This is a genomic window from Janthinobacterium sp. DSP2-3-3 (genome assembly GCF_049897325.1).
Taxonomy (GTDB): domain Bacteria; phylum Pseudomonadota; class Gammaproteobacteria; order Burkholderiales; family Burkholderiaceae_D; genus Janthinobacterium.
The window spans coordinates 1-56,185 of the sequence record NZ_JAFCWA010000019.1 but is presented as its reverse complement, the minus strand read 5'-3'; the positions used below and the strand labels follow the sequence as shown (position 1 = coordinate 56,185).

General features: G+C 63.1%; 56 protein-coding genes (1 of these 56 cut by a window edge). 13 read left to right on the top strand and 43 right to left on the bottom strand.

What is annotated here, in order from left to right:
- A protein-coding gene (locus ACP7DE_RS26530; RefSeq protein ID WP_426074904.1) for an AraC family transcriptional regulator crosses the window boundary here: on the top strand, positions 1-597 show its 3' portion. The gene continues 396 nt to the left of window position 1, outside the view; 597 of the gene's 993 nt are visible here — the last part of the coding sequence; its start codon lies beyond the left edge, outside the window; the stop codon is at positions 595-597.
- Between the two features lie 175 nt (positions 598-772).
- On the opposite strand, the gene ACP7DE_RS26525 is transcribed toward ACP7DE_RS26530, so the two are convergent.
- The 10 genes from ACP7DE_RS26525 to ACP7DE_RS26480 form a co-directional block, all read right to left on the bottom strand.
- Entirely contained in the window at positions 773-1,810 is a 1,038-nt protein-coding gene (locus ACP7DE_RS26525; RefSeq protein ID WP_426074903.1) for an AAA family ATPase, read from the bottom strand.
- On the bottom strand, positions 1,807-3,186 hold the full coding sequence (locus ACP7DE_RS26520) for an AMP-binding protein (protein WP_426074902.1): 1,380 nt from the start codon (positions 3,184-3,186) through the stop codon (positions 1,807-1,809). Before ACP7DE_RS26520 ends, ACP7DE_RS26525 begins: the two co-directional genes overlap by 4 nt.
- The gene (locus ACP7DE_RS26515; RefSeq protein ID WP_426074901.1) at positions 3,183-3,776 is read right to left on the bottom strand and encodes a hypothetical protein; all 594 of its coding nucleotides are present in this window, start codon (positions 3,774-3,776) and stop codon (positions 3,183-3,185) included. Before ACP7DE_RS26515 ends, ACP7DE_RS26520 begins: the two co-directional genes overlap by 4 nt.
- A 1-nt stretch (position 3,777) precedes the next feature.
- Entirely contained in the window at positions 3,778-5,556 is a 1,779-nt protein-coding gene (locus ACP7DE_RS26510) for a vWA domain-containing protein (RefSeq protein ID WP_426074900.1), read from the bottom strand.
- A complete protein-coding gene (locus ACP7DE_RS26505) occupies positions 5,553-6,530 on the bottom strand; it encodes a hypothetical protein (protein ID WP_426074899.1) in 978 nt (325 codons plus the stop codon). Before ACP7DE_RS26505 ends, ACP7DE_RS26510 begins: the two co-directional genes overlap by 4 nt.
- 9 nt (positions 6,531-6,539) lie before the next feature.
- Complete coding sequence (locus tag ACP7DE_RS26500; protein WP_426074898.1) at positions 6,540-7,013, bottom strand: hypothetical protein; 474 nt, start codon at positions 7,011-7,013, stop codon at positions 6,540-6,542.
- Complete coding sequence (locus ACP7DE_RS26495; RefSeq protein WP_426074897.1) at positions 7,010-7,858, bottom strand: hypothetical protein; 849 nt, start codon at positions 7,856-7,858, stop codon at positions 7,010-7,012. Before ACP7DE_RS26495 ends, ACP7DE_RS26500 begins: the two co-directional genes overlap by 4 nt.
- Entirely contained in the window at positions 7,859-8,590 is a 732-nt protein-coding gene (locus tag ACP7DE_RS26490; RefSeq protein ID WP_426074896.1) for a hypothetical protein, read from the bottom strand.
- A gap of 86 nt (positions 8,591-8,676) precedes the next feature.
- Positions 8,677-9,282: a glutathione S-transferase gene (locus ACP7DE_RS26485; RefSeq protein ID WP_426074895.1), complete on the bottom strand. Its 606-nt coding sequence runs from the start codon at positions 9,280-9,282 to the stop codon at positions 8,677-8,679.
- A gap of 3 nt (positions 9,283-9,285) precedes the next feature.
- A complete protein-coding gene (locus ACP7DE_RS26480) occupies positions 9,286-10,137 on the bottom strand; it encodes an alpha/beta fold hydrolase (RefSeq protein WP_426074894.1) in 852 nt (283 codons plus the stop codon).
- A 36-nt stretch (positions 10,138-10,173) separates the two neighbouring features.
- On the opposite strand from ACP7DE_RS26480, the gene ACP7DE_RS26475 reads away from it, so the two are divergent.
- Entirely contained in the window at positions 10,174-11,103 is a 930-nt protein-coding gene (locus ACP7DE_RS26475) for a LysR family transcriptional regulator (RefSeq protein WP_426074893.1), read from the top strand.
- A 77-nt stretch (positions 11,104-11,180) separates the two neighbouring features.
- Here the strand turns inward: ACP7DE_RS26475 and ACP7DE_RS26470 are convergent, their stop codons facing one another.
- The 8 genes from ACP7DE_RS26470 to ACP7DE_RS26435 all read right to left on the bottom strand — a co-directional run bounded on the left by ACP7DE_RS26470 (position 11,181) and on the right by ACP7DE_RS26435 (position 22,276).
- Entirely contained in the window at positions 11,181-12,302 is a 1,122-nt protein-coding gene (locus ACP7DE_RS26470; RefSeq protein WP_426074892.1) for an ABC transporter permease, read from the bottom strand.
- Positions 12,299-13,480 (bottom strand): ABC transporter permease, encoded by a 1,182-nt coding sequence (locus ACP7DE_RS26465; protein ID WP_426074891.1) that lies wholly within the window; start codon positions 13,478-13,480, stop codon positions 12,299-12,301. The genes ACP7DE_RS26470 and ACP7DE_RS26465 overlap by 4 nt, the downstream gene beginning before the upstream one ends.
- Positions 13,481-13,486: 6 nt before the next feature.
- Positions 13,487-14,461, bottom strand: coding sequence for an HlyD family secretion protein (locus ACP7DE_RS26460; protein ID WP_426074890.1), 975 nt, complete (start codon positions 14,459-14,461; stop codon positions 13,487-13,489).
- Between the two features lie 2 nt (positions 14,462-14,463).
- A complete protein-coding gene (locus ACP7DE_RS26455; RefSeq protein WP_426074889.1) occupies positions 14,464-15,882 on the bottom strand; it encodes a TolC family protein in 1,419 nt (472 codons plus the stop codon).
- A 178-nt stretch (positions 15,883-16,060) separates the two neighbouring features.
- Positions 16,061-17,671, bottom strand: a complete 1,611-nt coding sequence (locus tag ACP7DE_RS26450) for a bifunctional aspartate transaminase/aspartate 4-decarboxylase (protein WP_426074888.1) — start codon at positions 17,669-17,671, stop codon at positions 16,061-16,063.
- Positions 17,672-17,751: 80 nt separating this feature from the next.
- The gene (gene aspT / locus ACP7DE_RS26445; protein WP_426074887.1) at positions 17,752-19,440 is read right to left on the bottom strand and encodes an aspartate-alanine antiporter; all 1,689 of its coding nucleotides are present in this window, start codon (positions 19,438-19,440) and stop codon (positions 17,752-17,754) included.
- Between the two features lie 44 nt (positions 19,441-19,484).
- Positions 19,485-21,263 (bottom strand): aspartate-alanine antiporter, encoded by a 1,779-nt coding sequence (gene aspT, locus ACP7DE_RS26440; protein ID WP_426074886.1) that lies wholly within the window; start codon positions 21,261-21,263, stop codon positions 19,485-19,487.
- A gap of 152 nt (positions 21,264-21,415) precedes the next feature.
- Positions 21,416-22,276, bottom strand: a complete 861-nt coding sequence (locus ACP7DE_RS26435) for a hypothetical protein (RefSeq protein ID WP_426074885.1) — start codon at positions 22,274-22,276, stop codon at positions 21,416-21,418.
- 248 nt (positions 22,277-22,524) lie between these two features.
- On the opposite strand from ACP7DE_RS26435, the gene ACP7DE_RS26430 reads away from it, so the two are divergent.
- Positions 22,525-22,788, top strand: coding sequence for a heavy-metal-associated domain-containing protein (locus tag ACP7DE_RS26430; protein WP_426074884.1), 264 nt, complete (start codon positions 22,525-22,527; stop codon positions 22,786-22,788).
- A gap of 38 nt (positions 22,789-22,826) precedes the next feature.
- On the opposite strand, the gene ubiT is transcribed toward ACP7DE_RS26430, so the two are convergent.
- From ubiT to ubiU, 3 genes are all read right to left on the bottom strand, one after another.
- The gene (ubiT, locus tag ACP7DE_RS26425; protein ID WP_426074882.1) at positions 22,827-23,354 is read right to left on the bottom strand and encodes a ubiquinone anaerobic biosynthesis accessory factor UbiT; all 528 of its coding nucleotides are present in this window, start codon (positions 23,352-23,354) and stop codon (positions 22,827-22,829) included.
- A 20-nt stretch (positions 23,355-23,374) separates the two neighbouring features.
- Complete coding sequence (gene ubiV, locus ACP7DE_RS26420; protein ID WP_426074881.1) at positions 23,375-24,271, bottom strand: ubiquinone anaerobic biosynthesis protein UbiV; 897 nt, start codon at positions 24,269-24,271, stop codon at positions 23,375-23,377.
- A gap of 125 nt (positions 24,272-24,396) precedes the next feature.
- Entirely contained in the window at positions 24,397-25,434 is a 1,038-nt protein-coding gene (ubiU, locus tag ACP7DE_RS26415) for a ubiquinone anaerobic biosynthesis protein UbiU (protein ID WP_426074880.1), read from the bottom strand.
- Between the two features lie 160 nt (positions 25,435-25,594).
- Here ubiU and ACP7DE_RS26410 point away from each other — a divergent pair, with 160 nt between their 5' ends.
- The 7 genes from ACP7DE_RS26410 (at position 25,595) to ACP7DE_RS26380 (ending at position 34,626) form a co-directional block, all read left to right on the top strand.
- Positions 25,595-26,011 carry a hypothetical protein gene (locus ACP7DE_RS26410; protein WP_426074879.1) on the top strand — a complete coding sequence of 139 codons (417 nt, stop codon included), beginning with the start codon at positions 25,595-25,597 and terminating at the stop codon, positions 26,009-26,011.
- A gap of 118 nt (positions 26,012-26,129) precedes the next feature.
- The gene (locus ACP7DE_RS26405) at positions 26,130-27,878 is read left to right on the top strand and encodes a ribonucleoside triphosphate reductase (RefSeq protein ID WP_426074878.1); all 1,749 of its coding nucleotides are present in this window, start codon (positions 26,130-26,132) and stop codon (positions 27,876-27,878) included.
- Positions 27,875-28,075 (top strand): anaerobic ribonucleoside-triphosphate reductase, encoded by a 201-nt coding sequence (gene nrdD / locus ACP7DE_RS26400; protein WP_426074877.1) that lies wholly within the window; start codon positions 27,875-27,877, stop codon positions 28,073-28,075. Before ACP7DE_RS26405 ends, nrdD begins: the two co-directional genes overlap by 4 nt.
- Positions 28,065-28,772 carry an anaerobic ribonucleoside-triphosphate reductase activating protein gene (locus ACP7DE_RS26395; protein ID WP_426074876.1) on the top strand — a complete coding sequence of 236 codons (708 nt, stop codon included), beginning with the start codon at positions 28,065-28,067 and terminating at the stop codon, positions 28,770-28,772. Before nrdD ends, ACP7DE_RS26395 begins: the two co-directional genes overlap by 11 nt.
- A gap of 148 nt (positions 28,773-28,920) precedes the next feature.
- A complete protein-coding gene (locus tag ACP7DE_RS26390) occupies positions 28,921-32,976 on the top strand; it encodes a Pls/PosA family non-ribosomal peptide synthetase (protein ID WP_426074875.1) in 4,056 nt (1,351 codons plus the stop codon).
- Between the two features lie 9 nt (positions 32,977-32,985).
- Positions 32,986-33,513, top strand: coding sequence for a 4'-phosphopantetheinyl transferase family protein (locus tag ACP7DE_RS26385; protein WP_426074874.1), 528 nt, complete (start codon positions 32,986-32,988; stop codon positions 33,511-33,513).
- Between the two features lie 204 nt (positions 33,514-33,717).
- Positions 33,718-34,626, top strand: a complete 909-nt coding sequence (locus tag ACP7DE_RS26380; protein WP_426074873.1) for a LysR family transcriptional regulator — start codon at positions 33,718-33,720, stop codon at positions 34,624-34,626.
- On the opposite strand, the gene ACP7DE_RS26375 is transcribed toward ACP7DE_RS26380, so the two are convergent.
- Positions 34,623-35,300, bottom strand: a complete 678-nt coding sequence (locus ACP7DE_RS26375; RefSeq protein WP_426074872.1) for a phosphoribosylanthranilate isomerase — start codon at positions 35,298-35,300, stop codon at positions 34,623-34,625. The two genes, ACP7DE_RS26380 and ACP7DE_RS26375, sit on opposite strands and share 4 nt — an antisense overlap.
- Before the next feature lie 127 nt (positions 35,301-35,427).
- Here ACP7DE_RS26375 and ACP7DE_RS26370 point away from each other — a divergent pair, with 127 nt between their 5' ends.
- Both ACP7DE_RS26370 and ACP7DE_RS26365 read left to right on the top strand, forming a co-directional pair.
- Positions 35,428-35,655 carry a hypothetical protein gene (locus ACP7DE_RS26370; RefSeq protein WP_070218305.1) on the top strand — a complete coding sequence of 76 codons (228 nt, stop codon included), beginning with the start codon at positions 35,428-35,430 and terminating at the stop codon, positions 35,653-35,655.
- Positions 35,656-35,736: 81 nt separating this feature from the next.
- Positions 35,737-36,141: a hypothetical protein gene (locus ACP7DE_RS26365; protein WP_426074871.1), complete on the top strand. Its 405-nt coding sequence runs from the start codon at positions 35,737-35,739 to the stop codon at positions 36,139-36,141.
- On the opposite strand, the gene ACP7DE_RS26360 is transcribed toward ACP7DE_RS26365, so the two are convergent.
- From ACP7DE_RS26360 to ACP7DE_RS26305, 12 genes are all read right to left on the bottom strand, one after another.
- Positions 36,138-37,169 (bottom strand): RNA methyltransferase, encoded by a 1,032-nt coding sequence (locus ACP7DE_RS26360; protein ID WP_426074870.1) that lies wholly within the window; start codon positions 37,167-37,169, stop codon positions 36,138-36,140. The two genes, ACP7DE_RS26365 and ACP7DE_RS26360, sit on opposite strands and share 4 nt — an antisense overlap.
- A 64-nt stretch (positions 37,170-37,233) precedes the next feature.
- Positions 37,234-37,575 carry a zinc ribbon domain-containing protein YjdM gene (locus tag ACP7DE_RS26355; RefSeq protein WP_426074869.1) on the bottom strand — a complete coding sequence of 114 codons (342 nt, stop codon included), beginning with the start codon at positions 37,573-37,575 and terminating at the stop codon, positions 37,234-37,236.
- A 91-nt stretch (positions 37,576-37,666) separates the two neighbouring features.
- The gene (gene dmeF, locus ACP7DE_RS26350) at positions 37,667-38,635 is read right to left on the bottom strand and encodes a CDF family Co(II)/Ni(II) efflux transporter DmeF (protein ID WP_426074868.1); all 969 of its coding nucleotides are present in this window, start codon (positions 38,633-38,635) and stop codon (positions 37,667-37,669) included.
- 18 nt (positions 38,636-38,653) lie between these two features.
- Positions 38,654-38,929 carry a metal/formaldehyde-sensitive transcriptional repressor gene (locus tag ACP7DE_RS26345; protein ID WP_426074867.1) on the bottom strand — a complete coding sequence of 92 codons (276 nt, stop codon included), beginning with the start codon at positions 38,927-38,929 and terminating at the stop codon, positions 38,654-38,656.
- A gap of 131 nt (positions 38,930-39,060) precedes the next feature.
- On the bottom strand, positions 39,061-39,897 hold the full coding sequence (locus ACP7DE_RS26340) for a redoxin family protein (RefSeq protein WP_426074866.1): 837 nt from the start codon (positions 39,895-39,897) through the stop codon (positions 39,061-39,063).
- Positions 39,898-39,956: 59 nt separating this feature from the next.
- Positions 39,957-40,655 carry a DUF2325 domain-containing protein gene (locus ACP7DE_RS26335; RefSeq protein ID WP_426074935.1) on the bottom strand — a complete coding sequence of 233 codons (699 nt, stop codon included), beginning with the start codon at positions 40,653-40,655 and terminating at the stop codon, positions 39,957-39,959.
- Positions 40,656-40,785: 130 nt separating this feature from the next.
- Positions 40,786-41,391, bottom strand: coding sequence for a hypothetical protein (locus tag ACP7DE_RS26330; RefSeq protein WP_426074865.1), 606 nt, complete (start codon positions 41,389-41,391; stop codon positions 40,786-40,788).
- A gap of 189 nt (positions 41,392-41,580) precedes the next feature.
- Positions 41,581-42,732, bottom strand: a complete 1,152-nt coding sequence (locus tag ACP7DE_RS26325) for a tryptophan 7-halogenase (RefSeq protein WP_426074864.1) — start codon at positions 42,730-42,732, stop codon at positions 41,581-41,583.
- Positions 42,732-44,906 (bottom strand): LodA/GoxA family CTQ-dependent oxidase, encoded by a 2,175-nt coding sequence (locus ACP7DE_RS26320; RefSeq protein WP_426074863.1) that lies wholly within the window; start codon positions 44,904-44,906, stop codon positions 42,732-42,734. Before ACP7DE_RS26320 ends, ACP7DE_RS26325 begins: the two co-directional genes overlap by 1 nt.
- Positions 44,907-44,955: 49 nt before the next feature.
- Complete coding sequence (locus ACP7DE_RS26315; RefSeq protein WP_426074862.1) at positions 44,956-45,318, bottom strand: hypothetical protein; 363 nt, start codon at positions 45,316-45,318, stop codon at positions 44,956-44,958.
- Complete coding sequence (locus ACP7DE_RS26310; RefSeq protein WP_426074861.1) at positions 45,315-47,021, bottom strand: tyrosinase family protein; 1,707 nt, start codon at positions 47,019-47,021, stop codon at positions 45,315-45,317. Before ACP7DE_RS26310 ends, ACP7DE_RS26315 begins: the two co-directional genes overlap by 4 nt.
- 67 nt (positions 47,022-47,088) lie before the next feature.
- Positions 47,089-49,134: a multicopper oxidase family protein gene (locus ACP7DE_RS26305; protein ID WP_426074860.1), complete on the bottom strand. Its 2,046-nt coding sequence runs from the start codon at positions 49,132-49,134 to the stop codon at positions 47,089-47,091.
- Positions 49,135-49,636: 502 nt separating this feature from the next.
- On the opposite strand from ACP7DE_RS26305, the gene ACP7DE_RS26300 reads away from it, so the two are divergent.
- Positions 49,637-50,872, top strand: coding sequence for a tyrosine-type recombinase/integrase (locus ACP7DE_RS26300; protein ID WP_426074859.1), 1,236 nt, complete (start codon positions 49,637-49,639; stop codon positions 50,870-50,872).
- A gap of 4 nt (positions 50,873-50,876) precedes the next feature.
- On the opposite strand, the gene ACP7DE_RS26295 is transcribed toward ACP7DE_RS26300, so the two are convergent.
- The 9 genes from ACP7DE_RS26295 to ACP7DE_RS26255 all read right to left on the bottom strand — a co-directional run.
- Positions 50,877-51,146, bottom strand: coding sequence for a hypothetical protein (locus tag ACP7DE_RS26295; protein ID WP_426074858.1), 270 nt, complete (start codon positions 51,144-51,146; stop codon positions 50,877-50,879).
- Positions 51,143-51,538, bottom strand: coding sequence for a hypothetical protein (locus ACP7DE_RS26290; RefSeq protein WP_426074857.1), 396 nt, complete (start codon positions 51,536-51,538; stop codon positions 51,143-51,145). The genes ACP7DE_RS26295 and ACP7DE_RS26290 overlap by 4 nt, the downstream gene beginning before the upstream one ends.
- Positions 51,535-51,972, bottom strand: a complete 438-nt coding sequence (locus ACP7DE_RS26285; RefSeq protein ID WP_426074856.1) for a D-Ala-D-Ala carboxypeptidase family metallohydrolase — start codon at positions 51,970-51,972, stop codon at positions 51,535-51,537. The genes ACP7DE_RS26290 and ACP7DE_RS26285 overlap by 4 nt, the downstream gene beginning before the upstream one ends.
- On the bottom strand, positions 51,963-52,223 hold the full coding sequence (locus ACP7DE_RS26280; RefSeq protein ID WP_426074855.1) for a hypothetical protein: 261 nt from the start codon (positions 52,221-52,223) through the stop codon (positions 51,963-51,965). Before ACP7DE_RS26280 ends, ACP7DE_RS26285 begins: the two co-directional genes overlap by 10 nt.
- Positions 52,220-52,585, bottom strand: coding sequence for a hypothetical protein (locus ACP7DE_RS26275; protein ID WP_071077676.1), 366 nt, complete (start codon positions 52,583-52,585; stop codon positions 52,220-52,222). Before ACP7DE_RS26275 ends, ACP7DE_RS26280 begins: the two co-directional genes overlap by 4 nt.
- Before the next feature lie 166 nt (positions 52,586-52,751).
- Positions 52,752-54,614: a hypothetical protein gene (locus tag ACP7DE_RS26270; protein ID WP_426074854.1), complete on the bottom strand. Its 1,863-nt coding sequence runs from the start codon at positions 54,612-54,614 to the stop codon at positions 52,752-52,754.
- On the bottom strand, positions 54,614-55,444 hold the full coding sequence (locus ACP7DE_RS26265) for a hypothetical protein (protein ID WP_426074853.1): 831 nt from the start codon (positions 55,442-55,444) through the stop codon (positions 54,614-54,616). The genes ACP7DE_RS26270 and ACP7DE_RS26265 overlap by 1 nt, the downstream gene beginning before the upstream one ends.
- A 4-nt stretch (positions 55,445-55,448) precedes the next feature.
- A complete protein-coding gene (locus ACP7DE_RS26260) occupies positions 55,449-55,739 on the bottom strand; it encodes a hypothetical protein (RefSeq protein WP_426074852.1) in 291 nt (96 codons plus the stop codon).
- 44 nt (positions 55,740-55,783) lie between these two features.
- The coding region (locus ACP7DE_RS26255; protein WP_426074851.1) for a hypothetical protein at positions 55,784-56,185 on the bottom strand (402 nt) is incomplete at its 5' end.

Below are 56,185 nucleotides of genomic sequence, written 5' to 3'. Positions count from 1 at the left end.
CTCACGGCCATGCGCCTGCGCCGGCAAGATAGCAATCCGGATCAGGCCATGCGCAATGCAGATCAGGCAAAGCTGCCGAACTTCCAGCACCATGGGCACTCCAATCCACTTCATAGAGAGAGTCCCATGCAAGTTACCATCCTCGACCTGCCGCCCGCCACCGTGGCGTGCCAGCGCCATATCGGCCCTTACGGCCCCGCCATCAGCGCCTTCTGGCGCGACACCGTCGCGCCATGGATGCAGTCGCACGGCCTGGGCGACGCGACCTGCTACGGCATCGGCCATGACGATCCCAGCATCACGCCGCCAGGCAAATGCCGCTACGACGCCTGCGTCGCCGTTCCCGATAGCTTCCAGGCAGGTGGCCGGGCCAGCATCACCACTCTGCCGGGCGGGCGCTATGCGGTGGCACAGTTCAAGGGACCATCCAGCGCCATCGCCGACGCATGGACGCGCATGACGCGCGAATGGCTGCCGGCCAGCGGCCTGCAATGGGATGAGCGCCCCTGCTTCGAGCGCTTTTCCGCCGCCACGGCGATGGACCCGGCCACCGGCGAATTCTCTTGCGACATCTGCATCCCCGTGCGGCCGCTGTAACTTCGGCGCGCGGCACTGGCGCGCGTCGTCGATGATGCCGCGTTTTCGGACGAGATACTGGCAGCCGTAAGCTCCGCCTTCGCGGCGTAGGTCGGATTAGCGGAGCGTCATCCGACATCACCAAATGCGCCAATAAGACTGTCGGATGACGCGGCATACGCCGCTAATCCGACATTCATCGCGCTGCCGCCAGCACTTGCGCCACCTGCCGGACCCTCCCGGCCACCGTGCCGGATACATGGATAAAAGCGATCCCCCGCCGCGCCAATTCGGCCTGGTACCACGCATGCTGGCGCGCGCGGAAATCCCCGTCGCGGCGCGTACCATCCTGGATGAAGGGGAAGTCGGGCGCGCACAGCAGCACCAGGTCGTAGCGATGCTCGGCCAGCTGCGCCAATGCTTGCTCGGCCTTGCCGAACATCTCGACGCAGTAGAAATAGGTGGTCAGGGGCGAGGTATCGCAAAAAAGCCAGCGCTGCACGGCCATGGCGGCTTGCGCTTCGCGGCGCAGCTGCTCGCGGCCGATCTTGAGCAGATCGTCGTAATGTAATATGCCATCCTGGCTTTCCCACAGCTCGCGGCCATACTCGGCCACCCAGCCGGTATCGAAATGCGCTGCCAGCGCGGCCGCCAGGGTCGTCTTGCCGCTCGATTCGCCACCGAGCACGCACACGCGCGTGACGAAATGGGCACGCACCAGGGGCGACAGGAAGGCGCTGTGCGCCTGCGGGTCTTGCCGCACCAAGGTTCCGGACACCGGCACCAGCGCTCTCGCCTGGTCCACGCTGACGTGCGCCACCGGCCCGCTTGCATAATGGCGTTCCAGCGCCCGCGCAAAGCCGGGGCCATAGTCTTCGCTGCTGAACACGGCGTCGACGGGCAGCGCCAGCACCGTCCAGCACAGCCAGCCCATGAAATGGCGATGCAGTTCGCCGTCGTCGTCGTTGTGCGGCAAGGTCCGCGCCGGCACGCCGCGCGCTGCGCACAGGGCGGCCAGGCGGGCATCGTCCAGCACCACGATTTGCGCTTGCGGAAATTGCGCGCGTAGCCAAGCTTCCCGGCGCACCGGTTCCAGGCCGGGAAATTCAGGCTTGGTGTAGCTGACCACGAGCAGTTCTTCGCAAGCCTCCTGCGCACGATAGAGCAACAGTTCGTGGCCCTTGTGCAGCGGGCAAAATTTACCGACCACCAGGCCGCGCTTATAAAGCTTCATGCTGCCGCTTCCTGCAAATCCGAGGTGTATTGAATGATCTTGTCTTCCGCCAGCAAGGTCTCGACCGTGATGTCGCCGAAAAAAGGCGCCAGCAAGGCGCACGCCTGGTCCGCATGCCGCATGGCGCCCGGCGCCAGGCGCAGCACGACGCTACCGTCGCCCTGCTGGTGCACGCCGAACAAGGCGATGGCCAGCGGCTTCAAGGCATGCGTGATATCGATATTGTTGATCCATTCGCCGTTGATCGTCCTGTAGCGCAAGGGACTGCGGCCGGCCAGGCCCACCAGCACAGGCCCATCCGGCCCATGCGCCAGCGAGGCGTAATCACCGGTGCGGTAGCGCACCAGGGGCAGGCAGAAATTGAAGCCGCCCGTCACGGTGATTTCGCCGCGTGCGCCATCCGGCACGGGCTGGCCGCCGGCGTCGAGGATTTCCACGTACAGCCGGTGCTGCAGCAGTACGTGGCCACCTGCCGGTTCATCGTAGACGGCGACCGGCCCCACTTCATTGAGCGAATAGATGTCGAGCACGGGACAGCCGAAACGCGCTTCCAGGCGTGCGCGCATGCCGGGCAACAGCATCATCGAGACGGACATCAGCGCGGCTGGCTTATGCACCATGGGCAAGGTCAGCAGCTCGGCAAACGAAATGGGGTCGCCGGCGATCAATTCGGGCGCCATGGCATCAAGATAGCGCGCGCGGTCGTCCGGGTCGCGCCAGTCGTCCACGTGCAGATTGATCTTCGCCAGGCCCGATTCATACATCGTGGGCGTGACGGAGACATAAGTGAAGCAGCGGCGCTGATGCCCCAGCAGCATGACGCCCACCTGGCCCGCGCCATGGAGCAGGGTCACGCCAAAGCGGCGCAGCGCGCGCTTGTGGAAGGCCAGGTAGCGCCCCGCCACCAGCGGGTGCGAAGCGATCAGCAGCGGGTGGCCTGTGGTGCCCGTCGTCTGGAAATTGATCATGCGCGCCAGGTCCGCATCGTCGGGTACGAAGGCGGCGATATCGTGCGCCAGCTCGGCGCGGCTGATGGGCGCCACGTCGGCAAGGCGGGCAGGCGGCGAACCGCAGGCGCGGTAGTACGGCACCGTGGCGTAAGTCGCCTTGAGGAAATCGGGCAGCCAGGACGGCGGCGCGGCGGCGCTCCAGCTGATCGACGCATCCATGACCTCCTGCTCATAGGCACGCAGCGCATCGACTTCGTCAGCCAGCAGCTTGTTGCCACTGCGGTTGCGGTACTGGGGGGCTGCGGGATGGCTGCGCAGTTTTTCCAGCATGCGCGCGCCCGTTTGCGTCAGGGTGGGACAGTAATCGCGGTCCGATTCCCAGGCGCCGTCCGGAAGATTGACGTCAGGTTTGCCAGCGAGCGTCATTCGCGCGACCACTTGTCGGCCGATTCCTCGGCCGCCTTCTTCGCCAGCGCCTCACGGATCTCGCGTGCGCGCTGTTCGGCCAGCCGGCTCGCTTCGAGCAGGCGCCGGCGCTCCGTGCCGCTGATGGCAGACAATCTGTCCGTGGCCTGCGCCACGCTTTCATCGCTGGGCCTAAAACCCAGGCGCGCCAGCACGATGCGCGCCAGTTCCTCGCGCCGCTCCGGGTCTTGCGTAAACTGGTGGGCAGGCGTGGCGGCGGCAAGTTCGCGCGCCGCCTCGCCCAGCAACTGCAACAAGTCGTACTGCGGCAACTGCTGCCCGGTGAACCACTCGTCGGCCAGCAGCCAGCACAGGATCATGGCCAGCGCCAGCCGGTTACGGTCCGCTTTCACTTGCGCGCCGATAAAACCCTGCAGTGACGCGGCCGGCGCGCGGGCGCCATGCAGCAGCAAGATGTCGTTAACCAGCGCGGCAACCGCCACCGCCTGCGCATTGGCGACGCCGGCGACGCGGGGCTCGGCGAGGAATTCGACGGGTGTATCGGCCAGGCGATGGGTCAGGATTTCGAGGTGGGGACCGGGAGTGTGCATATCATGATTGTATATAGTGGCGCCGGCTGAACGCCCGCGCAAAGTCCAGCAAATCCTCGTAGCGCTCGACGGCGTGGATATCCCAGCCCTGTTCACGGCGCGCGCGTTTCAGCGCGTCGTAGGTCTGCTGCAGCCACTTGTTGGCTGCCGCGCCGTCCCAGTCGCGCTCCAGGTTCAGGGCCATGGTGCCTCCCGCGCCGCCCTGGGCCAGCGCCTTGGCGGAAATATCCCAGCCGCTGTTGCCGATTTCATCATTGTCGAACATGGTGCTGATGCCATCGTCGGAAATCATCAGGATGTGCGCTGGCCGTTCTCGCTTGGCCGCATAGGTCTGGCGCAGGCGGTGGATGGGGAAACAGGTGCCGCCGCCAAAAAATTCCGTCAGCACGCCCAGGATCATGTCTTCATCGCGCACGAAACCTGGTGTCTGCATCACCTCATGCTTGCCGCTCCACAGCGTTACCTGCACTTTCGCTCCCGCGCGCAGGGCGGACAAGGCGATGACGGCGCCAGCCAGGGTCAGAAACGAAGTATGCGCCTGCGGGTTCGGCATGGAGCCGGAACTGTCCACGTACATATCCAGGTCGACAGGCACGGCGTCGATGGCGCGCGCCGGTTCGCGGCCATACACGCGGCGCACGGTGGTCACGCCGGGCACGGGGCGCGGCGACTGCATCACGGACTGCAGCCAGTCGATGTCGTCCAGCGGGTCACCGATCTCCCATGGTTCCAGTCCCTCCATCTGCGGCTCCTGCGATTCGGGCGCGGGGCGGCTGGGGAATGCGACCAGATGCGGCAAGGCCCGTTCGCGGTAGTAGCGGATGGCGATTTCATGGTCGCTCAGGTCCACGCCCGAGGCCTTTAAAATGTCGCCCAGCTCGAACGGTTCGCGCAGTTGGCCGCCAGCCGGCCTGGCCGGCACCTCGGCTTGCGGCTCCTCGCCATCGAGGCCGGAGATGCGCTTGTCGTGCACGGGGTGGATGGCGCCGCCCTCCTCGTCATCCTCGATCTGCTGCGCGCCATACGTCTGGCAACCACGCGCGGCATCGCGCGTGTCCTGCAGATAGCGGCTGGGGTCAAGACTATCACCCAGGGCATCCGTGTCTTCCACCAGATAAGGCAGCAGCAAGGTGGCGAAGCGCCCCGCCGCCAGCATCCAGTCATTCGCATACACACGTATCAGGCGCGCGCCCAGCCAGGCATCCGTGTCCAGGCGCTCATCCACATTGGCGCCACCCAGCTCGCCCTTTTCCAGCTGCCACAGGCTTTCATAGATGCGCATGTACAGGGTCCACACGCCACCGCTTTTAGCGTCAGCTTGCGCCGTGCGCCCCTGCTGCAGCTTGCGATAAATGTCCGCCATGCGCAAATTCGCCTGGCGCTGCAGCCGGTCGTTGATGAACAGGTCCGTGTACAGGTTGGCCACCATGGGCGCGTGCTGCTCCAGGGTCGGCAAGGCGCGGCGCATGCGCGCCAGCAGGCGGAACTGGTCGCTGGCGCTGCCCGGCGCGAGGATGTGGTGGCCGATTTCATGCGCGAGGATTTCCAGCGCATAGTCTTCCAGGCCCAGCTCCGTCACCAGCGGCAAATCCACCACGACGCTCTGGTCCAGCAAACGGATCATGGCGAAGCTGCCGGACAGGCCCTGCTTGCTGGCCTCGACGTGGCTGGCGCACAGGCTCGGGTCGCGCAGTCGCGTAAATTTGCTCCACACGGCCAGGGCCTCGGGCCAGACGGCCTGCCAAGCGTCGATCAGGGCGGTGTCGGCATCCTTTTTCATGCAAGCGGCAGCAAGCGAATCGCATGCGTCCAGGGCGACGTGATGGCCAGCGTATGCGCATTGGAGGCAAGGGCGATGTCGCCCGCCGGCACATCGAGCACGATGCTGCGCACGCCGATATGCACGGTCGCCCCATCGAGGCGCACGGACGACGGCAGCTCGTTTGGCGCCTGCTCGAACTCCTGCGCCGTGGCGCTGTGCAGCACGGCGCCATAGGCGTCGGCCACCAGCAGATAATGGCGTTCGGCGCTGCGCACAGCAAAGCCGCAACCGTCCGCCGTGGCGCGTACCTGCGGCGGCGTGCCGAAATCGCCACCGAGGCCGCTGAAGCTGCCGAACTCCCTGCCATCGGCATTGCCGCGCCAGGGATTTGCCAGCAACTGCGCATGCACCTGCGGCCATTGCGCGCCCGGCTCGCCAAAAGCCGCCAGCGCCAGCGCAGGCGGCAAGGTGTCGGCGGCGGCCAGCGCGCCCAGTCGGAAATGCGCGAGGCCGGCACGCCAGGCCAGCACCTGGCCCACGGCGCGCAGCTGCGCGACGCTGCCGACTTGCGGCGCCACGGCAGCCATCCCGGCTTGCCACTGAGCGGGACGCGCTCCCGCCAAGGAGGCTATGTGGATGGCGGCGTTGCTCAACATACCCAGCACATCGAGGGGCGCCGTGGCCAGCAGCGGCGCAAACGATGGCGCCAGTTCGCGCCAGACGGTATTGAGGAAGGGATTTTTTGCGGCCGGACCGGCCAGGCCATGGCCCACCAGCTCCAGCGCCATGTCGTAGGCGGCCAGGGTGACACTGCCCGCGCGCTCGGGCGCAGCGGCGGTCACGGCCACCACCAGCGGATCGACGCCATCGTGCAAAAAGGTGCCAAAGGCGGCCATGTCGAGCGCGGGAAAGCGCCGACGCGCTTCCGCTGCGCGCGCATTGAATTGGGCGCGGCCGCTGGCGAGTATCGAGGCAAAGGCAGGAGAAATCATCGCCGCTCCTCAATCGCTGTGCGAGAAGTGCAGCAGATAGCGTTCATCCCCCAGTTCGAACGCGATCTCGTCCCAGTGAATCGCGTACCAGAAACCAGCGGGCGGCGTCATCGTCACGGCGTGCAGGGAAAAACCGTCCAGCACCGCGTCGAGCGACTCCTGGAAGGCGGCCACCAGTTGCGCGCGGAAGCGCCCGGGTGGCGCCGCCTGCATGTGCCGCGACGAGAAAAACCAGCGCTGGCACACTTGCTCCAGGTGCGCGCGCCCGCACGGCGCCGCATTGACGTGCCACAAGGCTGCCGGCAAGTCGCGTGCGGGTTCGATGACGTTCAAGGCATATCCTTCCACGCGCAAGCCCAGCGCCGTGGCGAGATCGGGCGCATCGGGCAGGCGCTGCAACTCGTAGCTCGCGCACAGGTCGCTCGCCTCGCCATTGAGCATGGCCAGCGCTTCCAGGAAGCCTTGACAATGCAGGACGCTCATTGCGAACGCAGCCAGCTGCGGTAATTGGTATAGCGCTGATGCAGGTATTTGAGCTTGAGCAGGTCATCGTACAGGGGGCCGTACAGCTTACGCCCTTTGGTGCGTTCGCCGATCAGCTTTTCGATGCGGTTCAGGCGCGCCAGGGTCTCGCGCTCGCTGACGCCATCGAGGCCCAGGTCGAATTCGGCCGACAACACCCCGACAGGATCATCGCGGTCCAGGTCCAGGCGGTTGAATTCATCGTTCGACAGGTCGAACAACCGGCGCAGCCAGCCCAGCCTGTCGCTGCGGTAGGCGGCGTTTTCCGGCAGCGCGAAAAAGGGCGCGTCCGGGTCCGGCTGCAGCTTGTTGTGCAGGACGAAGGGCAGCACCTGGCGCAAGTCTTCCAGCTCCACCTCGCCATTGCCGCGGAAGTAGGCCATGGCTTTGGCATAGATCAAAAGCGCCATCAGGGTACGCACGGAAATACCGTTCAAGGTCTGGCAACCGAGGTCCTTCAGGCGGTCGCGCCCATTGTCGGCCGCCTGCGCGGCGCCACGGTCGGCACCCGCCAGGCGGGCAGTATCCTTGGTCATGTATTCGAACTGGCCACCGGCCGTCTCGAACAGCTCGAACTGGCTGGCGAAGAATTCCAGGCGGCGCCGCACGGCGTCGGGTATGCCCACTTGGCGGATGGATACGCCGATCTTGTCCACTTCTGCTTCCGTGAAGATGATCTCGGGCGGCACCAGTTCTTCTGGCCGGATGTTTTCTTCCACGCGCAGCAGCAACTCGTTCAGGAAGCGCGGATTGAAGGCCAGCGCCTGCACCGTCACGTCGACCCGGTCGCGCAGCGCCTCGATCACCTAGTAGGTGCCGCCACCCTGGTCGTCGTTGGCCGTCAGGTACCAGGCCGCTTCCGGGCATTCGTAAATGTGGTTCAGCACTTCCGCGTAATTGTCGCCCATGACGGTGAGCAGCGCGCTTTGCGTACGCGTGGGGATGCGGTTGTATTCATCGACAATTTTCACGCGCATGCCCAGCCAGGCGCGCCAGGCGATGCGGATATCGTCCATGCTTTGCGCGTTCACCAGATCAAACGGCAACGGATTGCCGAGCAAATCGGCCACCGTCATCTGCGGGTGGCCATGCTGCATGGCGCGTTTGACTTCCTTGACGGTGGAGCCGGCCAGCACACCCATTAACAGGGCGCTGGCCGTCTTGCCCCGCCCCGGCCCGCCGACGAACAGGCATTTGCGGCGCGTGGCGAACGTCAGCAGCGGTAGCAGGATGAAACTGGAATAGCTTTGCGCCGACGGCAAATTCAGGGTGCGGCGGCTGTCGCCCACGGCATACGTCTGCGACGGGCCATCGTTGTATTCGATATCGTAATGGGGACTGATGATGGCGTGATTGACAATCCAGAAATAGGCCTGGCGCAGCTTTTCATCGAAAGGCCGCGCTTTCACCTCGCCGTCTGCTCCCAGCGCGATAGGTCCCTGGTACAAATCCGCCACGTCGAACTGCCGCGCGGCAGGCGCCGCCTTGGGCTTGGTGGGGGCTTGGGACACACGCTGGAACAGGTTGAAGGGGGGCATGGTGCTGGATATAGGCGGCGTGACAGAAACGAAATTATTGCACAATGCGTCAACAGGCACTTGTTCGGATGGAAAGTATGTCGTGGTCAGCAAGCCATCCGAGTGGCAATAAACGCCGCTTGCTGCTCTGCCAGTGCCGTCAAGCTGGCCACTGCCGGATAATCGCCCGCCTCCAGTGCATCCGGCACCATCTGCTGGGTGAAGCTCCAGGCCACCGCAATGCTGATACCGGCAACACTCAGACAGTCCGGTGTTTCTTCTCGCACAGACACTTCCAACTGCCGCCAAGCCCCTTGCAGTTGCACCTGGACACGGTCCAGCCACGCCTGGTGCTGTTTTTCCTGGGGACGCAAGCGTCGTTCATACACGATCTGCACCGTTTTCTCACAGGCCGCCAGCGCAAAACCTGTCTGGCACAGCGCATGCAAGCGTGCCGGGCTTGGCCCCGGCATGATGCGGGGCGCCCCTGCTGCAAGTTCATCCAGATAAACAAGTATCAAGGTGGAGTCCATCAACACTTGCCCATCATCGGTAATCAGGGTCGGCGCCTTCACGGCCGGATTGATTTTTCTAAAGATGTCAAAGTCAGAAAAAACCGAGAGCGGCTGGTGTTCGTATGGCAGGCCCAGCACTTTCAGGCAAATAGCGACACGCCTGACGTAGGGAGAATCGAGCATTCCGATCAATACCATGATTTATATCCTTCCAATATCATTAACAAAATCAATCACTTGGGCAGCGACAGGCAATGGCACATCCTCCATCAGGAAATGCCCGGCCTCTTCGTAAAGGTGCAGCGTGGCACCGCGAATATCGCGCTGCAGGCGCCGTGCATAGGCCACTGCCTGCCACTCGTCTTCCATGCCCCATAAAATCTGCACCGGCAAGTCGAGCTGCGGTAATTTTTCGGCAAAGTCCCTGGTATAAGATGCGTCATAGTGAGCCACCTGATGCTGGTAAAAAGATGGTTGTCCCACCACGCCGCACAGCGGTTCCAGATAATGCTGCAGCGTCTCGCCCTGCATCCTGTCCTTGTGAAAAACGGCCATGCCGAGCTGGCGCAACATCGCACTGCGGTGTGCACTTGCCGGCATCAGCGCACACTGTGCGTAATCATCGCGCATGTGCTTCCAGGTGGGCGACGGCCAGGAGTCATAGCTGGGAATATCCGCAATGGTCAGGCTGAGCAAGCGCGTGGCATGTTCAAAGGCCAGCCGCAGCGAGATGGCCCCGCCGATATCGTGGCCGAACAGATGGGCCTTGGGCAATTGCCAGTGGTCGAGCAGCGCGGCCAGCACCGTCACCTGCGCGGCCACGGAGGTATCGCCGCGAACGGGACGCTCGGAGGCGCCAAAACCCAGCAGATCATACAAATGCACCTGGAACCCGGCACCGACAAATACCGGCACCAGTTCCCGCCAGATGCCACTGTGCGCTGGAGTGCCATGCACCAATACCAACGGTGTGCCAGCGCCATGGATGCCCGTCGCAATGCGGTAGCCGTTGATCAGGATGTGGCCGTTCAGCAATGGCTCGTAAATAGTCATCAGGTGTCCTCATTTTCAATTACTGCAGACTATCGCTTGACTGATAATGACACAAGTGACATTATTTTCACCTTGCTTGCAACTTTTGTCATACATAAAATGCCTATGCGCCTTTCTGTCGATGCCCTCCGTGTATTCAGAACGGTAGTGCAAACTGGCAATATGAGTCATGCCGCGTCTTTGCTCAATCTCAGCCAGTCTGCGGTGAGCTGGAAAATCAAGCGGCTTGAGCAGCAACTGGCGTGTCCGTTGCTGGCGCGCAGCGGCAAGCTGTTCGCCCCCACTGAAAAGGGCGCCGTGCTGCTGCAGCATGCGGTAAAAATTCTTGATGCGCACGATGACGCCATAGCCTATTTTTCGCCATCTGCGATGAGAGGCCGGCTGCGCATAGGAGTGACGGAACAGATTTCACTGGCTGAAGTCTGCGCGGTCCTCTCACTGTTTTCGCATCACCATCCAAAAGTGGACGTGCAACTCATCATTGAACAGAGCCACCTTCTGCGCCAGCACTTTACCGACGGCGATCTGGATATCATCTTGCACCAGGATTTTGCCGACATGGCGTCCCCCTCTGACAGGCTGTTATGGCAGGAAAAATTACACTGGTGTAACGCCACAGCAGAGCAGAGCCTGGCCGGCGAACCCATCAAATTGATCACCTATGGTCCGCAGTGCTTTTATCGCCGACTTGCCGAGGAAAAGCTGGGCGGAGTCGGCATGGCCTGGAGCGTGAGCCTGGAGTGCCCTTCGATGGCAGGCATGCTGACTGCGATCGCCAGCGGGCTGGGGGTGGGGATCATGAATGAACGTAATCTCGGCAATACCGTACGGCGGCATGCGGCGCTGGAACATATTGCCCCGCTCCCCCGTGTCGCCAGCCTGATGCGGGCAAGCGAAAAGCATCCTGACCCGGCGCGTGATGTTTTCTGCAAGATGCTGATGGCAGCATTCCAAAAAACGGCATGAAAGCAGGGGCGTCTTGCGCCGGCGCCCTGAGAGCCATCAAACGCGATGGATAAGCGGAACAGGCGCCAATGGAAGCGCTACGCCATGCGCCAGCGCCGCCATCCCAGCGCCAGGCACAGCACCAGCAAGCCCAGCAAGCCCGCCACTTCATGACGGATTTCATACAGCGAAGCGCCCATTTGATTGAGCGCGACGAAGCCCTGGATGCCGGCCGTGGATGGCAGCAGCCAGCGCAGCCATTGCAGCACGACGGGCATGGACGACACGGGCCAGGTCAGGCCTGCCAGGAACAGCACCGGCATTGAAGTGGCGATCATCAGCTGCGTGCCCCGTTCACGCGTGCGGAACAGCATGCCCAGCAGCATGCCGAAGGCTGCTTCCGCCAGAGAGAACAGTACCAGCAGCAAGAGCATGCCGCCAAAATTGCCGCCACGGGGGTAATCCTGGAACCAGAAGACGAAACCAAAGAAATAGCAGCAGTTGAGGAACGCCACGCAGGCAAACGCCAGCAGCATGCCCGCATAGCCGCCGACCGTGCGCTTGCCCGCCAGGGGGAAACTCTTGCGCTGGTACCATGTACCGAACAGCATGGTCATGCCGATCAGCAAGGTCTGCTGCACAATCAGGGTGGCCACGCCCGGCACGACATAGGCGCCATAGCCTTCCTTGACGTTAAACAGGGGTACGGCATCGAAGGCGATGGGCGAGCGCTGCTGGTTGGCCTGGATGGTGGACGGCGTGCCCGCAGCCAAACGCTTGAGTTCTATACCGGCCGACACGGTGCCCACCACTTCGGCCAGGCCGTTCAGGGCCACCTTGTTCAGCATCAAATACAAGCCATTGCCCGCCACCTGCGCGTGGGCGGCGCGGCCGGCCAGCACGTCCGTCTGCAAGCCGTCGGGGAGGATCAATACGCCCATGACTTGGTCGCGCCACAATAAATCTTGCGCGACGGGTAAATCCGGCGTGACAGCGATCACCTGCAGCGACGGATGCGCCATGGCAAAGCGCGTCAACTGGCGCGACATGGCGCTGCGGTCCTGGTCGACGACCGCCACGGGCACGCGCTGGACGATTTCCGTCGAATACGGCAGCGGATAGAAGAAGGAATAGATGATGCCGCCGATGAACAGCAAGGTCAGTGCGCCCTTGTCCGTCAGCATGGCGCGCCAGGTGGCGAGAAAGGCCGGCCACATCATGTGCGCCCCCAGGCGGCCGGGGCATTTGCGCGGCGCGCCAGCAAGAATACGCCCACGGCGCCGCAGCCGATGGCGATACCGGCCAATATCAGCATTTCCTGTACCCCATAGCGCCACGGTGCACCAGCCAGCCAGTATTTCGTTTGCAGTTGCAGATAATGCGTGAGCGGCAAGGCTTCCGCCCAGGCGCGGGCCGGCGCCGGCATGGCCATCAAGGGAAATGCCTGGCCCGCAAAGGCGAAGGCCGGCGCCGTGATGAAGGCGGCGCCCGACAAGGCCAAACGCAGGGACAGGGTGGCGGCGATCAGCAAGGTGGCCAGGCCACAGTAGGCGAGCACCAGCAACAGCATGCTCAGCAGCAAGGCCGGCAAGCTGCCCGCGACGGCCCAGCCTCGCGCCAGGCTGAAGAACAGCAAATACAGCAGCGCCAGCGCACAGTAAGCAATGAGGGGAAACAGCAGCTTGGCGCCAACGGCGCGCAGCCAGCTGCCATGGGCCGAAGCCAGCCATTGCGGCACGGTGCCGTCGCGCAATTCACGCCCGATGGAGGTGACGACGGCAACGACGATGAATATCTGCAGCATGGCCGGCATCAGGGCCAACGTCAAAAACGCTTCATAGCTGATGTTTTCATTGTATAAACTATTCAGGGTGGTGCGGATCGGTTCGAACTGGGCCGCCGCCTGCACGCCCGACATGCCCTTTTTCACGCGCGCCGTCATCTCGATGCCGGCCGACAAGGTCGTGCTGACCGTGCGCACGTCGCGCAGCAAGGCGCCCGCGTGCGAAGAAAACTGTGCGTTGTACAGCCATTGCACGGTGGCTTGCCGGCCACCCAGCAGTTTCTGTTCGAAATCGTTGGGGATCAGCAGATAGCCAAACGCCGTGCGCTCGCGCAGCCGGCGCAGGGCTTCATCGCTGGACGCCACTTTCGCCGCCACCTCGATGCCGGGCGAGGCGTCGAGCCAGCGCGTCAGCTGGCGTGACAGGGTGGAGTTATCGTTATCGATGATGACGATGGGCAAGTCGCGCGCGATGCCGGCCGAAAAAATCAGCCACAACATGCCGCACAGCACGAGGGGAATCCAGCTGAGCATGCCCATGTCCCAGAAGTCGCCGCGCAAGCGCCGCCACTCGCGTGCCAGCGCCGCCGGCTGTTCTTTGTCAATCTCACTCATTGGCTATCAGAGCGGTGGAAACACGACCGACATACCCGGACGCAAGCCCTCGACCTTGATGGCGGGGCGCAAACGGATTTCAAACGTGCGCAAGTCTGTACCGCCCGGGCGGGCAGCGCGCCACGTGGCGAAGTCCGGCAGCACGGCCACGGAGCTGACCTTGAAACTCAGTTGCTGCTTGAGTGCCGGCACATTGGCCGTATGCGTGCTGCCCATGGCAAACGCTGCCATGTCATCTTCGCGCACTTGCAGCACGGCCCAGGCGTCATCAAGGTTCACCAAAGTGATTACGGGGAAACCTTGCGGCGCCAGTTCACCGGGCTGTATCTGGATCTTGCTGACCTGCCCGGCCACCGGCGCGGCGATCTTCGTTTCGGCCAGGGCGATCTGCGCTTCCGTCAGCACGGCGCCCACCTGGCGCGCCTGAGCGGCGGCGGCCGTCTTGTCTTCCGGACGGGCGCCTTTTTGCGCCATGTCATACTGCGCGCGTGCAGCTTGCGCCAGCTGGTCGGCGGCGCGCCATTGCGCTTGCGCCTCGTCACGTTTCTGCTGGGCGATCACGCCTTGCTCGAACATATTGTTGACGCGGGTATAGGTGGTTTTGGCGATGGTCGCCCCCGTTTGCGCCCGCTCCCAGTTGGCTTTCGCGGCGGCGACTTCTTCCGGACGCGCACCCGCTTGCGCCTTTTGCGCCACGGCATCAGCCGCTTGCGTGGCGGCCGTCGCTTGCGCGATCTTCGCATCCACTTCCGGACTCGTCAGCTGGAACAATACCTGGCCTTTCGGCACCGTCTGGCCCAGCTTGACGTACAGCTCGCCCACCCTGCCCGGCACTTTCGACGAGACATTGACTTCCTGCGCGTCCATCTGTCCCTGCAAAGGCAGGCGCTGCGGCTGGAACGCCTGGTACAGGCCCCAGCCCACAAAGGCCAGCACGATGACTGCGGCGACTATGGCCAATGGTTTTTTGAAAGTACTCATTATTATTTGTCCACAGGTAATTGGATGTCGGCCGCTGCGGCCAGGCTGCCCAGGCGCTGCGTCTCGCCCGTTGCTTCCAGCAAATGCGCCAGCCCCATCACATAGTTATAGGCTGTCTGCGCGCGCTGGGTCTCGATTTTCGCCAGGTTCAGGCGCGCGTCGACCACTTCCAGCGACGTCACTTGCCCTTGTTGGAAGGCCACTGTTTGCAAACGGATATTTTCGCGTGCCAGCTCCACCGAAGACGCCGTGGACAGATACTGAATGCGGGCGTTTTCCAGCGCACGCCAGTTCTTCTCGATCAGGGTGGGAATGTCGCGCTCGGCCTGGCGCGCCACTACTTCCACCCGCTCCTGGTCGAGTTTGGCGGCGGCGATCATCCTGCCTGTATTGATGCGGTGCACGAGCGGCACGGACACGACCAGGCCGATGGCCCAGTTCGAGCGCACGAGCTGGCCGCGATTCAAATTGTAGTTACCGATGGCAAAGACGGTGGGCGCGTATTCCTTGCCGTGCAGCTTCAAGGCTTGCTCTGCTTGCACGCGCTTGCTATCGATCTTTTTCCAGTTTGCATTTTCGCGCATGCCCGTGCTGATGAACGATTGCAAGGTGCCGACCGGCAAACTGTTGACGAACAGCGGCGTGCTGGGGCGTACTTGCGTGTTAACGGCAAGCAAACGGTCAAGCGCCACTTGCGCAATTTCCTCATCGCTGCGCGCCTGCGCTTCCTCGCTGCGGGCGCCGTCCAGGGCCACGTCGGCACGCAGGCGTTCCGCACGCGAAATCAGGCCGCCCTTTTCCAGCTTCGCCGCGTCACGCTGGTGCTGCGTCACGCCGGCCGTCACGTCGGCCCGCACGGCCACCACGCGCTTGGCCAGCAGCAATTGAAAATAGCGCTGCGCCACCAAGGTGGCTAGCTGCTCTTCCGCCTCAGTGCGCTCGGCTTGCGCGGCCAGGGTCAGGCTGGAAGCGAGGCCCTTGACGGCGTCCAGGCGCCCGCCCGTGTAGATGGGCCACATGCCCAGCAAGCCGAACGAGGTCAAATCCGTCACCACTTCGCGGTTCAGGGAATTGGGAATATGTGGCGTGGGCAAGCCGGGAATCGGCGGCAACACCGATCCGATGCCGCCCACCACGCCGGACAAGCCGCTGGTATCGATACTCAAATCCGTCGACAAGCGGCCGCGAAACGCCGTCAAGTCCACCGAAGGGCCATCGATATTCGACAAGGCTTCCGCCTTCAGTGTTTTTGCGCGCACGTCGAGCGCGGCGCCCTGCACGGCGCCCGAGGCGGCTGCCGCTTGCTGCAGCGCTTCGCTAAAGCTCAGCGGTGCGCCAGCCGGCATCTGCGCCTGGGCGGGCATGGCGGCGCCCAGCGCGCTCGCCAGCAATAATGATAAGTGTTCTTGCAATCTGCCCATGTAGCGTCCAGTCAATGAATGAGGGGAAAGCACGGGGTTGCCATGTTTATACTTTCACAATAGCAATTATATCCACGGATGTCTATTCCAGCCTGCACTATTGGTTACTGGGCCTGACACATAAAAACGGGCGCCTCTTGCGGAGCGCCCGTTTTACGCAGAGTAAGCGGCTAGCGATTTACTTCTTCGCCTTCTTGCCGCCCTTCTCCTTTTCCTTTTCAAACACGGCGAAGAACTCGGACGCCATGCTGCGGATGGCGCGGCCGATGTTGGCGTAATCGTATTCGTTCAGGTTGGCCAGCGAGACGCGGCCGGAAGGATGCGTGGTGCCGAAACCGCGGCCAGGCAACAGGATGACGCCCGTTTCCTCTGCCAGGCGGAACAGCGCTTCGTTCGGTTTCAGCTTTTTCAGCAGCCATTGCGAAAACTCCACGCCATGCATCTGCGCGGCCAAGGACTCCATGTCCAGCAAGTGGTAGTAGCGCACGGAATTGGCGTCGTGCACCATCGGCAAGCCCAGTTCGCGGTACAGCGCTTCCTTGCGGCGCAGCACGATGCGTTTCATCGACTGCTTGTACTTTTGCTCTTCATCCATCAGCGAGAACAGGGAGAACAAGGTCATCTGCGCCTGCACGGGTGTGGACAGGCCGGCCGTGTGGTTCAGCGCCACCGTGCGGCTGTCAGCCACCAGGCGGTCAATGAATTTCAGCTGGCGCGGCTCGGTCGTGATGGAATGGTAGCGCGCGTCCAGCTGCTTCTTGATGGTTTCCGGCAACTTGGCAATCTTGTCGTCAAGCACATTGTTTTCATGCGTGGCGACCACGCCCATGCGCCAGCCCGTCGCGCCGAAGTATTTCGAAAACGAGTACACGAGGATGGTGTTGAACGGGCAAATGGCGAACAGCGAGACGAAATTGTCGGCAAACGTGCCATACACGTCATCGGTGAGGATGATAAGGTCGGGGCGCTTCTTGATGATCTTGGCGATGTATTCCAGGGTTTCATCGTCGATCTTGACGGATGGCGGATTGCTGGGGTTGACAAGGAAGAAAGCTTTCACTTTCGGATCGAGCAGCTTGTCCAGCTCTTTCTTGGTGAATTGCCAATTGTTCGATTGCGGCGCATCGATATGCACGGTGTTCAGCTTGTAATCATTGAGCTGGGGAATTTCGATGTACGGCGTGAAGATCGGCATGCCCAGGGCAATCGTGTCGCCTTCCTGGATGATGTGGTTCGACTTCAGGCTGGCGAACAGATACGTCATGGCCGCCGTGCCTCCTTCGACGGCGTACATGTCGAAGTTGCCGACGAAGGGATGGTCGCCGATCATTTCGCGGTGAATATACTGGCCGACGATTTTCTCGGACAGGCGCAGCATGCGGTCCGGCACGGGATAGTTGCAGCCGAGGATGGCTTCACACATCTCATAGATGAAGTCGCCCGCGCTCAGGCCCAGCTGGTCGCGCACATACGACACGGCCGCCTCGATGAAATGCACGCCTGGGTTGCCCTCGTGTTTGCGCACGAAAATTTCAAAGCGCGCCTCGATGCCGTCGCGCGTGGGGAAACCGCCCACGTCTTCCATGTACACATACGAACGCTCCGCTTCCGTCATGGCGAACTGGCCGAACTGGAAGAAGCCATGGCGTGGCGTGGTCGCCAGGAAATTCGGGTTGCCGCGGCCCGCATTGAGCATCAGGCGGTTGCTTTGCTTGGCCGTCTGGATCAGCGCATCCTTCAATTCGAATGGGCTCAACAGGGCGAGTTTGGCGGGGTTACTGAAATCCATTTTTGCTACTCCTTATAGAATCACAATGTTCAGGGTCTTGCAAAGGGTCTTGCAAAGAGCTCTTGCAAATGCATGCAGACTCAGACGAAGGCCACAATCAGCGGCCCCAGCAAGGTCAGGAAAACGTTGGCCAAGGCATACGTGATGGCAAACGGCACGGTGGGAATCGAGTTTTGCGCCGCATTCAGCACTTCGCCGAAGGCGGGATTGGCGCTGCGCGAGCCGGACAAGGCACCGGCGAAAACGGCCACGTTGTCATAACGCAAAATGTAGCGGCCGATCAGCATGGTCAAGATCATCGGCAAGATGGTGACCACCACGCCCACGCCAAACAGGGTCAGGCCATGTTCGCGCACGGTTTGCACGGCTTGCAGGCCTGACGTGAGGCCGACGACGGCGACGAAACCGGCCAGGCCCAGGTCTTTCAGAATTTGCACGGCGCCGCTGGGCATGTAGCCGAAGGTTTGGCGCTTGGCGCGGAACCAACCGAATACCAGGCCCGACAGCAGCACGCCGCCGCCGCTGCCCAGGGTCAGAGGAATCGAGCCGATGCGCGCCACCAGCAAGCCCACCAGCAAGCCGACGACGAGGCCGGCGCCCATGTAGACGAAGTCCGTCTTGGCGCTCGGTACGATCATGTAACCCACTTCGGCCGCCACGCGCTTGACATCTTGCTCGGCGCCATAAATGGTCACCACGTCGCCCGTCTGCACCACGGTTTCTGATTGCATGGGCAATATCTTGCCCATACGGCTCAGCTGCACGACAAAGATGCCGTGGCGCACGCCCGGCGCCGTGCCGCTGCGGATTTCACCCACCGTCTTGTTATGGTAAGCCTTGTTGGTCAGCACCATGTCGCGGCGCTGCATCACCAGTTCCATGCCTTCGACGGCAAGCAATTCCTTGCCCAGCTGGGAAGAGACGCTGAGCATGGCTTCGCGCCTGCCCACCAGCAGGACGACATCGTCGGCCGCCAGCACCAGGTCCGGACTGACGTCGATGATCTGACCATTGCGCTTGACGCGCTCGATGGTGATGGCCGTGTTCGGATGGGCACTTTCGATTTCCGCCACTGAGCGCCCGGCCCCCGGGCCGACGTCGTAGATGCGGCCGATCAGGTCCGGCGCGGCCGGCGTCTGGCCCGGCCCCAGCACCTGCACGCCCGCCTGCAGCGCTGTTTCCGCCTTGATCGCATCTTCGCGGATGGTGCGTTTCATCAGTTTCGGCAAGATATTGACGCAGACGATGATGGCGCCAAACGAGCCGAACACATACGTCACGGCATAGCCGACGGCTACGTTGCCCTGCAATCGCGCCACCTCGTCGGCCGCCAGGCCCAGCTTGGTGATCGCGTCGCCGGCCGTGCCGATGATGGCCGACTGCGTCAAGCCGCCCGCCGCCACGCCGGCCGCCAGGCCCTTGTCCAGGCCGAAGACCTTGGCCATGATGACCACCGTCAGCAACGCCGTCACGGCCAGCACCACGGCCAGGATGATTTCGCGCACCGACTGGCGGCCCAGGGAATTGAAAAACTGCGGTCCGCTTTCATAGCCAACCGCGTAAATGAACAGGGCGAACAGCACTGACTTGACGCCGGGATCGATGGCGACGCCTACCTGGCTGACGAGTACCGCCACCAGGAGTGAACCGGCGACCCCGCCCAGCTGAAACGAGCCGAACTTGATCTTGCCGATGTAGTAGCCCACTGCCAGGGAGAGAAACAAGGCAATTTCAGGCGACTTCTTGAATAACTCATGCAACCATTCCATACAGACCGCCTTTCGTGTTGAAGGAATTCTTTACTACCTGTGCCTCATGCGTGGACGGAGCCGGCCAGGGCCACGATGAGCGGTCCCAGCAGAGGCAGCACCACGTTCGAGATGGCATACGTAATCGTGTACCCCAACAGGGGTGTCGAGTTGCCGGCCGCGTTCTGCACGGCCGACAGGGCCGGCGTGCTGCACTGCTGGCCGGCGATGGCACCCAGCAACACGGGCGCTTCCAGCTTGAGGAAAAAGTGACCTACCAGCAAGGAGAGCGAGGCGGGAATGACGGCGATCAAGACCCCCATCAGCGGCAGCGACAGCCCGTACTGGCGGATCAGATCGATCGCCTGCGGTCCGGAGGCCAGGCCCACGCAGGCGATGAAGGTGGCCAGGCCGATATCTTTCATCATGTCGAGCGCGCTGGGATGAATACCCGGCATGCCCGGCTTTCTCGCCTGGTACCAGCCGAACACCAGGCCCGTCAGCAAGGCGCCGCCGCCCGTGCCCAGCGAAAAGGGAATGCCGCCCAGCTTGGCGGTAAAGCCGCCGATATACACACCGAGCACGATGCCGATGCTGGCGTAGACGATGTTGCTGCGCGCACCCGAGGGCACGCGCTTGCCGATGGCGGCCAGCGCCGTGTTCAGATCGCGCCCTTCCGTCGTGCCATACAGGCGCAGCACGTCGTCGCGCTGCAAGGCCAGGTCCGGCAGGGGCGGCATGCTGTGCTCGCCACGGACGACGGCCGCCACATGCACGCCGGAAGGCAAGGCCAACTGGCGCAGGGGCTGGCCAACGAGGCCCGCCTGCTGCAGCACCACTTCGACGGCAGAAACGGCCATGTTCAAGCCTGTCGTGTCAGCAAATTCCTCGCCCAGGATAGCTTCAGCCGCCACCAACGCGGGCCGGTGGCCGATCACCAGCACTTCGTCGTTGTTGCGCAGGCGCAGTGCGGGTTCCATAGGCAATACCTTGCCATGCCGGCGCACGCGCGTGATACTGGCGCGGCCCGCAAAAATATGCTGCAAGGCATCGAGACGACGTCCCGCGCCACGGCTGATACGGTAAGCGCGGCCCACCATTTCCGGCGTCGCCTGCACCCCGTCGCCATCGGTCTGCGCGCCGCCCATCTTTTCCCACAATTTATCAGCTTCCTCGCGCAGGTTGACACGCAACAACAGCGGAAAAATCTGGCTGGTGACGATGACAATGGCGATCAGGCCGAAGATGTAGGTGATGGAATACGCGGTGACCACGTTGGCCTGCAGCTCGGCGATGCGGGCGGCCGGCAAGGCCAGCTTGGAAATGGCGTCCGTGGCCGTGCCGACGACGGCAGATTCCGTCGCCGCGCCCGCCATCATGCCGGCCGCCGTGCCCTGGTCAAGACCGAGGAAACGCGTGGCCAGCAGCACCAGTGCCAGCACCACCACCACTTCGATCAAGCACAACAGGCCCAGGCGCAAGCCCTTGGCGTTGAGGTTGGCAAAAAATTGGGGACCGCCCGCATAGCCGAGGGCAAAAATGAACAGCATGAAGAAGACATTCTTGACGCTGGCGTCCAGGGTGATGCCCAGCTGGCCGATCAGCAGCGCGGCGATCAGGGTGCCGCACACGCCACCGAGCTGGATGGGGCCGAAGCGTATCTGCCCTATCGCATAGCCGAGCGCCAGCGCCAGGAACAGGGCCAATTCTGGCACTTGGTGCAATACTGACGTGATCGAATCGAGCATGGACGAACCTTCGAAAAGATAACGGATGGTTACAAGGATGGCTGGCCGCAGCTGGCTGTTGAACGCGCGCACAGTGTCCTGCACGCCAGCTGCCATGGCGCCTTGTGCGGGTAAAATCTTGCAAAGTAGAATTATGTTCGGCGAAAACTTTATAAGTGTCAACAGGTGTTCTGTTGAACTCGCATTGCGTTTCATCAAACATCCTGCGCACGATTGAAGAGGTGGTTTGACACCGATCAATAAAACCACTAGTAATGATGTGGACGATACCAAAGTGCCTTGCGCGCCAGCGGCGTCTCCTCCGGCAAGTCAGGATTGGCCAGCTCCAGCACGTACCGATGGGACAGCTTCAGGCCATCTGCGAGACGGCCAAAATAGTGCTGAAACAGCTGCGCGAAACTGCCATCGGCGAGCATGCTTTCCAGTCCGATTTCAATGTGGCGTGCCAGTTCCGGCCGGTGCCTGCCGACAAAAAAATACAGCGCGGCCGGGTAGCGGATGACCAGGTGGGCATCGAGCGCCAGCGGCAATTGCGCATGGCTGGCCAGTTCGCTTTGCGCCTCGATCACGGAACGGGGAAAGTAATCGATGCGCCCTGCCGCCAGTTGTTGGAACAGGCCTTCGTAGGTGCTCGAGGTATCGAGGCGCAAGCCATTCGCTTGCAGGATGGCGGAGTCGGGCCAGTCGCGCATCTGGCCGGCAGACAGCCGCGCCAGGGCGGCTATGCTGCGTACGGCGCGCAGCAACTGCGGCTGGCGCGCCTGGATCAGGGCCACGCGCCAACCGATCAGCCCACGGTCGATGGGGATGCGCACCGGCAGCAATTGCGTTTCGCGCACACGGCTCGTCATGGCCCACACGACATCGACGCTGCCCGACGCCGTGGCGATTTCCTGCATGGCGCGCGTCTGCACCATGCGCAGTGCGGAACGGCGCAAGGCATACGCCCGGCCCGAACGCGCCAGCGCCAGTTGTAGCAAAGCCGTCACGTAGCCTTGCTGCGGATCATTGAGTGCCTGGTGGCGCGGATACACGAGCGGCAACGGCGTGCCGGCGGCCGCGCCGAATGGCCACAGGCCGGCAAGCATAAGCAGAGGGCGGCGTTGCATGGCCCCTCCTTTCCAGCGCTTTCATCAGCGTTCTTATCAGAATGACAGTATCGCGCAGCACGCCACACTTGTCGACTGGAATAAGGAAACTGTGTATAAAACAACAGCAGTTCCAGGCTATCTTGGAGAGAGGGAATTAATCCAGATCAATAAAACCGCAAATAGAAAATAAATCTTGCGTGCTGCTCTGGACGGCATGCGCGCCCCTCGCCTACGCTGTTTTTTTATTTGAAAAACAAGAGGAACCCATGCAAACAGCGCGCTTAAATATTATCGGTATGGATCACGAAGGCTGCGCCGACAGGTTGACGGGCGCGCTCGAAGCCGTCTCGGGCGTGGCCACCGTATGCGTCTCGCTGGCGCGCCACGGCGCCACGGTGCAATTTGACGAACGGCTGGCTACGCAAGAGCGCCTGCTGGCGGCCGTTAACGACGCCGGTTTCATGGGCGAGTCCTCCGATGAAGAACAACTGCCGTCCTGCAGCGGCGCCTGCGGCCACTGCCGCCACTGAACGCTTGCTCCAGCCCTTCTCCGCTCCCCCTGCTCCGCTCAGCCTTCCCGCGCGCCCCGGTCGCGCAGATGCGCCAGCACGCGGCGCGGTCCCAGCGCCTGTAAATCGAACGGCGGCAGTTCGATGGCGTCGAGCGTATTCTTGAACAGCAGCCCCAGCTCCGTATCGCCTTCCAGACTCAAACGACGGCTGAAGAACAGCGTGTCAGGATCTTCCTGGCGCCGCGCCAGCAGCATCAAGTCATGCACGCTGGCGGCGATGCACAGGTCCGGCACGTCCACATAGCGCTCGGCCACGAACACCGTGCCCTGCCACTCGAAATCGAAGGCGATGCCCGCATCGAGCAAGCGCAGGCGCAGGCTGCGCCCCTCCAGGCTGCGCCGCACATCGTCGGGCAATTGCGGCGCCAGCAGGCGGTTCAAGCCTTGCACGAACAGCCAGGAGGCGGGATACGGCGGCAGCTTGGACAGCAATTCGGCCAGCGGTTCGGGCAATCGGTACGACATGGCGGCCTTGCTCATGGCGGGCTTGGCCGGGACGGGCAATCTGTCCAGTTGATCTTGCATAGTGCTTCCTTTCGATGGGTTCAATGAGCGGCGTGCTGTTCCATGCCGGGCTGGCCGTGCCAGTAGCCGTCACAGGCACCGGCCGGCTGGCAAGCCGCCAGCTGGGCCTGAGCGCCAACGCCGCTAACCTGGCCGCGGCGGGCGCGGTCGAAGATGGCGATGACTTGCTCCGTATGCATGGCCTGCGGACTGATGCGCGCCGCCGCCACGCCCATGTCGCGCATGGCGTCGAGTTCGCGCACCAGGTTGTAGACCAGGGCCGACTGCGTCTGCGTGCCATTCAGTACCAGGAACGGCACTTCGTCGCGCGTGCGCAGCAGCAGGCCGTCCGGTTCTTCCAGGCAACTGTAGCCGCAGTCGTCCTTCGGCAGGTTGCGGTTGCGCGCCGTGAAGCAGCGCGCGGAAAACGCCAGTGGCATGCGGCCATAGGCGAACACTTCCGTCTCCAGCCCTTCCGGTTTCTGGCGCTGCATCTCGGCCAGCGCCGCCTGTCCCATTTCCAGCGGCATCACCCAGCGCCGCGCACCCAGGCGCACCAGCAGTTGCAGGCTGGGGCCATTGAACAGGTTCAGGTGGGGGCCGGCGACAAAGGGCGCGCCCTTTTCCATGCAGTGCACGGCGCCCATGTCGTTGGCCTCGACCGTATAGCGGCCATTGCCCGTGATGCGGCGCAGGGTCGCCAGTTCGGCGCCCGCCTCGATCAGCGCCTGCGTCGACAGCACCACTTCCTTGCCGGCAGCGGCCAGCATGTCGGCGATATCGAGCCAGTCGGCCAGGCGCAGTTCATGCCGGCGCGAGCAGACGGTTTCGCCCAGATACACGATATCGACGGCGGTGCCGGCGATCTGCTGGTAAAACTCGAAGACGGTGGCGCGCGGCCAGTAGTACAGCAAAGGACCCAACGATAGTTTTAGCATGCCTTTTCCAGTATGTTTAAGTGACAAAACCGTAGCGAGCGGCTCGCGGCGAGGCCGAGAAGCGCAGCCGTGCTCAAGCACGGTGAGCATCGCAGGCCGCGCCCCGGGACGCGCAGTAGGTTTTGCTATTTCCAGGAGCGATGGTAGGCGCCGAGTGTGTGCTGCTGGCCCTCGGCCAGCTTGTCCATGGCCGCCATCCAGCCCGGCTTGACGGCGTAGCGCGGTTTGCCTTCGCGGCAGGCGTCGATCGCTTCGCGCCACACGCGCGTGACCTGCGCCACGTAGGCGGGACTGCGCTGGCGGCCTTCGATTTTCACGGCACGCACGCCCATGGCGATCAGTTGCGGCAGCAGCGCCAAGGTATTCAGGCTGGCCGGCTCCTCGATCGCGTAATACTCTTCGTCATTGACTTCGAAACGCCCCTTGCACAGGGTGGGATAGCTGGCGTTTTCACCGGGCGCGTAGCGGTCGATCAGCACGCCGTTCAGGCGCGACTCCAGACCGTTCGGCGTTTCCAGCCAGCGCACGGCCTTGGCCGGCGAGCACACGCCGTGCGTATTTGGCGCCTCGCCCGTCGCATACGAGGACAAGGCGCAGCGCCCTTCTACCATCACGCACAGGCTGCCGAAGCCGAACACTTCAATCTCCACCTCCGTCTTGCTGATCAGTTGCTCCACCTGCGCCATCGACAGCACGCGCGGCAGCACGGCGCGGGCGATGCCGAAGTGCTCGTGATAGAAGTTGATCGCTTCATAATTCGTGGCCGAGCCCTGCACGGACAGGTGCAGGCGCAGCTGCGGCTGGTGCTGCGCCGCGTAGGCCATCAGGCCAGGATCGGCAACGATCATGGCGTCGATGCCCGCCGCGGCGGCACGGTCGATGGCGCTGCGCCACACGGCCCAGTTGTGCGGCTGCGGATAGGTATTCAGCGCCAGCAGCACCTTGCGTCCGTATTGGTGGGCATAGCGCACGCCCTCGGCGATGGCCTTCTCGTCAAAATTGAGGCCGGCGAAATTGCGCGCATTGGTGGCGTCTCGAAAGCCCAGGTAAACGGTATCGGCGCCATTGTCGACGGCCGCTTTCAGGGCAGGCAGGCTGCCGGCGGGGCAGACCAGTTCCAGCGGTCCGGCCACGCGGGTGGCGGTAGTTGATTCAAGCATCATGATATTCACAGTCCTGTATCGGCTCAGGCTGCAGACTATAGCCCCGCCCATATGCCCAGTCGTTGACGCAGGTGAAGGAATGCATGCATGGCTGGCGCACCTTCAACTTGCTTGACCTGGCTGTAAAATGCCTGTCTTTCCTCCTGTTTAAATGCCCACCATGACCCGCAAACCGCTGCTGATTTTCCTTCTGACCCTGTTCCTCACCGCGCTGCAAGTGCAGTGGGCCGGCCCGGCCGATGGCGATAACGCAGGGACCATCTCCATGCTGTCGCCGGAAGTGCTGGGCGCCTATCCGGGCGTACTGCTGCTGTTCCTGCTGGCCGTGTTCGCGCGCCGCCAATTGCCGCTGCTGCGTCAGGCCGCCATCTGCACGGGCCTGCTGGCCATCTACTGGCTGCTGGCGAACTACGCCACCTTTGATGCGCGCGTGGCCAGCTGGAGCACCTATTCGCCGCTGGAAATCTGGACCCACGTACTGCCCGCCTCCGTCGCCAGCATCGCCGCCTGTGGCGCCGCGTTCTTTTGCGCGAGCTGGCTGATCTTGCGCGAAACGCGCTGGAATAAAACCGGCTGAGGTGTATTTTTCACCTGGATCAAGGATACGCGAATCGCTTGCACGCCCCCTTTGACGGCACTACATTTAGTAGATAACCTTCATAAAAACACCGCATGTTGTGTTTATTGGAGGTTTCATGACGACGAATGCAGTTCCCCCCACACGCGGCCAGGTCGATGTCGCCGCGTCCATCAATGAATACCTGGAACGGCGCGACTGGCGCGTCAACGCCAACGCCAACCAGGGGTATTCCCTGGGTGGCCTGATCCTCAATGTGTCGGGCAAGGTCATCGCCAATTACTGGCTGGACCAGGTGTATCCGCCGGAGGTGGGCGCGGCACACCGCGAAGCGGCGCTGCACATCCACGACCTCGACATGCTGGCCGGCTATTGCGCCGGCTGGTCGCTGCGCACCCTGCTGCATGAAGGCTTGAATGGCGTGCCGGGCAAGATCGAATCGGGCCCGCCGAAACACATGTCGAGCGCCATCGGCCAGATCGTCAATTTCCTCGGCACCCTGCAAAACGAGTGGGCCGGCGCGCAGGCGTTCAGCTCCTTCGACACTTACATGGCACCCTACATCCGCAAGGACAGCCTGCGCTACGAAGACGTGCGCCAGTACATGCAGGAGCTGATCTTCAACCTCAACGTGCCATCGCGCTGGGGCACGCAGACGCCGTTCACCAACCTCACTTTTGACTGGGTCTGCCCGGACGACCTGCGCGAGCAGATTCCCGTCATCGCCGGCCAGGAGATGGACTTCAGCTATGGCGAGCTGCAGGCGGAGATGGACATGATCAACCGCGCATATATCGAGATCATGATGGCGGGCGACGCCAAGGGCCGCGTCTTCACCTTCCCCATCCCCACCTACAATATCACCGAGGATTTCGACTGGCATAGCGAAAATGCGGAACGCCTGTTCGAGATGACGGCCCGCTACGGCCTGCCCTACTTCCAGAATTTCATCAATTCGGAACTCAAGCCGAACATGATCCGCTCCATGTGCTGCCGCTTGCAACTGGACTTGCGCGAACTGCTGAAACGAGGCAATGGCCTGTTCGGTTCCGCCGAGCAGACGGGCTCCCTGGGCGTGGTCACCATCAACTGCGCGCGCCTGGGCCACCTGTGGCGCGGCGACGAAGCGGCACTGCTGGCCGACCTGGACCGCCTGCTGGAACTGGGGAAAGTCAGTCTGGAAATCAAGCGCCGCACCATCGAAGAACTGATGCAGCAAGGCTTGTTCCCTTACACGAAACGCTACCTGGGCACCCTGCGCAATCACTTTTCCACCCTGGGGGTGAACGGCATCAACGAAATGATCCGCAATTTCAGCGGCGACGCTTACGACATCACGTCCGCCGAAGGCCATGCGCTGGCGATACGCCTGCTCGACCACGTGCGCGCCCGCATGGTGGCATTCCAGGAAGAGACGGGCCACATGTACAACCTGGAAGCGACACCGGCCGAGGGCACCACGTACCGCTTCGCCCGCGAAGACCGCAAGCGCTATCCGGCCATCCTGCAAGCCGGCACGGTCGATAATCCGTATTACACGAACTCGTCGCAACTGCCCGTGGGCCACACGGACGACCCGTTCGAGGCACTGGAATTGCAAGATGCGCTGCAGCGCAAGTACACGGGCGGCACGGTACTGCACCTGTACATGACGGAAGCACTGTCGGACGCCAACGCCTGCCGCGAACTGGTGAAACGCGCGTTGAGCCGCTTCTCGCTGCCCTACATCACCGTCACGCCCACGTTTTCCATCTGCCTGCGCCACGGCTACCTGGCCGGAAAACACGAATTCTGCCCCACCTGCGACGCGGAACTGATCGCCCGCAAGCAAGCCCACCCTGCTCCATCACTTGAGGAAACACCATGAACGCACGTCCCGACGTTACTCCCGCCATCACCCTGCTCGACACCGAACGCCAGCGCTGCGAAATCTGGACCCGCGTGATGGGCTATCACCGCCCTGTCGCCTCGTTCAACATCGGCAAGCAGGGCGAATTCCATGAACGCCAGTATTTTACGGAAGCGAGCGCCCGGCTTGGCCAGCCCGCCTGCCATGGCGGCTGATTTGAAAGTGGGCGGCCTGACGCCCTTTTCCGCCACCGACTACCCGGGCAAGCTGGCGGCCGTGGTGTTCGTGCAGGGCTGCCCCTGGCGTTGCGGCTATTGCCACAATCCGCACTTGCAGGCGCGCACGCCGGAAGGCGCCATGCCCTGGCAGGACGTCTTGACCTGGCTGCGCCGCCGCGTGGGCCTGGTCGACGCCGTCGTCTTCAGCGGCGGCGAAGCCTGCATGGACCCGGCACTGGCGCGCGCCATGCGCGATGTCAAGGCGCTGGGTTTCGGCATCGGCCTGCATACGGCCTGCATCTATCCGCAGCGCCTGCAGGAAGTGCTGCCCCTGGTCGATTGGGTCGGCTTCGACATCAAGGCGCCGTTTGCCGACTATCGTCTTGTGACCCGCGTGGCCGGCAGCGGCGAACCCGCGCGCGCCTGCCTGGACGCTATCCTCGCCAGCGGCGTCGCTTACGAATGCCGCACCACCACCCACCCGGACTTGCTGCCGGACGAACAGTTGCTGGCCCTGGCCACCACCCTGGCCGCGAAGGGCGTCGATAACTACGTGCTGCAGCAGTTCCGCGCCGAAGGCTGCGCGGATGCGGCGCTGGTCGGCCACCCCCTGCATGGTTATCCGGCGGCGAGCACTGTGGCGCAAATCGGCGCCATGTTTCCGCGTTTTACATTCCGTAATCATGGCAGTTGAACCTGCAGCCACATAATTGCTGAAAACCCCGCGAAATTCCCCGTTCTGCAACGCTGAAATATCTTGCGTGCTGTACTGTATCAACTGTGCTGTGCACCATGCGCAGCCCGTCAGATTCCTCACACCGCACTACAGATAAGCGTCATCCATGAACGATTTCACCGCAGTCAGCCCAGGCATCCCTTCCACCCACGCCGACATCCTGTACGGCCCGCCGCGACCGGATCTGCTACGCGAGGAAGTGCTGGCCGACCTGCTGGAGGCAACGGCCCGCCGCTGCCCGCAGCAGATCGCGCTGATCGATGGCGAGCGCCGCATCACGTATGCCGAACTCGATGCGCAGGCGGGCCTGGCCGCGTCGCGCCTGGTGGCGGCCGGCGTCAAGCCCGGCGACATCGTGGGCCTGTGGCTACCGCGCGGCGCTCCTCTATTGCTGATGCAGGCAGCGATTGCCAAGGCGGGCGCCGCCTGGCTGCCCGTCGATGAAGACACGCCCGTGGAACGCCTGCAAGTATGCCTCGATGACGCCAATGGCGCTGGCGTCGTCAGCTGCGCGCAGTTCGCGCCGCGCCTGTTTGATGCCGGCGTCAAGCGCCCCGTGTGGACGGCGGAAAGCTTGCTGGCCCCCGCCGCGCAGGGCGAACACCTGCCCGCGCGCGGTGCCGTGCTGCCCGAACACCCGGCCTATGTGATCTACACATCGGGTTCCACGGGCAAACCCAAGGGCATCCTGATCAATCAACGCAGCATTTGCCACTTCCTGCGCAGCGAAAACGCCGTGCTGGAAGTCACGCAAGACGACACCGTCTATCAGGGCTTTTCCGTCGCCTTCGACATGTCGTTCGAGGAAATCTGGATCGCCTACCTGGTGGGCGCCACCCTGTGGCTGGGACCCAAGGATATCTCGGGCGACCCGGAAGCGTTGCCGCGCGCGCTGGCAGCCAATCACGTCACCGTACTGCACGCAGTGCCGACATTGCTGGCCCTGTTCGCCGAGGAAGTGCCCAGCCTGCGCCTGATCAACCTGGGCGGCGAGATGTGCCCGGAATCCCTGGTCGAACGCTGGTCGCGCCCGGGCCGCGCCATGTTCAACACCTATGGCCCCACGGAAGCGACCGTGTCGTGCAGCCTGGCGCGCCTGCGGCCCGGTGAACCCGTCACCATCGGCACGCCGCTGCCCAACTATGGCTTGCTGGTGTTGCAGGTGGCCGAGCCAAGTGAAAACCGTCCCCTGGCCCTGTTGGCGCGCGGCGAAACGGGTGAGCTATGCATCATCGGCCCCGGCCTGGCCGAGGGTTACCTGGGCCGGCCCGACCTGACGGTGGAAAAATTCCTGCCCAACCCGTGGGCGACAAGCGAAGATGACGCGCGCCTGTACCGCACGGGCGACCTGGCGCGCATCGATGGCGACGGCCAGGTGCTGTGCCTGGGCCGCGCCGACGACCAGGTGAAAATTCGCGGCTTCCGCGTGGAACTGGGCGAAATCGAAGCCGTGCTGGCGCAGCAGGCGGGCGTGGGCACGGTGGCCGTATTGTTGCGCAAGGATGACGGCATCGACCAGCTGGTGGCGTATATTGTCGGTAGCGACGAGGCGAGCGACGACGCCCTGGCCGCGAAAACCTTGCGCGCAGCCTTGAACCTGCACTTGCCGCCGTATATGGTGCCTGGCCGTTTTGAATTGCTACCGCTGATGCCGCGCCTGACCTCGGGAAAAATTGACAGGAAGGCCTTGAAAGCCATGCCCCTGTCCGCGCCGCCGGCCGGCGAGGCGGGCGAATCGGACGTGCCGGAAACGCCGGCCGAAGCAGCGCTGTTCGCGGCCCTGGTCAAGCTGTTCCCCGGCCAGGCGATTTTGCGCCAGCTCGATTTCTTCAGCGACCTCGGTGGCCACTCCTTCCTGGCCGCGCGCCTGGCGTCCGCCCTGCGCGCCGATCCGGCCTACGCCCATATGACGGTGCGCGACATTTATCACAATCGCCAGATCGGCAAGATCGCCGCCGTGCTGAACGAAGTGCCTGCGCTGGCCACGCCGGAGGCGGAGTGGACGCCGCCATCGGCCCTGAAGCGCTGGATCTGCGGCGCCGCCCAGGCGGCTGCCGTGCCGGGCCTCGTCACCCTGCGCATGGCGCAGTGGATGGCGCCCTTCTTCACCTATCATTTCTTCACGGGCGACACGGGCGACACCGTGCCGCGCGCCATCGCCGCCTCCATCGGCGTGTTCCTGCTGGCGACTTTGGCCGAATTTGCCATTGCGATTGCCGGCAAGTGGCTGATTGCCGGGCGTTTGAAGCCGGGCAGCTATCCGCTGTGGGGTGTCACCTATTACCGCTGGTGGCTGGCCGACCGCCTGGTCGAATCGGCGCCCGCCTACCTGCTCAGTGGCTCGTCCCTGAATAGCTGGTGGCTGCGCGCGCTGGGCGCGAAAGTGGGTAAGGAAGTGGTCATCGGCTCGATGACCCTGCGCGCGCCCGACCTGCTGTCCATCGGCGACAACGTCAGCGTGGGCAATGCCGTCAACTTTGAAAACGCCCGCGTGGAACGCGGCCGCTTGCTGCTGGGCCAGATCAGCATCGGCGACGATGCCTGCATCAGCTCTTACGCTATCCTGGAAGGCAATACCAAGGTGGACGCCTTCGGCCACCTGGAAGGCCAGTCGGCGCTGGCCGACGGCGTGGCCGTGCCGGCGGGCCGGGTCTGGACCGGCTCGCCCGCGCGCGACATCGGCCCCTACGATCCCGCCCGCCAGCCACCGCGCCCCGCCGTCTCGCGCTTGCGCCTGACGGGCGAAACCCTGTTCTTCTGCTTCGGCATGGTCTTGATCGCCGTGCTGTTCTTCATGCCCGTCTTCCCCAGCTTCGTGCTGATCGACTGGTTCGACGAGCGCGAAATGATGCCGTGGCTGCAGGGCCGCGACGTGACGACCCAACTGGCCCGCTACTTCCTGCTGGCCTTCCCCGCCAGCGCCGTGCTGATCGTGCTGACCGCCCTGCTGTCGGCCGCCATCCGCTGGGGCGCACTGCCCCGTTTGAAGCCGGGCAGCTCGCCCGTGCACAGCAATATCTATTGCGCCAAGTGGCTGGTCAGCCATATCCAGGAATCGAGCCTGAACGTCCTGCATGGCATTTACGCTACCGTGTACGCGCCCTACTGGTACCGCCTGCTGGGCGCCAAGGTGGGCAAGGGCGCCGAGATTTCCACGGCGCTGGGCGTAGTGCCCGACATGCTGACCCTGGGCGACGACACCTTCATCGCCGATGCAGTCATGCTGGGCGACGAGCAGATCGACGGCGGCTGGATGACCATGCGCCCTACCGTCATCTCGCACCGCAGCTTTGTCGGCAACGGCAGCTATATCCCGGATGGCACCGTGCTGCCCGAGCATGTGCTGATCGGCGTGCACACGCATGCGCCGCGCAATGAACAGATGCACAGCGGCGATACCTGGCTGGGCTCTCCGCCCATGCATCTGCCCGCGCGCGAGCAGGTCAGCGGCTTTGCCGAGCACCTGACCTTCAAGCCGTCCTTGCTGCGCCGCCTGGGCCGCAGCCTGATCGAAGCGTTCCGCATCGTCGCGCCGCACGCGGTGGTGATCGCCGTCGGCTACACCCTGGTGCTGGACGTGATGCCGATTGCGGGGGCGGGGCGCTGGGGCGAAGTGGTGAGCGACCTGGCCATCGCCGGCCTGGCTTACGGCATCGGCAATTTCCTCGTCGTCGTGCTGTTCAAGTGGCTGCTGCTGGGACGCTACCGCAAGCACGCGGCGCCCATGTGGACGCCGTTCGTGTGGATTTCGGAAGGCGTGACCAACCTGTACGAAGGCATCGCCGTGCCCAACTTCATGCGCTACCTGCGCGGCACGCCGTGGCTGCCGCTGGCCTTCCGCCTCTTCGGCTGCAAGATCGGCCGCGGCGTCTACATGGACACGACCGACATCACGGAATTCGACTGCGTGCACATCGGCGACTATAGCGAACTGAATGCCCTGACCTGCCCGCAGACGCATTTGTTCGAAGACCGCGTGATGAAGATCGACCACGTGGAGATCGGCCAGCGCGTCTACATGGGCCCGCGCAGCTCCGTGCTGTACAGCGCCAAGGTGGGCGACAATGCGCGCCTGGGACCGTTGACCCTGGTGATGAAGGGCGAACACATCCCCGCCGGCAGCAACTGGGCCGGCTGCCCGGCGGCGCCGCTGCGCAACTGATCGCATCTGATGACTCGTACGGTTTTCTGGTCGGGGGATGGCTTGCTGGTGATCGGTATTGTGCCGCCGCCGTCCCGCATGGAAGCGCGCGTGCGCCTGCGCCAGGCCGTGCGCGAGGCGGCGGCGCAATGGCTGAAGCTGGACATCAAGGCGATCTCGGTGGAATCAACGCCGGGCGCCCCTCCTCGTTTGCTGCTGGCAGGACGCGCGGCGGGCCTATCGTTCAGCCACGACGAGGGACTGTCGCTGGCCGCCATCGGCCTGCATGGCGCCGTCGGCATCGACGTGATGCGGGTGCAGGACATTCCCGACTGGTTCATTCTGGCGCGCGACTACTTGGGGCCGCAGGTGGTGCAGGAACTGGCCGCCTGCCCTGCCGCCCTGCGCCCGGCAGCGCTGGCACAGGCGTGGACGGCGCGCGAAGCGGCGCTCAAGTGCGCGGGCTTGCCGCTGGCGGAGTGGGACGGGGCAACGCCGGCTTGCCGCTTGCATGCCTTGACCTTGCCTGCGCCGCATGTGGCGACCCTGGCATATTAATCTTCCTTGCCTTTGCCGCTACGGCTACCGCCGATCTGGACGAAAATCAGTTTTACGATAATACTGACGAGTAATCCCAGCACCCCGATCAATTCCAGCATGGTCTTTCCTTTGCAGTGACAGCAGACCAGGCCACTGTAGCCTGAACACCGGGGCAAGGCTAATATCAAATCAGGCATTCACCGATCTCGAAAAGGCATACGATTGATTTCCATCAGACAGTTCCGCTACTTTGTCGAAGTCGTCGATGCAGGCAGCTACTCGCGCGCAGCGGAAAAATTGTACATCGCACAGTCAGCCCTGAGCCGTCAGATCAAGGAGCTGGAAACCGAAGTACAAGCCTTGCTGCTGACGCGCGACGCGCGCCATATCGAACTGACGCCGGCGGGACAGGTATTTTATGAGCGGGCCAGGCGCATCCTCGAAGACATCGACGAAACCGTGCGCCAGACGCGCCATGTAGGGCAAGGGGCGCAAGGCATCATCCGCTTGCTGCATTCGAGCTCCGTGACCCTCACGCCCGCCATCGGCGCCGTGTTGAACCGGCTGCTGGCGCAATTTCCCGGCGTTTCGCTGGACGTATCGAAAGGCTCGTCGGAAAACCAGGCGGCCGATATCGAGGAAGGCCGCGCCGACCTGGGCCTGGTGCGCCTGCCCACCTTGCGCAAGCACGCCAATATCATCGTGCGCGAACTGTTTGCGGAAAAACTGGTGGTAGCCGTGTCAGCGATGTCGCCGCTGGCCGCGCTGCAGCGCACGACGATTGCCGCCCTGCGCGACGAGGCCTTCGTCTCGATCCCGCACAAGGACCGGGGCGGCCTCAGTTATCTGGTGGCGGGCCTGTGCCTGGCGCAGGGCTTCTTTCCGAAGGCCGCGCGCGCCCTGTCGCGCAAGACCTCGCAGCTGAACCTGATCGAGGCCAACATGGGCATCGCCATCGTCCCCGACAGCATGCGCCTGGTGGCACCGCCCGGCGTGCGTTTTATCATGCTGCCGGACGAGGAGTCGCATTCCATCGTCGGCCTGATCTCGCCGCGCGCGGCCAGCGGCATGGTGGCGGCATTTACGGAAGCGTTCGTGCGCGAGATGAACGCGTTGGCAACGACGGATTAACCTTCCGCATACAGCGCCGCATCCACGTCGCGCACGGCCGCCATCAACAGGGCCAGCTTCATGACATCGAGCTTGCCATCGGTGCGCACGCGCGAGCACAGGTCGATGCCGTAGGGGCGCACCTGGCGCAGCGCATCGGCCACGTTGGTGTCGTCCAGGCCGCCGGCCAGGAAGACAGGACGCGAACTGGCGCGCACGAAGCGCGCGCTGACAGACCAGTCGTGCGTGCGGCCCGTGCCGCCCAATTCCGGGACCAATGCGCCGGGACGTCCCGAATCGAGCAGGAAAGCATGCACATGGGGCGCATAGGCGGGAATCAGCGCCAAAGCCTCGGCCCCTGCCACGTGGATCACCTGCACGCGCCGCACATGCGGCAGCAAGCGCGCCAGCTGCGCCACCTCGCCGGGGTCGATATGCCCGACGATCTGCACGGTGGATGGTTGCGTGGCGCGCACGTGCTCGGCGATACGCTGCGCCGTCGTCTCGGCGGTCAGCAGGAACGTGGCCACGGGCGGCGGCGTCCAGGCGGCAATCTGCGCAATGCGCGCGTCGGGAATCGGGCCGGGCCCGGACGGCATGGCGGCCACCAGGCCCAGCGCGTCGGCGCCGGCGGCAATCGCCAGTTGCGCTTCGTCGATGGAAGCGATGCAGCAGATCTTGATGCGGGTTCTCATGGCCTTGCGTACTCAATCGGGATGATCAACATTACAACACAGGGCGCCACGCGCGCCAAGACACGCGGTCAAGGCCATGCACGATTGTGTGCCAGAATAGTGACATTGCCCACATCCAGAGGAATCCATGGCCGACTACAAAAACCCCAGCTACGTGGCCCGCTCGATGCACCCACGTTTTGATGAACTGACCTCGCCCGGCGAAGCCGTGCCGTATTCGGGCATCTACCGCTGCGACGGCTGCGCGCACGAGATCGTGTCGACGGAAGGCCACGTCATGCCGCCGCAAAACCACCATCAGCACAGCAGCGAGCAAGGTGCTATCCGCTGGCGCCTGATCGTCAGCCCGCGCTGATTGACACGCGCCAGGTGGCGGACGATACTTGATTACTTGATTGATCCGGGATCGCCATTGGAACGTCACTGGAACACCAGCATGCGCATCGTCGATTTTGAAGTCCGCAAGGAGTGTCCGCCGCAGCTGTGCGACTGCGAGCGCGAGCGCTTGCTGCGCGATCCGCAAGCGGACGTTTCCATCCTGCGTCTGAACCTGACGGAAGAAAAGCGCCTGCTGGCGCACATCGAGGGCATCGCCACGCATGCGCAGCTGCAAAAGCTGCAGCTGCTGCTGAAGGAAAACCTGGGCGTGGAATTGCAGATCGCGCCGGGCAGCGGCGAAGTGCGCACCGTGCGCGGCTTCCATATCCGCCTGCAAGAGCAGCCTGGCCTGTGCCGCAAGACGCGTGCCGCCATTCCGGCCGCCGTGCGGCGCTGCCTGGCCGCGCATCCCGAGATCGCGTTTGCGATACTGAATGAAAACGATTTGCTCGGTGGTGTTTAAGCGGCGCTGGCGCGGATGGGAATGACTTTCCCCTTTGCTGCGCGCGCGCGCAACTGCCCGCAGCCCCCCTCCACATCCTGCCCGGCCGAATCGCGCAATTTGGTCAGCACACCGCGCGCGTGCAGGGAGGCGGCAATGGCGCGCGCCTTTTCCCAACTGGGGCGCTTGAACGGCAAGTCGTCGATGGTGTTATACGGGATCATGTTGAGCACGGCGTATTTACCCTGCAAGAGCGCCACGATGCCATCCATCTCGTCGTCGCCATCATTGACACCATCCATCAAGGTCCATTGATACTGTACCGGGTAGCCAGTCAGGCGCGCATACGCTTCGCCGAACTCCACCAGTTCGCGCGGCGACAGCTTTGGTGCGCGCGGCAGCAGTTGTTCGCGCAGCTCCGCCTTGGTGGTGTGCAGGGACAGCGCCAGCGCCGGTTTGACGCGCCCTTGCGGCAGGCGCTCGAACGCGCGCGGGTCGCCCACCGTGGAAAACACCAGGTTCTTGTGGCCGATATTGCCCTCAGTGCCCAGCAGTTCGATCGCTTCCATCACATTGTTCAGGTTATGCGCCGGTTCGCCCATGCCCATGAAGACGACTTTTTTCACGGGACGCAGGGTGCGCGCCAGCACCACCTGCGCCACGATCTCGCCGCTGGTGACTTGCCGGATCAAGCCGTCGCGGCCCGTCATGCAGAACTGGCAGCCCACAGCGCACCCCACCTGGCTCGATACGCACAGGCCGTCGCGCGGCAGCAGCACGCTTTCCACCGTCTGGCCGTCATGCAGTCCCACCAGCAGGCGCGCGGAACCGTCCGCGCCAGGATGGCTACTGAGCAATTTCAGCATGCCCTGCAATTCGGCGTCCAGCGCAGGCAGGGCATCGCGCACGGGCAGCGGCAGGAAATCCTCGGCGCGGCGCCGGCCCTGGTCGTGCGGCTGTGCCTGTATCCAGTCGCGCAGCACGCGTTGTTCGTGCAAAGGCTTGGCGCCCAAGGCGCGCAGGCGCTGGCGGAGATGGTCGATTTGCATGGATTCTGAATAAAAAAACGGCGCGCAGAAATGAAGCCAGCGCGCCGTGTTACGGGTAAAAGCGTTACACTTTCTTGACGAACTCCGTCTTCAAGCTCATGGAACCGAAGCCATCGATCTTGCAGTCGATATCGTGGTCGCTGTCGACCAGGCGGATATTCTTGACCTTGGTGCCCATCTTGACGACACCGCCACCGCCCTTCAATTTCAAGTCCTTGATGACGCTGACCGTGTCGCCATCCTGCAGGATGTTGCCGGCCGAGTCGCGGTATACCTTGGCGCCATCTTCCGCTGCTTCTGCAGCCGTGGCCGACCATTCATGCGCGCATTCAGGGCAGATCAACTGGCTGCCGTCTTCATACGTGAATTCGGATTTGCATTGCGGGCATGGTGGTAATGTGCTCATTTTCTTCTCTGTCTGGTGAACAGCGCGTGCTGTAAAAGCCGACAGTATACTGCCTACGCCCTGCATCAGCGGGCTTTTTTCGCCATTCTTGTCAAGGACGGTGAACAATTTCGATGGTGCTATGGACAATTTCCTCGTGAATGCCGATGCGCGCGCGCAGCTCGGCGGCTGTCAGCGAGGGGTCGCGGCTGACCACGGACAGGGCGCACGAATACAGCTGTTTGCCCACGCGCCACACATGCAGGTCGACGAGGCGCGGCGTGTCGCCAGCGCTTTCCACTTCCACTGCCTCGCGTATTTCCGCCACCACAGGGTGGTCCATCTCGCGGTCCAGCAAGACCTTGCCCGTCTCGTGCATCAGCTTCTTCGCCCACAGCGCCACCAGCACTGCGCCCGCGATACCCATCACCGGATCGAGCCAGCGCCAGCCGTACAGCCAGGCGCCGGCTAGCGCAACGATGGCCAGCACGGACGTTGCGGCGTCGGCCAGCACGTGGATGTACGCGGCCTTCAGGTTCAGGTCTTCGCCATGGCCATGGTGATCATGGTGATTGTGATGCGCGTGTCCATGCTGATGGTCGTGGTCGTGGTCGTGGTGCCCGCCGAGGATCAGCGCACATACCAGGTTCACCAACAGGCCGAAGGCCGCCACCGCCATGGCTTGCGGATAATGTATCGCTTGCGGCGAGAACAGCCGTTCGACGGAAGCGGCCACCATCAGCACGGCCACGCCCAGCAGCAGGATGGCGCTGGTGTAGCCGGCCAGCACCTCGATCTTCCACGTGCCGAAGGCAAAGCGGGGATCGCGCGCATAGCGGCGCGCCGCCGCGTACGCAAACGCGGCCAGGCCGATGGCCAGCGCGTGCGAACTCATATGCCAGCCATCGGCCAGCAGGGCCATGGAGTTGTACCACCAGCCGGCGACGATTTCCAGCAGCATGGTCGCCAGGGTGATCCACATGACGATGCGCGCGCGGCGTTCCGCCTTGTCGCTGGCCCCGCCAAAAACGTGTTCGTGCTGCCAGGCGGACAGGTCTTCTTCGATATGTTGCAGTTTCATGCTGGTCTCTCCGACGGATTATTTGAGGTAGGTGCGCAGGATGGCGGCGATGTCGTCGGCGCCCCTGGCCCGTTCATCGCCGGAGATAGTCGGGCTGGCCACGTGCTCGCGCAAGTGCTCCTCGATGACTTCGGCCATCAAGCCGTTGACGGCGCCGCGCACGGCGGCGATCAGTTGCAGCACCTCGCCGCACTCGCGGCCCTCTTCCAGGCCCCGCTCCAGGCCTTCTACCTGCCCGCGGATGCGCTTCACGCGATTGAGCAGCTTGGTCTTGTTGTGCGCCGTGTGTCCCATGATTTTATCTCGATAAATACTATAGGGGGGTATACTATCAGAAAGAACCGACCGGCGGCCAGAGATAAAAAAAAGCCGCGCATCGGGAACGATGGCGACTGCATCAACAGCATGTGCAAGGACATGCCACGTCAGGACGGCGGCGCGATCTTTTGCAGCTTGCTGGCCAGCGAAGCATCGGACAATTCGCCCAGGTGGGTATCGACCAGGCGCCCATGGGCATCATAAAACAGGGTGGTGGGCAGGGCCGAGGAACCGGCCGCCTTGCCCAGCGCCGCCTCGCTGTCGAGCACCACATTGCGCAGGGTTACGCCGCTCCTCTCCAGGAAAGCGCTGGCGGCCGCCGCATCCTCGCGCTGGTTCGCATACACGAAAACGATATCGGCGCGCGCCTGCTGCGCCGCCGCCAGCACGGGCATCTCGCGTCGGCATGGCGGGCACCAACTGGCCCACAGGTTGACCACCATGGGCTTGCCGCCGGCCAGCGCCGCCAGAGTCACCGGTGCGCCATCGATAGTTTGCAGTGCCACGACAGGCAAGGCCGTCGGCTTGTCGTACGCCAGCGATATCCCTGCACTCAACACACCCCAGGCCAGCGCGCCGGACGTCACGCTGATGGCCAGCGGCCGGCGCATGGCCGCCATGGCGGGACGCCGGCAGCGCCACGCAGCGATGGCCATTGCAGCAGCGATGCCGGCAGGCGCCATGAAGCCGCCATCACGGATATTCAGGATGGACCAGGGAGCCGCCAAGGGGGCGCTGAAATACTGTTCATGCCAGCGCAAGACAAACGCCAGGCGCGCCGCCAGCAGGCCGGCGATCAGCAGGTCGGAAACCAGGGGGCCGGCGTCCGGCAGTTGGCGATAGCGCCGCAACCACCACGCCACGCCATAGGCGACGCACAGGGAGACGATCAGCAGGACGAGGCCCGTGGGCAGGGCCAGGGGACCGATTTGCAGGGACAGCATGGGCGCTTTCAGGGGCGTTGAATGGACGACCATTCTGCCCCATGCGGATTAAGCGGACGTTAAGAAGCGGCCAGCGCCTCCTTGCGCACGAAATGCATGGCTTGCGGCTGGTCCACCAGCACGCACTGCTTGCCCGTGCGCTTGCAATGGTCATGCACGCGCCAGTAAGCATCGTGGCTGACGCAGCCCGTCTGGCAAATCACCAGGTCGGCCGCCACCAGGCCCGCTTCCAGCGCCGCCGCATCGTCAGCGCCATCATCGCCGCCCGCGTGGTGCAGGAAGCGCCCGCCTGCCTGTTCGATGGCCAGCTGCGCCACGTTGGCGCCGACGGCCTGTTGGCCCGCATTCTGGTCCAGATAACTGCCCACATACAGCACGGCTTTTTCGCGCACGTCGGCCTGCAGGGCGGGCACGGGCACGACGGAAGGCGCGGACAGCCATTGCAGGCGCAGCAATTCGCGCATCAGATCCTGGACTCTTTCACCTAGCCACTCGACCTTGCGGGCCAGCCGGGCACGCGTCGGCAAGCCCGGCACGCTGGCCGCCAGTTCGGCCAGCTCATCGCGCGCCAGCGCCAGCTTTGTATCGCGGATCACGACTTGCGCCCGCGCGCACATCAATTCGGATTCCAGCTGCGCGATACGGGCCGCCTGTGCAGCCAGTTGCGCACTGCAACGGGCCTGCGCCCGCCCATACTCGCCCATCAGCACGCGATGCTCATGCGCAATCGCGTCCTCGTTGCCATACACACTGCCCATCATGCCCTCCTTCACCGCCCATGGCGCCGTGGCGCCAGCCCATCGCTACCCCATAGCTCGACATTATAAATGAGAATCATTATTATTTGTGTATGCGCGTGCGCGCGAGGGGCATGCGAGCGCCGTCGCATCATGCGGCAGGCGGGCAGGACAGCATGCGCTTCCAGACGTCATCCTGCACTTGCCGCACCTGCCGTAAGCCGTCGGGGCCGCGATAGATGTCCAGGGTGTTCGGCCATGCCATGTCGATGAACAACAGCCGTGCCGGATCGATCAACAGGGACTGGCCCACATAATTGCCCTTGATCTCTCCCTTGTTGACGGTCAGCAGGCGCGCGCCGCCCTCAAGCGTCCTCTCTTCCAGCGCCACGCCGCTGCGCTCAGCCACATCGCGCAGCCAGCGTTCGCGCCAGCGCGCCTGCTCCTCGAACTGCCCCTTGGGTGGCCGGTCCAGCTTGACGACGGCCGCCACGGGACCGCCGATACCCGCCTGCAGCGAAAAGCCCATGCGTTCCTGCAATTCGACCGTGTAGGCCTCGCCCTTGACGTCGATCTGGTAGCGCCCCGTCCCGTCCTGCACCAGCAGATCGGCCTGGTGATAGGCAAGCCGGACGCAATTGGCGTACTGATAGACAAGCACATCAAGGAACGGCGGTGCGGCCGGGGTGGACGCCGCCATGGCGGGCGACAGGCTGGCGCACAGGGCCGCAGCGGCCGCGCATTTCATCGTACTCATGCTTTCTCCGGTTCACGTGGAAAGACGATGACGGCCGGAAAGCACCTGCGGCACGCAATCAAAGCGCTCATATTAGCTATTTTGTATATTTCTTTCCGGCACATGATTCAATTGAATCGCGCTTGTTGGGCTTGAAGACTGGAATGCGGTCGCTCAAGGTGCAAACGCGCGCGCAGTAGACTGCCTGCCTCAGGAAGCCGCAGCCTGCGCACCGGCGTGCAACTGGCGCCAGAACGGCGCAGCAGGCCAGCGCTGCTCCCATGCATAGTATTGCCGGCGCTGCGCCAGGTACTGCGCATGGCGCAGCGCCACCGATTGCGCCACCGCGCCCAGGGTGGCGTGGCCGGCGATGGCGCCAGCGGCCGCCATGCCATTGGCGAGCGCCTTGACGATGCCTTGGGAGGTGACGGGATCGAAGGCCGAGGCGGCGTCGCCGATGGCCAGCCAGCCATCGCCATGCAGCCGGTCGAGGCAGTAGGACGGCGCGGGGAAACTCTGCACGCCGCCTGCCAGCGGCACTGCGCCGCGGGCCAGCGCAGCCGTGTTGGGCGCGGCCGCCAGCCATGCCAGCCAGTGTCCGGACTGCTGTAAGCGCCGCGCCTTGACAGTGGCCGCGTCACTGTAAAACGCCAGCAGCAAGGTGGCGTCGGGCAGATGGGCGCCATACCACCAGCCATGTTCGACCGCTTCCAGGTGCGTGAGGCCGGAACGGGCGCCAACCGGCGCGGCGAAGCGCATGGCCAGGCATACCAGCGGCAGCGTTTCGACCTTGCGGCTGCCGCGCTGGCGCGCGAAGACGGCACGCGTGCCGCTGGCATCGACCACCAGGTCGGCATGGATAGTGGCCTGCTGCGGGTGCGCCGGATCGCCCAGCATCAATTCCAGGGCAAAGCCGCCGCCTGGCGTCGGGGCCGACGTGGCCAGGCTGGCGCGCGTCAGCACCTCCGTCCCGCGCAAGCGCGCCTGCCGGGCCAGGAAACGGTTGAAGCGGGAACGCTCCAGATGCCAGCCGTGGCCCAGCGGATGCATCAGCGCATCGTTGTAGCCGCGCTTGTCGCTGCCCCACCAGGAACAGCTGCCATGGCAAGGCGCGTGCGCCTCGGCGAAGAACTCCTGCGCAATGCCCAGCGCCTGGAACAGGCGGTTGGCTTCGGGCGGAATGCTCTCGCCGATGCAAAATTGCGCGTAATCGCCCGCCTCGATGACGAGCACGTCGTGCACGCCATGCAGGGCCAGCGCCAGCGCGCAAGCGCAGCCGGCCGGGCCGCCGCCGATGATGGCGACCCGGTAGCGTTGCCGCGATGGCGATGGTGCGCCGGGACGGTCTGCAAGCGCCGGCATCAGAGTTTCGGTTTCGGCTGCGGCTTCGGCCGGTACACCTTGTCAATGGCCGTGTTGCGCCAATACTCGACCAGATTGCTTTCATCGCTGTCGAACAGGCTCTCGACTTCCAGGTAGTAGTCGCGGCAGATATTCTGCTTGCCCTGCGCCTGCGGGATGGCCGTGCTTTGCACCACCACCCCGATGCGCGGCCAGTTCAGCAAGAACTGCGCGCGGTCCTGATAGCGCCCTACATGCATGGCCGGCCGGTCGATTTCCGCGTCGGCGGGCGTGGTCGATGGCACGTCATCGGCCCGCGTGCCCTTGCCCCGCACGGAAAAACGCGGCGTCGGCAAATCCGTGCCGCTGGCAACGACGTCATCGTAGGTGTAGACGGCCACAGGCCGCTGCGCCGGCCAGGACGAGTACAGCAGCGTATTGATGCCATTGCCAGGGGTCGCCGTCGCCGCATCGATCGCTTCCTGATTATTCAGCAACTGGCGCCCGGGCGGCGTTTCCGGCAAATGGGTGGCGCACGAGTTGTAATCCGTATGCCACGGCAGGGCCATGAACTTGGACAGGTCGCCAGGCTGCACCGCCTCGCCGCGCAGCGGCGTGTATCCGCCCGTCAGAAAAGGTTTGTCCTTGACGGCCTTGCGGTAATCGAGGCGCTCGCCGTTGATGCGGAACGGTCCGCCGCTGTCGTGGCGCCGCCATGCCTGCCTATACAGTCCGGGGTCGCGCACGATAAAACTCATTTCGATGCCGGGACTGTAACGGCCGCCCAGGCAGTTGAACAGGACCGTGCGGTCCAGCGCCTCGCCGGCACCCAGCACGGCATCGCTGCCGGCCGGCGCATAGTGCTCGTGCGCCCACTGCTTCATGAAAAAGTACTGCGCCCGCGTCAGCGTCAGCAGGCCGCTGCCCGCGTCGCCCAGCGACAAGGGCATTTGCGGCGTCGCCGTCGCCAGCTCCGGCTGGTCCGGATCGCGGATGAAGTTCATGATGCGGTAGCCCTTCAAGCCGTCGGCCGCCATCTTGCCCAGCCGGTCATGCTCCTTGATCGCGCGCGGCGGCAGGCTGGTGGTCCACTTTTGTAGCGAGACGGCGCGCAGGATCGGCTGCACATCGGTACTGAAATCGCAGCGGTAGGCGGCCTGGTAACTGCCGTCCGCATAAATGGCGGGACGCAGCGCCATCTTTTCCAGCCAGGTGCAATACAGGTCGTCCCACAGCGACACCACGCTGGCCGTTTGCGGCGCATACGACGGGTCGCTGGAGATCACCCAGGCGCTGCCCTCGACGGCACGGCTGCTACCGTCGGCGAAGACCAGGCTGGCCGTGACGGGACCATCGGCCACGTCATCGAACCAGTGATCGTTGTTGACATTGTCGCCCAGGCTGGCACTGGCCGAATAATTGCCTTGCGCGTCAAAGCCGCACGCCTTGCCATAGCCGCCCAGTACCAGCAGGCGGCCATTGTTTTCCGTCGTGATGGCGCCCAGCGAGGCTATGATGCCGCCCGTGATGGCGCCAGGTCCATGGCCATCCGCGCCTGGCGGCCCGCTGCGGGGAAACGACACGGGATAGGCGGGCAAGGCGCATACGGCGCCGCTGTCGGCATTCACGCAGGAAGGTTCGGTGGCGGCGTCAAACTGCAGCACCGCCTGGCGCGATGCCAGTAGCGTGCGCGGACCCGCGTCGATGACCAGCAGTGTACGGCGCTGCAGCTCGTCGCCGATGAAGTTCTTGTTGCGCATGTCCGGCGCGCGGCCATGCTCAAAGGGGGCGACGCCATCGCCACCCAGCCAGCTATTCGCCTTCTTGTTGGCCAGGTGCACGGTCCACACGATGTCCTGGACGCGCTTGCCATCGACCATGCTGCCGATGACCACTTCGACCGGCGTGCCCTGCTTGCCGAGCGGGTACGTTTCAGTACCCGCCGCGTCATCGAAAGCATATTGAAAAATCCGGAAACGGGCCGCCTGCCGCTTGAGTTTCCCGCTGCCGTCGCGCAGTTCGGTGCTGAGGATCGTGGTGTCTTCTGTGCCCGGCCGGATCGGCAAGCCCCCCGTGCAGGTCTTGCCCTGCAACTCCATGCCCGCCATGCTTTCCGGACCGAGATAATATTCTTCGCTGTTGCCGACACGGGCGATGCCGATGGCCGGATGGATTCTTAACGCGGTGTATGCCATGCTGAACTCCTGGTAATCGAAGATGTCTGTGCCGCCAGGCACGCGAAACTTACGGCTGCATGCCGTCCCGCACCCACTGGTCGAACATGTCGATGCCTTCCTGCGGCATCGGCCCGTCAGGCGGCATGGGATGGGGCGCAGACTGGACATACTCGCCCTCTTTGCCGCCCCGTTGCGGCAGGCGGTGCGCGGCGCTCACCAGCCACGTCCCGCTCGCCGTGTCATAGTCGTAGCCATGCAGGGCCACCTGAATCTGGTAGTAGAAATCCTTCACGCTCTCATACTCGTTCAGGCGCAGCAGGCGCACGCCCGAGGACGAAGGGTTGTTCAGCTTGACCTTGTTCATATCCGCGACATATTTGGAAAACACGCCTTGCACATCGCGTTTGAAGCTTTTTGGCGCGCTCATCATTTCACTCCTTCATAGCTGGGCTGGGGAGGCGAGCGTCGATCGACGATGGCGACCGACGGTTTGGAGAAATCGTCTTGCCGGATCAGGCCGCGCCCCTTGTCATTGGTGGTAATGGCCGTCGTGATGCGCCATGTCTGGCCGCGCTTCCTAGGCACCAGGCTGTCGACGATGCTGGTGATATCGACGTCGATGGCGTAAGCCTTGTGCGCATGCGTGCCGGACAGCGCCCAGTGGCTGGTACTGGTGATCAGGTAACGGTCGCGGAACTGCTTGTCGCCGAGCCGCACGGCCACGTTCGCAGGGTGCAGATACACATCGGCCTGGAAACTGTAGTCTTCCATGGCATGGGCGCGATCCAGGTGCAAGTTGGCGCGCTTGTCTTTGGCGAGCGGCGCCCTGGCGATGGTATAGCTGCCGTTCAGGACGACGTCGGGCCGGGCGACCGTGCCATCGCTGGCCTCATCGCTCAACAGGGCGGCGAACAGGCTTTTCTGGTTGTCGCCAAAGGCGAAACCGGCTTGCTGACGCTGATCGATCAGTGCTTGCAAGTCCTTTTTCCGCACGAACTCGCCGCCATAGGTGGGCTGGAAGCCATACCCCTGCTTGATGGTGTCGAAGTAAATCCCGGCCTGCCCCATGTTCGCCGTATAGCTGCCCGAATCGGTCCGCTGCGGATCGCCATCGCCCGCATTCCAGCCGACGGGCCTGGCAAGGCCGGCATCCTGTTCGCTGCGCAGGAAGGTGTTGCGGCCGCTGCCCCGGATGCCGCTGTCGCCATGCTCATCCAGCCATTTTTCAAAACTGTAATCGAGAAAATTATGGAAGGCGTAAAACAGCGGGTCCAGGCCTGCCGTGATGTTGTCCCCCATATTGCCGCCCATGTAAAAGGCGTGCATGTGATTGTGGATGCGCGTTTCCAGGTTGCCACCGCCGCCGCTGCCATACTCGTCGCCGCCGAAATTGTTCCAGTCCATGTAGTAGATCTGGTAGCCCAGCAAGTTCGGCGAGGCGGTGGCCATGGAACTGTCGAGGCTACCCTTGATGCGGGTCGAGTCATACAACGGCGAATCGACGTCCTCGAAGGCTTTCGGATAGCGCACGCCGCTGGGCTTGCGAGTGAAGTTCCAGTACGGCAGCGCGACATTGCGCGTGCTCGGTCCCCGCTCGCCATTCGGATCGGCGGCCTGCAAGGCTTGCTCATAGAAATACAGCTGCGCCCGGTGCCATTGCAGGAAGGTATTTTTCTGGTGTTCGCACTCGCCCGGGAATTCCAGATGGGCATTGTCCTGCGTCGGCGGCTTGTCGAGGAAATAGGCAACATCGCAGCTATTGCGCGACGGGTCGCTCAGCAGCCACTTCAAGCCCTCGCCAGGCAGGGATGCCTGGCGGTCGTTGAACACATCGACGGACGGACAGTTGTGCACCCAGGCTTGCCACAGGAAGCCGCGCCGATCGTACACGTTTTCCTGACTCTTGCGTTTCATCTCGCTCACCGCATGCTTGAAAGCGTCAAGCTCGGCCGGAGTCAAGTCATCGATATTCTTGCGGTAACGCACGACGCGCGCGCCGCCCTGCTCCGCCTGGGCCAACAACGCGGGACTGCAACGGGCGACAGCCAGCGCGCCCGTGTCGGCGCCGGCCTGGGCGCCGGTGCACGCCAGGCCAGCCAGCAGGGAAAAGGTCAAGGTTTTCATGCGTAACATGGGCAGATGCTCCAGAGACAGGTTGGAAGGGGTGCAAGCGCGGCAAGCGCGCTTGCGCCAGGAACGCTCAGTGGCCGTGTCCGCCCACGTCGCCACCGCCCTTGCCATCCGGAAGCACCACCTTGACGTTTTGCATCATGCCCTGGTCTTCATGCTCGAGGATGTGACAATGCAGCACGTATTCGCCGATGTAGCGCTGATAACGCGTGGCAATCTCGATCTTGTGGTTCGCCATCACCAGCAAGGTGTCTTTCCACGTGCCGATCAGATCCTGGTACTGCGCATCGACCGTGCCGCCGTCGGTGCGGGTGATGCCGATGATCTGGAAGGGGTTGACGTGAATATGGAAGGGATGGTTGCCATTCTTCGAAGCGAGCTCCCAAATCTGCTCGGTGCCCAGCACCAGCGTGTGGTCGACGCGGTGCGGATCATAGACATACTTCATCTCGGGGGTCGGCGAGTCTTCCGGCTTGCCTTCCACCATGAAACGGGTCTTGCCGTCCACCGTGGCAATATTGAAGGTCGCGTACTCTTTCGTCTTGCCGCGCATCGCGTCCTTTGCCGCCGCGCTGAAACTGGCATGCGGGACGAACTTGCCGAGCTTGAGGCCATCCTCCAGGTCGCCGAGGATGGTGCTCTTGACACTATCGGGCAACTGGGCACCGGGAAGGCTCTTGACGGCATTGCGCAACTCGGCCAGCAGGAATTCGCGCGGCGACTCGCCCGCCCTGGCGCGGGACGATGCCTTGGCGTTGCTCTTGGCGGCGATCACGCCGATCAAGCGCGTGTTGTTGACGTCATGCATTGTCGTCATGTTGTTGACGTTGGTTTCCGCATACACGCAATAGGCGCCGGCTTTCGGCAGCGAAAACAGGATATCGCTGCGGTAGCCCGGTTGCAGGTAATTGAGCGTCTTGGGGATGATCCGGTCGTGCGTCAAGCCGTCGCTGGCCACCTCGAACTGCGTGACGTCCTCGCCATCGCACAACTCCATCACGTCCTTGTCCTGGTTGGCCACGCTGAGCGCCTTGAACAGCTTTTGCGGATCATTCGCGCGGCGGATGCGCAGCACCACGGTTGCCTGGAAACCCGTGTCGATCATGCGCCAGCGATACAGGCGCTGCGTCTTCATCTTCAGCACCGGCTGCACCTTGCCATTGACCGAGGTATAGCGGCCCGACTTCAGCCAGGCATTCTTGTCTTCGACCTGATCGAAATCCTCCAGCACGCCCACCGCATCCTTGTCGCACGGCCTCGCCGACACCAGGCTGTTGCTGGGGCAGTCATACGGAATTTGCTGTAGCAGCATCACTTCGCCGGCGCTGCCACTGCCATCATCGGGCTGGAACTGTTTCAGCACGACGTCAAGGTCGCCATTCGCCGTGGCGGTCGGATAACGCTCGCCTTCGACCACCAGCGCCCCGGCCATGCCGCTGGCGACCTGCATCGCCGTCGCGCCATGCTGGTGTGGGTGATACCAGAACGTCCCGGCCGGGTGGTCGATGGGAATATTGTATTCATACTCGAAATCCACACCAGGCTTGATCGATATCAACACATTGTCGCTATTGCCAGAAGGCGAGACCCACAAGCCATGCGAATGCAGATTGGTGTCGTTGAAGCAGCCGCGCGGACGCGCCGCATTGATATCTTTTGTAGCGCACTGCTCGGCAGGCAGCGCCGGCAACTGGTTGTACAGTTTGAAGCGCACGGTCTGCCCCGGCGCCATCACCACGGTGGGCGCCATGAAGGTGGCGGCATTCTCGTCGCGTCCATCGAGCGCCAGGCCGTTCGTCTGCTGGTAGGAACGCAGGCGCACCTTGTCATGCTTGGCCGTGGTCGGGTTATAGATGGTGCCGTTGGCATAGCGGATATACATGTCATAGGATTTTTCAAACTCGTCGCGCCTGCTCGCCGCGCGGTTGGCAGGCCTGGCGCGCGCCTTCAGTTTCGGCGGCTCCTGCAGCAGGCGCAGCTCGACATTGGGCACGGACTTCAGATCGAGGTCGAGATTGAGATTAACGCTGCTTTCCGCAGCGAAGGCGGTACTGCAGGCAAACGGCATGGCGGCCAGGCACAGCAACGCGTGCCTGCGGGGAAGACGATAGGACATGACAACTCCTTGATTGGACTCGGCAATGGAAGCATGGCTGGCCATGCATATAATTATTTTAAATTAGTAACATTGCTATTATCCATAATGACAAAGAGTCAATACTCACACTAAGTCACTTGTTGCATTTATGGCTGAGGGGGATGGGGCCGATGGGGCGCTGGCTGCTAGTGCCTGATGTGAGGGGACGGCGTTGGCCGCTGCGCGGCCAACGGCCCGCGCGCAGCGCGGTGCTTGGGCGATTCGGAGAGGGTTGGGCCGGCACGGCCCAACCCTTCGAATCCCACCGTTCCGTCCAGACAAATAAAAAAGCCTCCCGCAGGGGAGGCTTTTTTATTTGATTCTGGCGGAGACGGTGTCCGCCAAAGTGATGTTCGCAAAACGTCGCTTGATGCCTCTACGCCCTTGATTTTATGCGTTATTTTTTCCAATTAGTCCGCTTGGCGTCGCTTGAGTACGGTAAAATCCGCACTCTATGTGTGGGTAGGAATGGGGGTAGGAGATGGCGCGGACGGTTGAAAAATTGACGGCATTGACAGTGAGTCGGGCAAAAACGCCTGGGTATTTTGGCGATGGTGCAGGCCTGTACTTGCAGGTATCGAATACAGGCACCAAGAGCTGGATCTTCCGCTATACGCGCGAGCGCAAGCAGCGCGAGATGGGCCTTGGCGCCGTGCACACTGTAACCCTAGCCGAGGCGCGTGGCAAGGCGCGGGATTGCCGGGCGCTGCTGCTGGAAGGGAAAGACCCACTGGAAACGCGTGCTGCCGACAAGCTGACCGATGCGCTGGATCGCGCTCGGGCAATCACGTTCAACCAATGCTCCAGCGCCTACATCGCCGCGCACCGTGGCAGCTGGAAAAACGTCAAGCACGCGGAGCAGTGGGAAAACACGTTGGCGACCTACGCCGCGCCCTTTATCGGAGACTTGCCCGTGGCCGCCGTCGACACCGGCCTGGTCGTCAAGGTGCTGAGCCCCATCTGGCAGGAAAAGACGGAGACGGCCACCAGGTTGCGCGGCCGTATCGAGAGCATTCTGGACTGGGCGACCGTCAGCAAGTACCGCGTTGGCGAAAATCCGGCAAGATGGCGCGGCCACCTGGATAACCTGCTGGCGGATCCCGGCAAGCTTGGGAGGGTGAAGCACCACCCTGCCCTGCCGTGGCAGGATGTGGGCGGATTCATGAAAGAGCTGCGCCAGCGCGACGGCATGTCGGCGCGCGCCGTGGAATTTGCGATCCTCACTGCGGCTCGGTCAGGCGAGGTCCGAGGCGCGGTATGGGAGGAAATCGACTTGGACTGCGCGCTGTGGACAATCCCGGCCGTCCGGATGAAGGCCGGCCGGGAGCACCGCATCCCACTATCGGCCGAAGCGATCGCGCTGCTCAAGCAGATGCCGCGCGTGGAAAAGCATGTTTTCCCTGGGAGTAAAAGGGCCACGCCGCTATCCGATATGAGCCTGACGGCAGTGCTGCGCAGGATGGATCGGAACGATATCACCGTGCACGGCTTCCGGTCGACGTTCCGCGACTGGTGCTCGGAATCGGTTGCGAACTCGTTCCCGCGCGAGGTGTGTGAACACGCGCTGGCGCACAGCTTGCCGGATAAGGTCGAGGCCGCGTATCGCCGAGGCGACCTACTGGAGAAACGCATCCTGCTGATGCAGGTGTGGTCGAACTACTGCAACTCCGTGCCGGTTGTGGCTAGCGTGACGGCAATCCGTGGGGCGACGGTGTAGGAATCTAGCGGCACCCTGCCACAACCGCCTCCAGTTCGCTCTCATACCTCCGACCACGCAGCCAGTCTCGCGCCAACGCCAGGACGATCTCTCCATCCGTTGCCGTCGGCGCCAGCTTGTCGAATTCGTAGGTCGGGCGCGGCATTTGCACCTTTACACATGGTGTAAATACTGGAATCTCGACGCGCACGGGAGCCGGCGGCGCGCTGGCGCAGCCGGCAAGCAGCATGACAGAGATAAGTTGTAAAGCGTTCCTTGACAGCTGAATGCTCATCGCACGCCCTCCAGCAGCAGCCTGACGGCCGGCATAGCCTCGTCGCAGGTGTTGGCGCGCGCGCCAGCGACCTGCGCCAGGGCCGCGTCATACTTCTTGCCCTTGGCAGCGGCGGCCGCCTGTGCCGCCGCGCCGCGCGCCTGTGCCGCCAGGGTTGCCTTGGCCATCCCATCGATGGCGCGGTTTTGCTCGGCAATGGAGCTGCGCAGCTGCGCGCTGACGCCCTGCTCCAGCACCAGCGCCGCGCGTGCCACATCACGGTCGCTGGCGGCAAGCCACCAGCAGGTGCCAGTGGAGCTGGCCACCAGCAACAGCATGGCAGCCAGCGCGATAGCCGCCGCCTTCCAGATGCCGCTGACGGCGCCGGCCGCCAACGTGCCCAGCGCGCTCATACGATGCCCGCCACGTAGATGATGCCGCCGCCAGCAAACTTGGCCGTCAGCACCTGGCGACGCGGCGCGCCCGTCGACAAGCCGATATGCACCCACGTGCCCTCGTAGATCAACTGATCGAAGGCGATATCGCTTTGGCGGATCAGCAGGGCCAGCGCCTTGGGCGTCAGCTTGGCCGTGCTGATATCGGCGGCCAGGCCCTGCACGTGCGCGCTATTGCCCGCGCCTCCCACGGCCTTGTTCAGCGCGGGCGAGCGGTAACCGCTGGAAATGGCAATGGGCGCCCCCACCAGCGCGCGCACCTGCTCCAGCAGCACGGCCAGGCGCGTGAGGTTGGCGACGATGGCGGGTGCAGGGGTGTTGTCGATGCCCTTGCGGGTGGCCACCTGCGAGGCGACCAGTTCGGCCAGTGAGAAATTTTTACTCAGTTGCATGACGATCCCTTCCAGAACGATGAGCGCCGGTCGACGCAGACTAGCGCAGCGATGCCACAATGGAGCAGCACCTCGGGCCAGGCCGGTGTCACGCCGAACAGCAGCACGGCGGCGGCACCGGCCGTGAGCGCGATCCACGTGATACGGATAGGGCTGCCCGTGCCAGGCCGCATGTGATTGAGCTCGACGAACAGCCCTCGCGCCAGCACGATGGCCGCCGCCGCCATGTCGATCAAATACAAAATGTTCATGGCACGTCTCCTTTCTTGCGCAACCAGGCGAATGCGGCCGGGATGATGACCTGGGCGCACAGGCCCAGGCCCGCTGCGGCGGCGATACGGATACCCGATTCGCCGGCGCTCGACAGGAATGGGAAATAATTGGCTGCGGTGACGCTAGCCACCGGCGCGAACCAGCCGGCGATCAGCGAGGAGCCGATCACGCTGCCGGCGATCTGCGGTCCACGCATGGGTGGCAGGTAGGAAAGTGAGACTAGGCCGCCGGCCAGGCCGGCCAGCAGCGCGTCATACTGCACGCCCAGGATGGACCCGGTCAGGGTGATGGTGCCGGCGGCGATGGCGATGCCGACGGTGCTGCTTGCAGGTTCAGCCATATTGGCCTTTCGGATTGAGTATGTGGGTGGATTGCTCTAGAGCAGCAGCTAGCGCTGACATTACGAGCATGGCTGTCTCATTTCTAGGGAAAGGTGAGACAGTATTTTTCTGATGCTGGAAATGAAAAAACCCGCCGAAGCGGGTTTGTGGTGGAGTGCTGCTGTGCTACACGACCTTGACCATCACATAGGCCCTGCCGTCGGGCTCAATCGAAATCACGCGGCCGACGGCATCGAGGTACTGCGAATGCGTGAGGTCTGCCTTGCGGACGGGAATACCCTTGATTCCGGCACCGTCCTGCACCGGCACGATGTATTCACCTGGCTGGGCGCCTTGCACGTTGACCGGCACGCGGCCGGCGATGGCTATGCGGTCGACCTTCTGGCGCTCGACTTCCAGCGCCGCGTCGAAGGTGGCCATGGCCTCGGCGTCCTGCTGAACGGCGATGCTGTGGGCGGCCAGCGCGGCGGTGTAGGCGGCCTGCTTTTCTGCCCACTCGTCATTGGTGTCACCTGCCTCCGGTACCACGTCCTCATATTCCGGTGGATTAGTGCCGGGAACTGGCTGCTGCGTGACTACGTCTTCACGGCGCAGGGGCTGGGTCGGCGTTGCTCCAGCCTGGGCAGGCGGGCGCGCTCCTACGTCGTTGGCCCAGGAATCACCACCAACGAACGAGGGCGCGGTCGATTTGATCGAGAACATGACGGCATCGGCCCACATGTCAGTGACTTTATTATCGGCGGTGATGCCAACAATCTGGCCAGCAGCTACGATGCCGCACATCGAGCTTTTGAAAATATACTCGGCGTAATCGTTGCCCATGGTATTAACAGTGCCAGCAGAAGATACACTCCTGCCCGATGAAGAATTCTTCCCAATGTAGAGTACATTCCCTGAGTTATTCCACCCGCCAGTACCGTCCGCTGCGAGAACAGCTATGCTTGGAGCAACGGCACCATCTCTCCCGACATACAGAATTTCATTACCCTGAGAATTGCCTCTACTAATATTGTGGCGCAAGGTAGATGCGTCAGTACTGCCTGCCTTTAACAGTGGCACAAACACTATACCAGTTCCTTTCACCGTAATTAGATCGCCACCCCAGTAATTTGATTGTGTGTCATATGCCCTGAGAGTCATATTGTAACTATCTTTATACAGGTTGTTGGATACCCCATTATTATTGCCCGCAGACGTGAACCAGCTGAAGCAGCCGGGGGAGGTGGTTCCCGCTACTCCTCCAACTCCAATTCGTAAGCTATCCCTTTCCTGGCCAGCCGCCATATTGAGGCCGCCAGGGGCCAATGACGACGTAGTAATTGATCCATCGCCCACCGAGAGTATTTCATTAACTAGAAGACCCTTTCCGCCAGCGTTTGAAGCGCCCCTCCACCGTGGTGGAATGTGGATTGGGTTTCCCGGCCCTGTCGCCGAATCAAATACTACCGTTCCCGCTGGTGTCGAGTTAGTTTCAACAGGCAATGCATACGTCGTTGTGTTTATCCCAGTCAAATCGAATGACATAGTTGAAAAAACACTACTATCAAAAAAAGCATAAACGTCATGCTTTCCGTCGGCACGTCTTACGACCATGATGCGAGATTGCCAAATTATTGGACCTTCAATGTGCCAGTCCACATAGAACCCCTCGCGCACACCCATGAATATAGTGAAGGGGCTTGAACTAGATGCGGCCCAGCTATTATTAAACACACCACGAATAAGTAGGTTTGCATTTGCTCCCGCATTTGACTCGCCAATCGTAGCAATAAGTATCCAGCGAGTGATCCCAGCACCATTAGTCGCGTAGTTATAGCCGTATTTGGCGGTGGTGCTTACCCCGAAAGCAATATCCGTTCTGAGGGGGAGCCCAGGATCAAGCCACTCCGGCGTGATCTTTCCATTCGGCCCGCCAAGTGGCGACCGCCCCACCGCTGGCGTATACGATGCCACCACAGCGCCGCGCCCGGCCAGCTCATTCAGGCGCCGAATCGTATCCTTCTGGCCATAGTAAAAAAAGTCGCCCATTACATTTCCTCGATTTCGATGTTGGTGGCATATGCCTGGTAGTACGGGGTGGTGATGGCGGAATTGCTGGCGATGCGGCCGTACACCTGGTGCGCCTGTTCGAGCTCGCCGTCGTCACTGTCTGGATACAGGCTGATCAGCAACGGACGCGACAGTCCGTTGCCGCGCACGATGCGCCACACCTCGGCTCGGTCCAGCGGAGTCATATGATCGAGCGCAAGCGTGAGCTTGCGATACAGCGCACCACGTCCGACTGTTTGCCCGCCGGCGCCATTGCGGTACTGGGTGCTGGTGTCGACCGACGTGACGCCGGCACCATACGAGGCGTTTTGCTCCGGACTCCAGTAAGGGCCGATCACCAGGCGCGCCGCCTCGATGTAGCCGGCCGGGTTGTCCGGATCGGCCAGTTCGATGATCAGCTTCTTGATGCTGACCATCGGGAGCCAGCAGCGCGCATACGTGCCGCCGCCGTAGCTGAAGGCGTTCACGCCCAGCTGCAGCGCGCCCCAGTCCCACATGCCCAGCCTGGCGTACTCGCATGCCGCCACGGCGCCCGTATCGAAATCGGGCACAGCATCGCCTGGCTCGACGTAGCCGTGCACGCGGATCGTCGCCGTTGGCGTCAGGTTGCAAAATGGCAGGGCCACGCCGCCGATGATCTCGGGCGTGGGCCAGGTGGCGGTGACGCTCAGGGCCAGTCCTATCGAGCGCAGCACCTCATGCTTTCCTTCGCGCTGCAGGTTGACCACGCCCAGCGCGCCGGCCTGGCTCGATGCCGTCAGCGCGGCACGGTCGGCGGCATTGTCATAAATGATTCGCAGGTTCGTCATCGGTTCAATCCTTGGATGCCTTGAGCAAAGCAACCGCCTGCGCATAGGTGATATCGACGCCGTAGCGCATGAGCAATGCGGCGGCACGCTCCAGAGAAATACCGCCGGCAGCCAGTTGTGCGCGGTAGCCGCGCACTTCGGCGCCCAGGCGGAAGCGTGCCGACATGGCGTAACGCAACAGCCATGGCAACACGCCACAATTGCGCTGCTCGCGGTAATGCACCATTTCGTGCAAAAGCAGCGCGCTGTCGCCACGCGAGGCCGGCCGTACCAGGATGAGAGGCCAGACGGTCATGGCATCGAATCTTGCGGGTATGTATCGGGTTGAAATTATCATGGCTATCCGCAGTGGTAGGTGCAGGCGATCAAACGGGTTTCTGATGGCGTGTTGAATGAAATCGGCTCGCGCGCCTTGGCGACCGTGTAGGAATGTAAAACATCGTCCGCCTGGCGCATGCCCTTGCCAGGCATGCTGGACGTGGTGATGTAGTCGCCGGCCTTGATATCGCCGCCTTCGCCGCAGACATTGATCTGACCTTCGCCAACCGAGTTCAGGGTGATCAATTTGTACTTCTCAGCCATAAAAGCCAGACCAATAATGCCCTTGAGTGCTGCTGGCGGATCCTCCGGGTCCAGCGGGCGCTGGCCAACGAAGACACCGATTACGTTTTTCTGCTGCGGCCTGGTGGCCAGTACATTGATCGCAATCGTATTCGAGATACCGCCGTGGTGAGCAATCGC

Coding starts and splice junctions, on each gene's coding strand:
- ubiT (WP_426074882.1), bottom strand. CDS start 23,354: ATGCAAGATCAACTGGACAGATTGCCCGTCCCGGCCAAGCCCGCCATG.
- ACP7DE_RS26500 (WP_426074898.1), bottom strand. CDS start 7,013: ATGAGCGTCCTGCATTGTCAAGGCTTCCTGGAAGCGCTGGCCATGCTC.
- ubiV (WP_426074881.1), bottom strand. CDS start 24,271: ATGCTAAAACTATCGTTGGGTCCTTTGCTGTACTACTGGCCGCGCGCC.
- aspT (WP_426074887.1), bottom strand. CDS start 19,440: ATGGAATGGTTGCATGAGTTATTCAAGAAGTCGCCTGAAATTGCCTTG.
- ACP7DE_RS26405 (WP_426074878.1), top strand. CDS start 26,130: ATGACGACGAATGCAGTTCCCCCCACACGCGGCCAGGTCGATGTCGCC.
- ACP7DE_RS26395 (WP_426074876.1), top strand. CDS start 28,065: ATGGCGGCTGATTTGAAAGTGGGCGGCCTGACGCCCTTTTCCGCCACC.
- dmeF (WP_426074868.1), bottom strand. CDS start 38,635: ATGAAACTGCAACATATCGAAGAAGACCTGTCCGCCTGGCAGCACGAA.
- ACP7DE_RS26470 (WP_426074892.1), bottom strand. CDS start 12,302: ATGATGTGGCCGGCCTTTCTCGCCACCTGGCGCGCCATGCTGACGGAC.
- ACP7DE_RS26465 (WP_426074891.1), bottom strand. CDS start 13,480: ATGAGTGAGATTGACAAAGAACAGCCGGCGGCGCTGGCACGCGAGTGG.
- ACP7DE_RS26510 (WP_426074900.1), bottom strand. CDS start 5,556: ATGAAAAAGGATGCCGACACCGCCCTGATCGACGCTTGGCAGGCCGTC.
- ACP7DE_RS26370 (WP_070218305.1), top strand. CDS start 35,428: ATGGCCGACTACAAAAACCCCAGCTACGTGGCCCGCTCGATGCACCCA.
- nrdD (WP_426074877.1), top strand. CDS start 27,875: ATGAACGCACGTCCCGACGTTACTCCCGCCATCACCCTGCTCGACACC.
- ACP7DE_RS26505 (WP_426074899.1), bottom strand. CDS start 6,530: ATGATTTCTCCTGCCTTTGCCTCGATACTCGCCAGCGGCCGCGCCCAA.
- ACP7DE_RS26485 (WP_426074895.1), bottom strand. CDS start 9,282: ATGGTATTGATCGGAATGCTCGATTCTCCCTACGTCAGGCGTGTCGCT.
- ACP7DE_RS26365 (WP_426074871.1), top strand. CDS start 35,737: ATGCGCATCGTCGATTTTGAAGTCCGCAAGGAGTGTCCGCCGCAGCTG.
- ACP7DE_RS26280 (WP_426074855.1), bottom strand. CDS start 52,223: ATGAACATTTTGTATTTGATCGACATGGCGGCGGCGGCCATCGTGCTG.
- ACP7DE_RS26430 (WP_426074884.1), top strand. CDS start 22,525: ATGCAAACAGCGCGCTTAAATATTATCGGTATGGATCACGAAGGCTGC.
- ACP7DE_RS26260 (WP_426074852.1), bottom strand. CDS start 55,739: ATGACCGTCTGGCCTCTCATCCTGGTACGGCCGGCCTCGCGTGGCGAC.
- ACP7DE_RS26525 (WP_426074903.1), bottom strand. CDS start 1,810: ATGAAGCTTTATAAGCGCGGCCTGGTGGTCGGTAAATTTTGCCCGCTG.
- ACP7DE_RS26410 (WP_426074879.1), top strand. CDS start 25,595: ATGACCCGCAAACCGCTGCTGATTTTCCTTCTGACCCTGTTCCTCACC.
- ACP7DE_RS26490 (WP_426074896.1), bottom strand. CDS start 8,590: ATGCCCCCCTTCAACCTGTTCCAGCGTGTGTCCCAAGCCCCCACCAAG.
- ACP7DE_RS26335 (WP_426074935.1), bottom strand. CDS start 40,655: ATGGGCAGTGTGTATGGCAACGAGGACGCGATTGCGCATGAGCATCGC.
- ACP7DE_RS26345 (WP_426074867.1), bottom strand. CDS start 38,929: ATGGGACACACGGCGCACAACAAGACCAAGCTGCTCAATCGCGTGAAG.
- ACP7DE_RS26290 (WP_426074857.1), bottom strand. CDS start 51,538: ATGAGCGCGCTGGGCACGTTGGCGGCCGGCGCCGTCAGCGGCATCTGG.
- ACP7DE_RS26515 (WP_426074901.1), bottom strand. CDS start 3,776: ATGCACACTCCCGGTCCCCACCTCGAAATCCTGACCCATCGCCTGGCC.
- ACP7DE_RS26330 (WP_426074865.1), bottom strand. CDS start 41,391: ATGAGTACGATGAAATGCGCGGCCGCTGCGGCCCTGTGCGCCAGCCTG.
- ACP7DE_RS26435 (WP_426074885.1), bottom strand. CDS start 22,276: ATGCAACGCCGCCCTCTGCTTATGCTTGCCGGCCTGTGGCCATTCGGC.
- ACP7DE_RS26265 (WP_426074853.1), bottom strand. CDS start 55,444: ATGACGAACCTGCGAATCATTTATGACAATGCCGCCGACCGTGCCGCG.
- ACP7DE_RS26310 (WP_426074861.1), bottom strand. CDS start 47,021: ATGTTACGCATGAAAACCTTGACCTTTTCCCTGCTGGCTGGCCTGGCG.
- ACP7DE_RS26450 (WP_426074888.1), bottom strand. CDS start 17,671: ATGGATTTCAGTAACCCCGCCAAACTCGCCCTGTTGAGCCCATTCGAA.
- ACP7DE_RS26385 (WP_426074874.1), top strand. CDS start 32,986: ATGACTCGTACGGTTTTCTGGTCGGGGGATGGCTTGCTGGTGATCGGT.
- ACP7DE_RS26375 (WP_426074872.1), bottom strand. CDS start 35,300: ATGAGAACCCGCATCAAGATCTGCTGCATCGCTTCCATCGACGAAGCG.
- ACP7DE_RS26270 (WP_426074854.1), bottom strand. CDS start 54,614: ATGGGCGACTTTTTTTACTATGGCCAGAAGGATACGATTCGGCGCCTG.
- ACP7DE_RS26275 (WP_071077676.1), bottom strand. CDS start 52,585: ATGGCTGAACCTGCAAGCAGCACCGTCGGCATCGCCATCGCCGCCGGC.
- ACP7DE_RS26460 (WP_426074890.1), bottom strand. CDS start 14,461: ATGAGTACTTTCAAAAAACCATTGGCCATAGTCGCCGCAGTCATCGTG.
- ubiU (WP_426074880.1), bottom strand. CDS start 25,434: ATGATGCTTGAATCAACTACCGCCACCCGCGTGGCCGGACCGCTGGAA.
- ACP7DE_RS26455 (WP_426074889.1), bottom strand. CDS start 15,882: ATGGGCAGATTGCAAGAACACTTATCATTATTGCTGGCGAGCGCGCTG.
- ACP7DE_RS26390 (WP_426074875.1), top strand. CDS start 28,921: ATGAACGATTTCACCGCAGTCAGCCCAGGCATCCCTTCCACCCACGCC.
- ACP7DE_RS26305 (WP_426074860.1), bottom strand. CDS start 49,134: ATGTCCTATCGTCTTCCCCGCAGGCACGCGTTGCTGTGCCTGGCCGCC.
- ACP7DE_RS26320 (WP_426074863.1), bottom strand. CDS start 44,906: ATGGCATACACCGCGTTAAGAATCCATCCGGCCATCGGCATCGCCCGT.
- ACP7DE_RS26360 (WP_426074870.1), bottom strand. CDS start 37,169: ATGCAAATCGACCATCTCCGCCAGCGCCTGCGCGCCTTGGGCGCCAAG.
- ACP7DE_RS26480 (WP_426074894.1), bottom strand. CDS start 10,137: ATGACTATTTACGAGCCATTGCTGAACGGCCACATCCTGATCAACGGC.
- ACP7DE_RS26315 (WP_426074862.1), bottom strand. CDS start 45,318: ATGATGAGCGCGCCAAAAAGCTTCAAACGCGATGTGCAAGGCGTGTTT.
- ACP7DE_RS26285 (WP_426074856.1), bottom strand. CDS start 51,972: ATGCAACTGAGTAAAAATTTCTCACTGGCCGAACTGGTCGCCTCGCAG.
- ACP7DE_RS26325 (WP_426074864.1), bottom strand. CDS start 42,732: ATGCCGGCGCTTGCAGACCGTCCCGGCGCACCATCGCCATCGCGGCAA.
- ACP7DE_RS26295 (WP_426074858.1), bottom strand. CDS start 51,146: ATGAGCATTCAGCTGTCAAGGAACGCTTTACAACTTATCTCTGTCATG.
- ACP7DE_RS26300 (WP_426074859.1), top strand. CDS start 49,637: ATGGCGCGGACGGTTGAAAAATTGACGGCATTGACAGTGAGTCGGGCA.
- ACP7DE_RS26520 (WP_426074902.1), bottom strand. CDS start 3,186: ATGACGCTCGCTGGCAAACCTGACGTCAATCTTCCGGACGGCGCCTGG.
- ACP7DE_RS26355 (WP_426074869.1), bottom strand. CDS start 37,575: ATGAGCACATTACCACCATGCCCGCAATGCAAATCCGAATTCACGTAT.
- aspT (WP_426074886.1), bottom strand. CDS start 21,263: ATGGCAGCTGGCGTGCAGGACACTGTGCGCGCGTTCAACAGCCAGCTG.
- ACP7DE_RS26340 (WP_426074866.1), bottom strand. CDS start 39,897: ATGCTGTCCCTGCAAATCGGTCCCCTGGCCCTGCCCACGGGCCTCGTC.